Annotated in this window: 44 protein-coding genes, 1 pseudogene and 1 riboswitch (1 of these 46 running past the window's edge); of the genes and pseudogenes, 41 read left to right on the forward strand and 4 right to left on the reverse strand. The window is 38.5% G+C overall.

The genetic code is table 11. The annotated features are described in order from the left end of the window. The 17 genes and pseudogenes from C8C76_RS04985 to C8C76_RS05065 all read left to right on the forward strand — a co-directional run. Window positions 1–650, forward strand: partial view of an ABC transporter permease gene (locus C8C76_RS04985; protein ID WP_108139227.1) — the 3' portion only. 400 nt of this gene lie to the left of the window's left edge; 650 of the gene's 1,050 nt are visible here — the last part of the coding sequence; the start codon falls outside the window, past its left edge; its stop codon occupies window positions 648–650. A 64-nt stretch (window positions 651–714) separates the two neighbouring features. Further along, window positions 715–1,860, forward strand: coding sequence for a Gfo/Idh/MocA family protein (locus C8C76_RS04990; RefSeq protein ID WP_108139229.1), 1,146 nt, complete (start codon window positions 715–717; stop codon window positions 1,858–1,860). A gap of 84 nt (window positions 1,861–1,944) precedes the next feature. Then, on the forward strand, window positions 1,945–2,934 hold the full coding sequence (locus C8C76_RS04995) for a sugar phosphate isomerase/epimerase family protein (RefSeq protein WP_108139231.1): 990 nt from the start codon (window positions 1,945–1,947) through the stop codon (window positions 2,932–2,934). Window positions 2,935–3,165: 231 nt separating this feature from the next. Further along, on the forward strand, window positions 3,166–5,847 hold the full coding sequence (locus C8C76_RS05000) for a cation-translocating P-type ATPase (protein ID WP_108139232.1): 2,682 nt from the start codon (window positions 3,166–3,168) through the stop codon (window positions 5,845–5,847). Window positions 5,848–5,979: 132 nt separating this feature from the next. Then, complete coding sequence (arsM, locus tag C8C76_RS05005; RefSeq protein ID WP_375135258.1) at window positions 5,980–6,780, forward strand: arsenite methyltransferase; 801 nt, start codon at window positions 5,980–5,982, stop codon at window positions 6,778–6,780. 129 nt (window positions 6,781–6,909) lie between these two features. Next, window positions 6,910–7,236: an ArsR/SmtB family transcription factor gene (locus C8C76_RS05010; protein ID WP_108139236.1), complete on the forward strand. Its 327-nt coding sequence runs from the start codon at window positions 6,910–6,912 to the stop codon at window positions 7,234–7,236. A gap of 60 nt (window positions 7,237–7,296) precedes the next feature. Then, complete coding sequence (locus C8C76_RS05015; protein ID WP_108139238.1) at window positions 7,297–7,491, forward strand: YwbE family protein; 195 nt, start codon at window positions 7,297–7,299, stop codon at window positions 7,489–7,491. Between the two features lie 116 nt (window positions 7,492–7,607). Continuing rightward, window positions 7,608–8,684, forward strand: a complete 1,077-nt coding sequence (locus tag C8C76_RS05020; RefSeq protein WP_108139240.1) for a Fic family protein — start codon at window positions 7,608–7,610, stop codon at window positions 8,682–8,684. Between the two features lie 18 nt (window positions 8,685–8,702). Then, entirely contained in the window at window positions 8,703–9,362 is a 660-nt protein-coding gene (locus tag C8C76_RS05025) for a hypothetical protein (protein WP_108139242.1), read from the forward strand. Window positions 9,363–9,537: 175 nt separating this feature from the next. Then, on the forward strand, window positions 9,538–10,143 hold the full coding sequence (locus C8C76_RS05030; RefSeq protein WP_108139244.1) for a type IV toxin-antitoxin system AbiEi family antitoxin domain-containing protein: 606 nt from the start codon (window positions 9,538–9,540) through the stop codon (window positions 10,141–10,143). Beyond that, a complete protein-coding gene (locus C8C76_RS05035; RefSeq protein ID WP_108139246.1) occupies window positions 10,140–11,045 on the forward strand; it encodes a nucleotidyl transferase AbiEii/AbiGii toxin family protein in 906 nt (301 codons plus the stop codon). The genes C8C76_RS05030 and C8C76_RS05035 overlap by 4 nt, the downstream gene beginning before the upstream one ends. Window positions 11,046–11,128: 83 nt before the next feature. Next, window positions 11,129–11,521, forward strand: coding sequence for a type VII toxin-antitoxin system MntA family adenylyltransferase antitoxin (gene mntA / locus C8C76_RS05040; protein ID WP_108139248.1), 393 nt, complete (start codon window positions 11,129–11,131; stop codon window positions 11,519–11,521). Then, window positions 11,514–11,930: a type VII toxin-antitoxin system HepT family RNase toxin gene (gene hepT, locus C8C76_RS05045; protein ID WP_108139250.1), complete on the forward strand. Its 417-nt coding sequence runs from the start codon at window positions 11,514–11,516 to the stop codon at window positions 11,928–11,930. The genes mntA and hepT overlap by 8 nt, the downstream gene beginning before the upstream one ends. A gap of 19 nt (window positions 11,931–11,949) precedes the next feature. After that, the gene (locus C8C76_RS05050) at window positions 11,950–15,186 is read left to right on the forward strand and encodes an SNF2-related protein (protein ID WP_108139252.1); all 3,237 of its coding nucleotides are present in this window, start codon (window positions 11,950–11,952) and stop codon (window positions 15,184–15,186) included. A 36-nt stretch (window positions 15,187–15,222) separates the two neighbouring features. After that, window positions 15,223–15,984 carry a nitroreductase family protein gene (locus tag C8C76_RS05055; RefSeq protein ID WP_108139254.1) on the forward strand — a complete coding sequence of 254 codons (762 nt, stop codon included), beginning with the start codon at window positions 15,223–15,225 and terminating at the stop codon, window positions 15,982–15,984. Window positions 15,985–16,037: 53 nt separating this feature from the next. Further along, window positions 16,038–16,952: pseudogene (gene rihC / locus C8C76_RS05060) on the forward strand (ribonucleoside hydrolase RihC). Between the two features lie 48 nt (window positions 16,953–17,000). Next, window positions 17,001–17,609, forward strand: coding sequence for a hypothetical protein (locus C8C76_RS05065; RefSeq protein ID WP_108139256.1), 609 nt, complete (start codon window positions 17,001–17,003; stop codon window positions 17,607–17,609). Window positions 17,610–17,647: 38 nt separating this feature from the next. Here the strand turns inward: C8C76_RS05065 and C8C76_RS05070 are convergent, their stop codons facing one another. Next, entirely contained in the window at window positions 17,648–19,345 is a 1,698-nt protein-coding gene (locus C8C76_RS05070) for a S8 family peptidase (RefSeq protein ID WP_181248148.1), read from the reverse strand. 259 nt (window positions 19,346–19,604) lie between these two features. Between C8C76_RS05070 and C8C76_RS05075 the strand changes: the two genes are divergently transcribed. Then, window positions 19,605–20,432 carry an aldo/keto reductase gene (locus C8C76_RS05075; protein ID WP_108139260.1) on the forward strand — a complete coding sequence of 276 codons (828 nt, stop codon included), beginning with the start codon at window positions 19,605–19,607 and terminating at the stop codon, window positions 20,430–20,432. A 118-nt stretch (window positions 20,433–20,550) separates the two neighbouring features. Here C8C76_RS05075 and C8C76_RS05080 read toward each other — a convergent pair whose 3' ends face one another. Further along, complete coding sequence (locus C8C76_RS05080) at window positions 20,551–21,126, reverse strand: hypothetical protein (protein ID WP_108139262.1); 576 nt, start codon at window positions 21,124–21,126, stop codon at window positions 20,551–20,553. Window positions 21,127–21,430: 304 nt separating this feature from the next. On the opposite strand from C8C76_RS05080, the gene C8C76_RS05085 reads away from it, so the two are divergent. The 3 genes from C8C76_RS05085 to C8C76_RS05095 all read left to right on the forward strand — a co-directional run bounded on the left by C8C76_RS05085 (window position 21,431) and on the right by C8C76_RS05095 (window position 24,081). Beyond that, entirely contained in the window at window positions 21,431–22,789 is a 1,359-nt protein-coding gene (locus tag C8C76_RS05085) for an alkaline phosphatase (protein WP_108139264.1), read from the forward strand. A gap of 214 nt (window positions 22,790–23,003) precedes the next feature. After that, window positions 23,004–23,387 (forward strand): hypothetical protein, encoded by a 384-nt coding sequence (locus C8C76_RS05090; RefSeq protein WP_108139266.1) that lies wholly within the window; start codon window positions 23,004–23,006, stop codon window positions 23,385–23,387. An 85-nt stretch (window positions 23,388–23,472) separates the two neighbouring features. Beyond that, window positions 23,473–23,548, forward strand: a riboswitch (cyclic di-GMP riboswitch). Between the two features lie 8 nt (window positions 23,549–23,556). Next, window positions 23,557–24,081, forward strand: a complete 525-nt coding sequence (locus C8C76_RS05095; protein WP_181248149.1) for a hypothetical protein — start codon at window positions 23,557–23,559, stop codon at window positions 24,079–24,081. A gap of 25 nt (window positions 24,082–24,106) precedes the next feature. Here C8C76_RS05095 and C8C76_RS05100 read toward each other — a convergent pair whose 3' ends face one another. Next, the gene (locus C8C76_RS05100; protein ID WP_108139270.1) at window positions 24,107–24,325 is read right to left on the reverse strand and encodes a DUF3006 domain-containing protein; all 219 of its coding nucleotides are present in this window, start codon (window positions 24,323–24,325) and stop codon (window positions 24,107–24,109) included. 67 nt (window positions 24,326–24,392) lie between these two features. Beyond that, window positions 24,393–25,517, reverse strand: coding sequence for an MBL fold metallo-hydrolase (locus C8C76_RS05105; RefSeq protein ID WP_108139272.1), 1,125 nt, complete (start codon window positions 25,515–25,517; stop codon window positions 24,393–24,395). Window positions 25,518–25,666: 149 nt separating this feature from the next. Between C8C76_RS05105 and C8C76_RS05110 the strand changes: the two genes are divergently transcribed. The 20 genes from C8C76_RS05110 to C8C76_RS05205 all read left to right on the forward strand — a co-directional run bounded on the left by C8C76_RS05110 (window position 25,667) and on the right by C8C76_RS05205 (window position 47,004). Then, window positions 25,667–26,485: an MBL fold metallo-hydrolase gene (locus tag C8C76_RS05110; RefSeq protein WP_181248150.1), complete on the forward strand. Its 819-nt coding sequence runs from the start codon at window positions 25,667–25,669 to the stop codon at window positions 26,483–26,485. Window positions 26,486–26,503: 18 nt separating this feature from the next. Next, entirely contained in the window at window positions 26,504–27,214 is a 711-nt protein-coding gene (locus C8C76_RS05115) for a FadR/GntR family transcriptional regulator (RefSeq protein WP_108139276.1), read from the forward strand. A 548-nt stretch (window positions 27,215–27,762) separates the two neighbouring features. Then, window positions 27,763–29,433: an L-lactate permease gene (locus C8C76_RS05120; RefSeq protein ID WP_108139278.1), complete on the forward strand. Its 1,671-nt coding sequence runs from the start codon at window positions 27,763–27,765 to the stop codon at window positions 29,431–29,433. A gap of 157 nt (window positions 29,434–29,590) precedes the next feature. After that, window positions 29,591–30,424: an electron transfer flavoprotein subunit beta/FixA family protein gene (locus C8C76_RS05125; RefSeq protein ID WP_108139280.1), complete on the forward strand. Its 834-nt coding sequence runs from the start codon at window positions 29,591–29,593 to the stop codon at window positions 30,422–30,424. 12 nt (window positions 30,425–30,436) lie between these two features. Next, on the forward strand, window positions 30,437–31,435 hold the full coding sequence (locus tag C8C76_RS05130) for an electron transfer flavoprotein subunit alpha/FixB family protein (RefSeq protein WP_108139282.1): 999 nt from the start codon (window positions 30,437–30,439) through the stop codon (window positions 31,433–31,435). Continuing rightward, window positions 31,435–32,856: an FAD-binding oxidoreductase gene (locus C8C76_RS05135; protein ID WP_108139284.1), complete on the forward strand. Its 1,422-nt coding sequence runs from the start codon at window positions 31,435–31,437 to the stop codon at window positions 32,854–32,856. Before C8C76_RS05130 ends, C8C76_RS05135 begins: the two co-directional genes overlap by 1 nt. 95 nt (window positions 32,857–32,951) lie before the next feature. Continuing rightward, window positions 32,952–34,232 (forward strand): nickel-dependent lactate racemase, encoded by a 1,281-nt coding sequence (larA, locus tag C8C76_RS05140; RefSeq protein ID WP_108139286.1) that lies wholly within the window; start codon window positions 32,952–32,954, stop codon window positions 34,230–34,232. Window positions 34,233–34,470: 238 nt separating this feature from the next. Further along, complete coding sequence (locus tag C8C76_RS05145) at window positions 34,471–36,372, forward strand: LTA synthase family protein (protein ID WP_108139287.1); 1,902 nt, start codon at window positions 34,471–34,473, stop codon at window positions 36,370–36,372. 98 nt (window positions 36,373–36,470) lie between these two features. Continuing rightward, a complete protein-coding gene (locus tag C8C76_RS05150) occupies window positions 36,471–37,403 on the forward strand; it encodes a glycerophosphodiester phosphodiesterase family protein (protein ID WP_258222424.1) in 933 nt (310 codons plus the stop codon). Window positions 37,404–37,554: 151 nt separating this feature from the next. Further along, window positions 37,555–38,721 carry an iron-containing alcohol dehydrogenase gene (locus C8C76_RS05155; protein ID WP_108139291.1) on the forward strand — a complete coding sequence of 389 codons (1,167 nt, stop codon included), beginning with the start codon at window positions 37,555–37,557 and terminating at the stop codon, window positions 38,719–38,721. 17 nt (window positions 38,722–38,738) lie between these two features. Next, window positions 38,739–39,245 carry a Na+/H+ antiporter subunit E gene (locus tag C8C76_RS05160; RefSeq protein ID WP_108139293.1) on the forward strand — a complete coding sequence of 169 codons (507 nt, stop codon included), beginning with the start codon at window positions 38,739–38,741 and terminating at the stop codon, window positions 39,243–39,245. Next, window positions 39,242–39,499 (forward strand): monovalent cation/H+ antiporter complex subunit F, encoded by a 258-nt coding sequence (locus C8C76_RS05165; protein ID WP_108139295.1) that lies wholly within the window; start codon window positions 39,242–39,244, stop codon window positions 39,497–39,499. The genes C8C76_RS05160 and C8C76_RS05165 overlap by 4 nt, the downstream gene beginning before the upstream one ends. Beyond that, window positions 39,499–39,840 (forward strand): monovalent cation/H(+) antiporter subunit G, encoded by a 342-nt coding sequence (mnhG, locus tag C8C76_RS05170; RefSeq protein ID WP_108139297.1) that lies wholly within the window; start codon window positions 39,499–39,501, stop codon window positions 39,838–39,840. The genes C8C76_RS05165 and mnhG overlap by 1 nt, the downstream gene beginning before the upstream one ends. Continuing rightward, on the forward strand, window positions 39,840–40,082 hold the full coding sequence (locus C8C76_RS05175) for a Na(+)/H(+) antiporter subunit B (RefSeq protein WP_108139299.1): 243 nt from the start codon (window positions 39,840–39,842) through the stop codon (window positions 40,080–40,082). The genes mnhG and C8C76_RS05175 overlap by 1 nt, the downstream gene beginning before the upstream one ends. Window positions 40,083–40,104: 22 nt before the next feature. Beyond that, window positions 40,105–40,824 (forward strand): hydrogen gas-evolving membrane-bound hydrogenase subunit E, encoded by a 720-nt coding sequence (gene mbhE / locus C8C76_RS05180; RefSeq protein WP_108139301.1) that lies wholly within the window; start codon window positions 40,105–40,107, stop codon window positions 40,822–40,824. Beyond that, complete coding sequence (locus C8C76_RS05185; RefSeq protein ID WP_108139303.1) at window positions 40,824–41,159, forward strand: sodium:proton antiporter; 336 nt, start codon at window positions 40,824–40,826, stop codon at window positions 41,157–41,159. The genes mbhE and C8C76_RS05185 overlap by 1 nt, the downstream gene beginning before the upstream one ends. Continuing rightward, entirely contained in the window at window positions 41,159–42,694 is a 1,536-nt protein-coding gene (locus tag C8C76_RS05190; protein WP_108139305.1) for a complex I subunit 5 family protein, read from the forward strand. The genes C8C76_RS05185 and C8C76_RS05190 overlap by 1 nt, the downstream gene beginning before the upstream one ends. A 3-nt stretch (window positions 42,695–42,697) precedes the next feature. Then, complete coding sequence (locus tag C8C76_RS05195) at window positions 42,698–44,230, forward strand: complex I subunit 5 family protein (protein ID WP_108139307.1); 1,533 nt, start codon at window positions 42,698–42,700, stop codon at window positions 44,228–44,230. 3 nt (window positions 44,231–44,233) lie between these two features. Then, the gene (locus C8C76_RS05200; protein ID WP_108139309.1) at window positions 44,234–45,775 is read left to right on the forward strand and encodes a complex I subunit 5 family protein; all 1,542 of its coding nucleotides are present in this window, start codon (window positions 44,234–44,236) and stop codon (window positions 45,773–45,775) included. Window positions 45,776–45,966: 191 nt separating this feature from the next. Beyond that, window positions 45,967–47,004, forward strand: a complete 1,038-nt coding sequence (locus C8C76_RS05205) for a PAS domain-containing protein (protein ID WP_108139311.1) — start codon at window positions 45,967–45,969, stop codon at window positions 47,002–47,004. The last annotated feature ends 94 nt before the right edge of the window (window positions 47,005–47,098 follow it).

Consider the following 47,098-nt stretch of genomic DNA (forward strand, 5'->3'; position numbering starts at 1 on the left):
TTGCCTTCGGCTATTTTCTGGGCAATTTAAATGGGATTTTAATTACCAGGGGAGGAATACCACCCTTTGTGGTAACTCTGGCTACAATGAAGCTCTACCGCAGTGTAACCCAGCACTTTATGCAGGGCTATAACCCGCGGGTGCCGCTTGAGTTTTTGCCGATTTCAAACTTTCAGATCGGCAGGTTTCGCATGATGCCCATTATTTACTGGCTTTTGATTGCAGCAGTACTATATTTTATGTCCAAGCGGACGACCTTTGGCCGCCAGATAATTGCTGTCGGCTCCAATGAGCGCTCGGCCAATCTGTCTGGAGTTAATGTCAAAAAAGTTAAGCGCCGGGTTTATGCGATTACTGGACTGCTGGTCTCCTTTGCGGCAATTATTCAGGTTTCCCGGATCGGTTCGATGGATTATGCCAATGCCGGCAGCGGTTATGAGATGGAAGCTATCGCGGCGGCTGTTGTTGGTGGAACCAGTATGAGTGGTGGTCGGGGAACGGTTATCGGCACCTTACTTGGTGTTTTAATTATCGCTGTTATGAATAACCTGCTCAATCTGCTCGGGGTACCGCCATTTCTCCGCGAAGCTTTTAAGGGCCTAATTCTAATCGGAGCAGTTTTAATGCAGAAAAAACAGAAAACAGTTTAATTTTTAAATAATTTTTATTCTAAAAATATCTTTTATTTAAGCGACCAGAAAAGGATGTGATCTGATGTCAAAGCTTAAAGTTGGAATTATTGGTACAGGTTTTGTTGGAGCAGCCCATGTTGAAGCTTTGAGGAGACTCGGTAAGGTGGAAGTCAGAGCAGTTGTAGCCAGCAGCCTCGAATCTTCAAAAAAGGCGGCAGAAAAGTTGAATGTTCCGGCATATTATGCTGATTATCAGGAAATGCTGGCAGAAGAAGAGCTGGATGTAGTCCACAACTGCACACCCAACTACCTTCACTTTCCGGTTAATAAGGCTTTTTTGGAGGCGGGAGTCCATGTTTTTGCCGAAAAACCACTGGTGATGAATACAAAAGAAGGCAGCGAGCTCTTAGAAATCATCGCAGACAAAAACATATATGCCGGAGTGAATTATAATTACCGCCACTATCCTCTGGTTAAAAAGATGCAGAATCAGGTGCAGGAGGAGCTGGGAAAACTCTTTCATATTCAGGGACATTACCTGCAGGACTGGATGCTTTTTGAAAACGACTACAGCTGGCGGGTTGATCCAGAAAAAGGTGGGAAATCGCGAGTTGTGGCTGACATCGGCTCTCATTTCTGTGATCTCTTGCAGTATCTGACCGGCAAGAAAATAAAGCGCTTAATTGCTAATACAAAAATTGTGCATCCGGAGCGGAAAAGACCGCTTTCTGAAGTGAAAAGTTTTGCCCGGGCAGAAAAGGAAGTAGAATACGAAAGCTACCAGGTGGAGACAGAAGATTATGCCTCTGTGCTTTTTGAACTCGAGGATGGCACAGCCGGTAATTTTACTGTTTCTCAGGTTGACGCCGGCCACAAAAATGATCTTTTTATCGAGATCAGCGGCAGCAAAAAAAGCTTGAGCTGGTCCCAGGAAAAGGCCAACCATCTTTTTATTGGTCATCGGGAAGAGGCCAATCAGGATTTAGTTCGCGATCCTTCACTTTTAGAGGGAAAGGCTGCCGAGCGCTGCTATTACCCGGGCGGTCATATTGAGGGCTGGTCTGAAGGCTTAAAGAATTCAATTAAAGATTTTTATGACTGCATCCTGGCTGCTGGGGATCCGGCTGATTATGACTTTGCCACTTTCGCTGACGGCCAGCAGGAAGTAAAGATTACCGAAGCCATCTTAAAAAGCAGTCGGGAGCAGAGCTGGGTGGAAATAGACTAGCCAAATATTTGTAAGCAATTTTGAGCTTGATTTGACTGATTAATTTCAAAAATTTAAATAGCCAATTGAAAGGAAGTGTTGACTATGGGACGCAAAGTAACGCTATTTACCGGTCAGTGGGCAGATATGAAATTTGAGAACTTAGCTCAGACCGTCAGTGAAATCGGTTATGATGGTCTGGAAATTGCCTGCTGGGGAGATCATTTAGATGTTCAGAAAGCGGCAGAGGAAAGTTCCTATGTAGAAAAGAAACTGGAGATTCTGGATAAATATCAGCTCGGGGTCTGGGCCATCGGTAACCATCTCGCCGGTCAGTGTGTGGGTGACCGCTATGATCCCCGCCTTGATAATTTTGCCCCGGAAAAGTATGCAGGCAAACCCGCTGAAATTAGAAAATGGGCTGTAGAGGAGATGCAGCTGACAGCGGTGGCTGCCAAAAACCTTGGTGTGGATACAGTTACCGGTTTTACCGGCTCTCCAATCTGGAAGTTTTTCTACTCCTTTCCTCAGACTACGCAGGAGATGGTCGAAGAGGGCTTTGAGCGGATAGTTGAGCTCTGGAATCCAATTCTTGATGTTTTTAAGGAAAATGGAGTTAAATTTGCCCTCGAAGTTCACCCTACAGAAATTGCCTTTGATTTTTACACAACCGAAAAGCTGCTGGATAAGTTTGACTGGCGGCCTGAATTTGGAATCAACTTTGACCCGAGCCATTTAATCTGGCAGGGGCTGACTCCCCATCTCTTTTTGCGGGATTTCAGTGAGCGAATCTATCATGTGCATATGAAGGATGCGGCAGTAACTCTAAACGGCAGAGAAGGTATTTTAGGATCTCATCTCCCCTTTGGTGACCGCCGCCGCGGCTGGGATTTCCGTTCGCTCGGCCACGGAGACATCGACTTTGATGAGATTATCCGCGAACTTAACGAAATGAATTACACTGGCCCCCTTTCAGTAGAATGGGAAGACAGCGGGATGGACCGGATCTATGGTGCCCGGGAGGCACTCAACTTTGTCCGCGAGATTGACTTTAAACCCTCCGATCTGGCCTTTGATGACTCAATGGAGAAATGATATTTTATTGAACCAGGTCCAAAACGACCGTTTTGGACCTGGTTAAAGTGCGATGATTCACAAATAGAATTTTACTAATCCCTTCTGGCTCTTATCAGCAGAAGGGTTTTCTTTTGAATGAATTTTAGATAGAGGAATTTTCCAGATTATAAAGAATTATTAAAATAACAGCCTAAATATCAATTAAATTTGTTAGCTGGCAAAATAGATAAATAGAGAGGGGCGATGATTTTGGCAGAGGAATATTATCAGGAAAAAATTGATTCAATCATTAAAAACTTCAATACTGACCCGGAAAGTGGACTTAGTTCAGAGGAATTAAAAAAGAAGAAAGAAGAACATGGGCCCAATAAGCTCCGGGAATCAGAGGGAGTTTCTTTCTGGAAAATTCTTTTAAATCAGCTTAAAGATTTGATAATTATAATTTTAATTATTGCAGCTGTACTTGCCTTTTTGATCGGAGATACTCTGGAAGGCTATGCAATTCTTGCAGTCATTGTCTTTAACACAATTATCGGCTTTGTGACTGAATACCAGGCCCAGAAGGCAGTCGCTTCTTTAAAAAATGTTTTGAGCAAAAAGGCAATGGTAATTCGGGAAGGCAAGAAGGAAGAAATCGAAGCTGTTGATCTGGTACCGGGAGATATTATCTTTATCGAAGAAGGAGATCAGATACCGGCAGATGCAAGACTGATTGACTCCAATAATTTAACTATTAATGAAGCTTCGCTGACCGGAGAATCCGAAAGTGTGGCCAAAGAGGCAGAGGCAGAGTTTGATTCGGAAAAAACACTGGCTGAAAGAAATAATATGATCTACATGGGAACAACAGCCGCCCGCGGAAAAGGAAAGGCAGTGGTTACTGCAACTGCAGAGGATACAGAAATCGGTAAAATTGGCGCCATGCTGGATGAAACTAAGGAGGGGAAAACTCCGCTTGAAAAAAGACTGGAGAGGCTCGGTAAATCCCTGATAAAAATTACCCTGGTGGTAATTGCTGTGCTGACAGTGCTCGGAATTGTTATGGGACGCCCGGTCTATGATACAGTTAAGACTGGAATTGCCCTGGCAATTGCTGCCGTTCCCGAAGGCCTGCCGATAATTGCAACTGTAACCCTTGCGATCGGGATGAAGAAGATGGTCGAGCATCAGGCTCTGGTCAGAGAACTTCTGGCAGTTGAAACTCTGGGTTCAGTTACTACAATCTGTACCGATAAGACAGGCACAATCACTGAAAATCAGATGACACTGCGGAAAATTTATCTAAATGACCACTTAATTGAAATTAGCGGTACCGGCTATCAGCCGGAAGGTGATTTTCTGCTTGAGGATGAGAAGATTGAGCCGGGAGCTGAGGCGAGTCTGGAGCTGACATTAAAAGCAGCACTGCTATGCACTTCAGCTGAGTTAACTAAAGAAGATGGTGATTATAAGGTTCTCGGAGAGGCTACAGAAGGTGCTCTTTTAACTGCCGGCAGGAAGGCTAACTTTTCCAAGGAGAGTTTAAAAGAAGAGGGTTATCAGAAGCTGGCCGAAATTCCCTTTAACTCAGACTATATGTATATGGCAGTCAGCTATGCCCTGCCTGATGGCAGAGAACACCTTTATCTAAAAGGTTCACCGGATGTGGTGATTGAAATGTGTGATTCGATTATGATCAACGGTGAAAAAGAGGAATTAACTGAGGCTAAAATTGATGAAATTCAAGCCAGAAATAAGAAGCTGGGGGAAGAAGGCCTCCGCATTCTGGGAGTTGCCTATCAGGAAGGGAATAATTTAGATTCGGAAGAAAAACTGCAGACTGAGATTGAAAGCTCTCTCACTTTTCTGGCCCTGACAGCAATTATTGACCCACCAAGGGAGTCAGTAAAGGAAGCTATAAAAGAAACTAAAAAAGCAGGAATCAAAACAAAAATGATCACCGGTGACCAGATGGATACAGCTGCTGCTATTGCTAGAGAAGTGGGGATTGCAGGCAGTGATAATGTAATCAGCGGTCAGCAGATTTCTAAAGCTTCTGCTAGTGAGTTAAGAGAACTGATTAAAAATAATTCTGTTTTTTCGCGGGTTACCCCGAAGAATAAACTGCAGATTATAGAAGCTTTAAACGAAGAAAATGAAGTTACTGCCATGACCGGTGATGGTGTAAACGATGCTCCAGCCCTTAAAAAGGCAGATATTGGGGTTTCAATGGGCAAAAGGGGAACCTCAGTTGCCAGAGAGGCCTCGGATATGGTACTTTTGGATGATGATTTTGCCACAATTGTAACTGCGGTGCGCGAAGGCAGGGTTATATTTGATAATATCCAGAAGTTTATCTACTTTCTCTTTTCCAACAATTTGAGCAAGATAATTTATATTTTCTTAGGTATCATCTTCAATCTGCCGCTGCCGCTTCTGGCAATGCAGATTCTCTGGATTAATGTGGTGATCGATGTTTTCCCGGCCCTCTCACTGGCCTGGGAAAAAGAAGAGGATAATATTATGGAGCGGGAGGCTACAACTGAAAGAAATATCATGGATAAGGCTTTTAAGAAAAAAGTTGGCCTGCACAGTCTGATTCTGGCAGCAGGACCGATGCTCTTATACCTCTGGGCCTTAAATGGCAGCTACAGTCTGGAGATCAGTCGGACTCTAAGTTTCAGCTCACTGGCCTTTATTCAGCTGTTCCATGTTTTCAATGCCCGCCGCAAATCAGGTTTGGCCTTTGATAAAACTGTTCTGGAAAATCATTATCTCTGGCTGGCGGTAGGAGTTGGAATAGTATTTCAGCTGGCAGCAATTTATTTAGCACCACTGCAGAATATACTTTCTACAGTGGCTATCCCAGCAGAGTTGTGGCTGCCGACAGCTGTAGCGATTATTCTGCCAATGCTGATCATTCAGTTGATCAATGTTTTTGCAGGTAGATAAGTTTGGTACCAGGTCCAAAACGGCCGTTTTGGACCTGGTTAAAGTATATAATTTCACAATATATTTTTAATTAATTAATCGCCTATTTACGATTAACGATAACTATGCTATACTATTTCCCAGGAGGGATTAATGATGCAGAAATCAGAAGCAGAAATAAAAGAGAAGGTAAAGGAAAATTACAGTCAGGTAGTAGAAGAGAATAAGAGCAGTGGCTGCTGCAGCTCTTCCTGCTGTGGAAGCTCAGCCAGGGAAGAGGCTCGGGCAAAAGAACTGGCAGAAAAAATGGATTACAGTCAGGATGATCTGGAATCAGCTTTTGCAGAAGCAAATTATGGTCTCGGCTGCGGCAACCCGGGTGCAATTGCTAATTTAAAAGCAGGAGAAACTGTTTTAGATTTAGGCTGTGGAGCCGGTTTTGATGTCTTTTTAGCTGCCCGTAAAGTAGGAAATAAAGGAAAAGTGATTGGTATTGATATGACTGAAGCAATGATCAAAAAAGCAAAAGCTAATGCTGAGAAAAATGAGGTTAATAATGTGGAATTTATCCTGGGAGAAATAGAGGATCTGCCTGTAGAGGATAACAGTATTGATGTAATTATCTCAAACTGTGTAATCAATTTATCACCGGCCAAGGAAAAAGTCTTTACTGAAGCAAAAAGAGTATTAAAACCTGGCGGCCGACTGGCGATCTCTGATATTTTAAAAGCTGAGGAGTTTCCGGCAGCTATCAAAGCCAATCTGGATAACTACAGCGGCTGTGTGACCGGAAGTATTGCAAGGGATGAATTACTATCAATTCTAGAAGAACTTGAATTTAAAAATATAGAGGTCGAAAGAAAATCTCACAGTGATCAAATAGTTGAAGACTGGATTTCCGGGATTGATATCAATGAATATATTTACTCTGCCTACATTAGAGCAGAAAAGTAGGATGAACAAAAACACTGTGATTTTCACCATTGGGCAGTAACTTTGTGCATTTTCTTTAAAATGCTTTCAATTTAGTGTACAATTAACTACTGTAATCTGACAGGTATAATCTGACAGGCGGGAGTGGATATGATGAATCAAAAATCAGAAAACGGAGCAAAGAAAAGTGAAAATCTTGAGCAGCTGGCTGAGCTGGCAAGGGGTTTAAGTCATCCCCACCGACTCAGAATCATTAAGATTCTGGCTGAACTGCCTGCAGATAATCAGTGTATGGTCAGCAGTATAGTCGATCAGCTGCCGATTGCTCAGTCAACAGTTTCACAGCATCTTAAAATTTTGAAGGAGACGGGCTGGATAGAAGGCCGCATTGATGGCCCGCGAGTCTGTTACTGTATCAATGAAGAAGTTTATGCTGAGTATACTGCTGAACTCGAGCACTTATTTGGACCTGGTTAAAGTGTGTTTTTTCACAAAGTTTAATAGTTTTAATAATCCAATCAATTAAGGGTGAAAATTATGGCAGGAAATAAAAGAGCCGATATTAAAAAAGGTTTAAAGGTTAAGGTTGTGCAGAAAAAAGATCAGCGGAGTGGAAATTTAACTGAAGGAGTTGTCAAAAGAATTTTAACTAATTCTGCAACTCATCCGCATGGAATTAAGGTTATGTTGGAAAGTGGCAAAGTTGGTAGAGTTAAAGAAATAATTGAATAATATCTGTAATCATTACCCATGTCCTTAAGATATGGGTAATTTTTTTATTTTTTTACCTATGTTTTATTGTAATAAGTATTAATTACCTGTATAATTGAGTCAAGGAGATGTTGAATATGACTGCAGAGAATTTAAAAATGCTGCCTCCAGAACTAAATCCAGATCAGAGTCAAATTTTAAAACAATTAATTCGTTCTCATAAGGCTCTGGCTGAATTGAAGGGCTTTTCAGAGACAGTACCCAATAAGAATATTTTAATTAACTCTGTCATAATAAATGAAGCCAAAGATAGTTCTGAAATTGAAAATATAATTACTACTCATGATGAATTATTTAGGGCAATGAGCAAAGAAAATTATAAAAATCCTGCTGCTAAAGAAGTGGTGAATTATAGAAGAGCGCTCTGGCGGGGATTTGAGCTAATAAAAGAAAAGCAGCTTTTAACCACAAATATGATTATAGAGATTCAGAGTATTATCGAAAAAAATAATGCTGGGATTAGAAAAGTTCCGGGAACAGTACTTAAAAATCCTCAAAATGGAGAAGTTATCTACACTCCTCCTGAATCAGAAAGAAGAATCAGAGAATTACTAAGTAATCTAGAAAATTATATTAATGAAGATAGTGATGAAGTTGATCCCCTGGTTAAAATGGCAGTTATTCATTATCAATTTGAATCAATCCATCCTTTTTACGATGGTAATGGCAGAACAGGTAGAATCCTCAATGTTTTATTTTTGGTACTAAAAGATATTTTAAACATCCCTATTCTTTATTTGAGCAAGTATATTATTGAAAACAAAAATAGATATTATTCTCTATTTCAAGAAGTAAGAGAAAATAAGGGCTGGGATCAATGGATTATATATTTTTTGAAAGCTTTAGAAGAAACAGCAATTGCAAGTTTAAATGTATTAAAAGAAATTAATCTTATAATTGAAGAAACTGCTGTTGAGATGCAGCAAAAAGCACCCAAAATTTATTCTAGAGAACTTTTAGATCTATTATTTATAGAATTTTATACAAAAATATCCTATATCCAGCAGGGGCTGGGGGTAACTCGTAAAACTGCATCTAATTATCTTTCTAGCCTGGAAAGTAAAGGGTTTTTAAGCTCTGAAAAATTAGGCAGAGAAAAAATTTATAAAAATATAAGATTATTTGAACTTATTAAAAAGATGAATCAAAAATAATAAACAAAGGATGATAAAATGCTGAATAAAATCAAAGGATTTTTTCAAAAAATGAAGGACAAAAAGGCTTTTAAAGCAGGAATTAAAAAATTGGATAACGGTTATTATAAAGAAGCATCAAAAATCTTACTGCCGCTGAAGGACAGTCCCCATCTCAATCAGGAAATGCTCTATTTTAATCTGGCCGGAGCTCTAATTGGCCAGGATAAATTAAATAAGGGAGAAAAATACTTAAAAAAAGCAATTGAGATTGAAGCTGAGCAGGATTATCTCTGGGCCACCCTGGCTGAAGTCAATATCCTGCAGCAGAAGTGGGATAGTGCTGAGAAGGCAATTAAAAAAGCGCTGAAGCTGGAGCCGGAAAAGAAAATTTACCAGACTAAAAAAGATGTAATCTGCGGCAGTGAAGAGCTTAAAGAAAATTATCTAAAATATTTTAAGCTGCTCAGGGAATCGATTGAAGAACAGAAGCAGGAAAACTGGAAAAAGGCAGTTGAACTGCTGGTTAAAGCAGTAGAATATTATGATAAAACTGGCTATGTCTTCAATCAGATCGGTGCTATTTATAATAATAATCTGGGCAATAAAGAGCTGGCAGCAGAGTTTTTCAAAAAAGCAATCGAAAGAGAGCCCGAAAATGAGGTCTTTAAACGCAATTTGAAACAGGTTTTAAGATAGGTCAATAAATAGACAGACAACTGCATTAAAAAGTAGGCTTGATTCCGCTTTGAGCCTACAAAGAGATGCAAATTTTGTTGATAATCAGGTTAAAAAGGAGTATAATTAACATAGATGAACAAATCGACTGTAATTTTATTTATAATACAGTATAATAGTTCAAGGAGGTGAGAAAATGAATCCGGAAACAAAATACCGAATTAAGAAGTTTTTTTATGAAAATAAAGGTTATCTTCATGCTAAAGATTTAACTGAAAAAGGTATTCATCGAAAATATCTAAGTGATCTTTTAGAAAATGAAGAAGTTATAAAGTTGAAAAGGGGCCTATATAAATGGAATGATGAGAAATTTAATTCTCTGAATGAATTGATCGATGTAGCTATGATAATTCCTGATGGGGTCGTATGTCTTGCCTCCGCTCTTTCGTATTATGAGCTTACAACTTATAGTCCGCTCGAATATCAGATAGCAATTCCCAATCAAAAAAAAATAAAAAGTGTAAGTTATCCGCCGATTAATTTATATTATTTTTCTAAAAAGTATTATCAGAATGGTATTAAAGAAGAAAAAATAGATGAGTATGAGATTAAGATTTATGATATTGAAAAAAGTCTTTCTGATTCTTTTCGGTATAGTTATGAAATTCCTAAAGACATTTTAATTGAAAGTTTAAAAGAGTATCTATCTCGTTCAGATAAAAATATAAATAAATTGATGAATTATGCAAGTGGGACTTCAGCCGAAAAGAAACTGACAAAATATTTGGAGGTTTTGGTATGAGCAAAAATATTGCGGCTTCAGTAATGGGAAGATTAAAAAACATCTCAAAAGAATTGAATATACCATTTAATCTGGCTATGCAGTTATATGCACAGGAAAGATTTCTATATAGGCTTTCGAAGTCAGAATATAAAGATAATTTTTTGCTTAAAGGTGGCTTATTGCTTTATTCGATGGATCAATTTAAGGGAAGACCTACAAAAGACATAGACTTTTTATTAAAAAACCAGAATAATAATCCAAACAATATTAAAAAGATCATAAAAAAGATTATAAAAATTGAAGTTGAAGACGGAATTTCTTTTGATCTTAATAAAATAAAGAGTCAATCAATAACTGAAGGAGCAGATTATAAGGGTCAGAGGATTAAGATCGTTGCTTTGATTGGAAATGCTAGAGTGCATCTACAAATAGATATAGGATTTGGAGATGTAGTTGTACCTGAACCTGTAAAAATAAAATATCCTGAGCTGTTAGATTTTGATGGGCCAGAAATTACTGCCTATTCTTTAGAAACTGTAATTGCAGAAAAATTTGATGCAATGATTTCCCTTGCTTTGTTGAATTCAAGGATGAAAGATTTTTATGATATTTTTCAATTGATGTTTAAGAAGAAATATGAGTCAGAGGTTTTGAAAAAATCCATTAAGGAAACATTAAAAAAAAGAAATACTAAATTAGATTCAGATTTGCTTGTCTTTTCTGAGAGATTTAAAAATGATCCTCAAAAAAATAAACAGTGGCAGTTATTTTTAAAAAGAATTAAAAAGGATAATTTATCTTTTGATTTTGTTGTTAATAATATAGAAAAGTTTTTGAGACCAATTTATAATTCTATCCTAAGTGAAATAGAAATCAACTCCACCTGGGATCCAGAAAAGCTTCGCTGGTTTGAAAAATAACCCAGGATTTTTCCTGATTATCATTGTTCTACCCGACTAAATATAATATAATGGAATATAGACCTAAATTGGAGGCCGAAAAAATGAAAGTTGACTTCGAAGCAGTAAAATCATTTTTAATAAAAGAGCTGCAGGCTGAATTGATTTATCTTTTTGGCTCATATGCAAAGGGCAAAGAGCGACCGGATAGTGACCTGGACCTGGCATTTTTAAGCTCCAAAGAGATAGATGATTATCAGCGTTTTTTAACAGCCCAAAAACTGGCTTCCAAATTAAATATTGAGGTTGATTTGATTGATCTGAAAAAGGCCTCTACAGTTTTTAAGGCGCAGATTATTCAGGGAAAGTTGCTTTATGCTGAAGATAAGCAGCAGCAACAGGAATTTGAGATGCTGACTTTAAAAAAATATGCTCGTTTAAATGAAGAGCGAAAAGAAATAATAGATAAAATTGAAAGAGGTGCTGAGAATGGATGATATTTTGATTAATAAGAATCAAACAGTTAAGCGCTGTCTTGAAAGGATTAATGAGGAATATCAGGGTGATCCTACAAATCTTGAAAACTATACAAAACAGGATTCGATTATTTTAAATATTCAGCGTCTCTCAGAAGCTGCAATTGATATTGCGATGCATATTGTAGCAGAAAAGAATCTCGGAGTGCCCCAAAATAGTCGCGAGGCCTTTGATCTGCTGACTCAAAATAAATTGATCAGTGAAGAGAGGGCAGATAAATTGAAAGCTATGGTCGGTTTTAGAAATATTGCAGTCCATGAATACCAGAAGTTGAACTTGAAAATTGTAGAGGCAATAATAGAGAATGAAATTGAGGAAATTAAAGACTTTTCTCAAAAGATGCTTCAAAAAATGGCAGAAAATAATTAGCAATACAGGAGCTGAAAGAATGAGCAGGGATTTTATTAAAAATTTAGTATCCAATAAAATATACAGACGCGGCATAAATTATTACAATCAGGGCCGAGTTCTGCAGTACAGAATCAATAAACTTGAGCCCAATCTCTATCAGATTTCTGCCCAGGTTTCTGGCTCGAGGCGCTATCAAGTAAAGTCGGAAATCAGACTGCACGAAGACAGCCTGGAATTGGAAAGCAGCTGTGACTGTCCTTACGACTGGGAAGAATACTGCAAACATGAGGTAGCAGTGCTGACTAAATTTATGGAAGAAGATTTTCGCTCGCCCAAGGTCAGCTATGAGCCGCAGTTTGAGGAAGAGGAAATATCGGAATTTAGATTTTCCAGTCAAGAATCTGATTTTGACATTGTGGAGCAGCGAATTGCTGACCGCAGTTTTAATAATTTGCTGGAAATAACTAAAAATTATGATCAGAGTGAGCTGCCGAAGCTGGAATACAGTGTTAAAGGGATTTTAAATCAGGCTCTGAAAAACTTTAAGCTGATTTTTGATTCCAATTATCTCAGCCAGCAGCAGCTTGAGGAAGTTGTAAATTCCTTGAATGATGATTACGATTATGTTTATTATCGTGATGGCCTGCTGCAGAAATATTTCTACGGTGAGGAACTTAAGCTTTTAGAAGCACTGTCAGCTTTGAGAAAAAGTAAAGGGCGGGGCAGTTCGCTCTTATTAAATAAAAATCAAGAAAACCTGAATTTTCTGCTGGAGCTAAGCCAGAAATTTAAATTGGAGCTGGAGGAAAATGGAGTTACAGTTAAAAAAGGAAAAACTCTGCAGCCGGAGCTTAAGCTCAGTGGTGATTTAGAAGAAATAAAAGTTGAATTGAAGGATAATGACTTTCCGATTTATCAGGGTAGTGAAGACCAGTGCCGCTGGACTCTAATCGGTAATAAAATTCATAAAGTTGATTTCTATAATTTTGATGAACTGCCGACCAGTTTTTTAATTCCTGCCCAGAAACAGGGAGAATTTTTATTTGAAATCCTGCCGACTCTGGAGAAAAATCTTAAACTCGAGACTGCAGAAGAACTGCAGGAGTATGAGTTAATCAAAGAAGGTCCTCTGGTTAATTTAAAGCTTGATTACAAAAAGCAGCAGATTAGCTGTGAGCTGGAGGTTGAATTTGCAGGCGAAAAATACAGCAACACAGAGCTTTTAGGGCTGGATACTGATAAAAACATTTATAAAAAAGATGAAAATGATCCTCAGCTCTGGCACGGGCGGGACAATAAGGCCCTGGCAGAAGTGATTGACTTTCTGGATGAATATAATTTTAAGGTTCGGCCCGAGCATTTTATCATCAAAGATAATGCCGATATTCAGGAGTTCATCACTGATGGGATGACTCATCTGCCTGAGGACTGGAATGTTCAAAGTAGTGAGAGCTTTGATCAGATTGAGATTAAGGAAGTCAAGCTGGAGCCGATTGTCGAAATTGATGACAGTGAGGGGATAAATTGGTTTGATTTTTCGATCAGCTATAATCTTGGAGGCAAAACTTACAGCCGCCAGGAGCTGCAGCAGCTGATCTCCTATAATAAAAAGGGAGAGGCCTATATTAAACTCGACAATCAGTACTTTATTTTAGAAAGTGGGGCTGAAGAAGAAAAGGTTGAGCAGATGCTTGATGATGCAGAAGCCCGAGATGAAGGTTATCGTGCTCCCTATCACAACCTCTTATATTATAAAAATTTGGTCGAAAAAAGTGGGATCCATTTCAAAGGTAATAAAGTTTTTAATGAGCTGGAATCAGAAATTAGCGGGACTAATGTGGTTAAGAAAAGAGAGGTTCCAACTGAAGTCGAGGATAAACTGCGTGATTATCAGAAAAACGGTTATCACTGGCTGCGCTTTCTGCATAAATATCACTTTGGCGGCATTCTGGCTGATGACATGGGACTTGGTAAAACTCTACAGATGCTGACCCTTCTAAAAAGTTTAAAGCCTAAAAAGCCGGCTCTGGTGCTCTGTCCCCGGACTTTAATCTATAACTGGCAGGAAGAGTCAGATAAGTTTTTTGCTGATTTAAAAACTCTTGTTTACTATGGAACTCCGGCTGAAAGAGTAGAGATGCGTAAAGATTTCAGCGATTATGATCTGATTATTTCTTCCTATTCAACGATCAGTAGAGATGTGGAGGAATTAAACGCTGAGGGAAAAGTTTTTTCGATTTCAATTTTAGATGAAGCTCAGCATATTAAAAATCACCGCACCAAAAGAGCAAAAGCTGTTAAAAATATTGAGGCTGAATCAAGGCTGGCCCTGACTGGAACTCCACTTGAGAATTCAATTGAAGAGCTCTGGTCAATTTTTGACTATTTGATGCCCGGCTACCTCGGAAACTACAGCTATTTTAGAAACAATTTTATCACCCCGATCAGCAAAAATAATGAGAAAGAAAAGTTAAAGGAATTAAAGGAAAGAGTTGCTCCCTTTATTCTCCGTCGGCGCAAAGAAGAGGTTTTAAAAGAGCTGCCGGAAAAAATTATTAATGTTCATCCGGTCAGTATGACCCAACTTCAGGAAGACAGCTATCAGACAGTACTTGCTGAAGTACGAGGTGAGCTGGAAGAGACAGTTGCCGAAAAAGGTTTTAATCGATCCCGGATTAATGTGCTGGCAGCACTGACAAAACTCAGACAGATCTGCAATCATCCTTCACTGGTGCTCGGGGATGAAGGTACGGCTCATAATTCAGGTAAACTGGAGGCCCTAAGGGAGCTGCTCAGTGATGCGCTAAGTGGCGGCCACAAGTTGATCATCTTCAGTCAGTTTGTAAAAATGCTAAAATTGATCAGAAATGATCTAGACCAGCAGGGAATTAATTACAGATATCTCGACGGCTCGACCCGCAACCGAATGGATAAGGTGAGGGAGTTCAACAATGACCCGGAGATCGATGTTTTTTTAATCAGTCTTAAAGCGGGGGGAGTTGGCTTAAATCTGACTGCAGCCGATATGGTGGTTCATGTTGACCCCTGGTGGAATCCGATGGTCGAAAGACAGGCCACAGATCGCGCCCACCGCCTCGGCCAGGAAAATCGGGTGATGGTATATAAAATGATTACCCGGGGTACTGTAGAAGAGAAAATGCTCAAACTGCAGCAGCGCAAGCAGGATCTATTTGATAATGTAATTGAGAATAATGTAAATCCGATCAAGGCGATCAGCTGGGAAGATATTCAGGATTTACTGGCCTATAAATAACTGCTTTATAAATAAAACTAATGAGGAGCGCAGAATATGGAAGAGCTTATTGCTAAAGAAGAACTGTATCAGACGATTTTTAAGCGGAAATCAATCAGGAAATATCAGCAGCAGAAGTTATCTGTTGAGGAGCTGGAGGCGATTAGGGATTTTTTGCAGGCAGCAGAAGTAATTGATCCAGAAATTAAATTTGAGACCAAAATTGTGGACTCAGATCAGGTAAAAAGTCTGATTCCAATTAAGGCACCTCACTACCTGCAGTTTTTTTCAGAAGAAAAGGGAGATTATCTTTTAAATGCAGGCTTTATCCTGCAGCAGCTTGACCTTTTTCTGGCAGCAAATAATTTGGGCAGCTGCTGGTTTGGAATGGCGAAACCCAAAAAAGAAATCATTGCCGATTCAGAGCTTGAATATGTGATCACCCTGGTTTTTGGCCGGGCTGCAGAAGAAAATATCAGAGATTCAATTGAGGATTTTGATCGCAAAACTCTTTCTGAAATCAAGGAAGGTAATGATCATTATGATTTATTAGAGGCAGCTCGCCTGGCACCATCTGCGACCAACGGTCAGCCCTGGTATTTTAAGGTAGAAGCTGATCAAATTCACCTCTTTCAGAATGAGCCAAATTTTATCAAAAAGTTTTTCTACGAAAAGATGAATAGAATTGATATGGGGATTACTCTCGCTCATATCTGGTTGGCAGCAGTAGAACATGATTATAACTTTAATTTCAAAAAGTATTCTCAGGCACCTGCTGTGGTTGAGGGGTATAATTATCTGGGAACAGTTGAAATTTAAGATAAAGTTCATGTTAAATATAAAAATATAGAATAGTTACAGGAGATGATTTAGTGAAAAGAAAGATAATTATTGATACAGATCCCGGCATAGATGATGCGGCAGCACTGGCAATTGCTCTCAATAACCCGGAGCTGGAAGTTTTAATGCTGAGCACAGTTGCCGGCAATGTTAATTTAGATTATACAACAGAGAATGCAAAAAAGATTTTAGATTTTTTTGAGAAGGATACTCCGCTGGCCCGCGGCAACTCTCTGCCTCTGCTCAGAGAATATGAGGATGCCAGTCAGTTTCACGGAGAAACAGGAATGAACGGCTATGATTTTCCTGTGAGTGAGCGAAAAGTTATGCCTTAGCACTCGGCTGTAGCAATGAAGGAAATGATTCTGGCCAGTGAAAAAAAGGTTACTCTAGTTACAATTGGGCCGCTGACCAATGCTGCTTTACTGCTCAGCATGTATCCAGAAGTTAAAGATAAGATTGAGGAAATTGTGATTATGGGTGGCTCGACCATTGGCGGTAATACCAATACAGCAGCTGAATTTAATATTAAGGTTGACCCTCATGCAGCCCAGATGGTTATTAACTCCGGCCTGCCGATAACTATTTTTGGCCTCCGGGTGACTACCAGAGCGCTTTTGAGCAAAACTGACATTGAAGAAATTAGCGAGCTGGGAGGGGCCGGTGAGATGCTTTATTCGCTTTTCAGTCACTATCGGGGTGGAGATATTTATGGAACGGGTTTGATGATGCACGATATCTGCACAATCGGCTATCTATTGGAGCCAGAAATCTTTGATTATCAAAAAACTCACCTGGAAGTTGCTCTCGACGGCCCGGCTGCAGGAACTACTGTTGCTGACCTTTATTCCCGTTATACTGAAGAAAAGAATGTTAAGCTGGCTGTCGATATTGACCAGCAGAAATTTAAAGACTGGGTGATTGAGGAAATATCTAAGCTTAAATAAACTATTTAAATAATAAGTTTAAAGATAAATTGCAGAGGAGAAAAGATAGTGGATAAAAAAGTTATCAAAGAATATCAAGATTACATTAATAAAATCGGGAATCGTAAAGAACTATATAAAACTGTTGCAGATGAATATGATATTAAAACTGCAATTTATCCTGGTAGTCATATAGATATCGCGCCCTCAATGTTTATACCTAAGGTTATCTATATTGATAATTTTAAAGGTGCAATTAAGTTTTTTAAGCAGCTTGACAGCATTAAAGAATATATAGAGGAAAATAAGGAGTATTCTACCCCCGCTGAAATCAACTTTTTAGGACAGGACTATAATCAGCCTTTAGAGATAGAGGAAGTGGACCTTATTATCTCACAGTATGCTGGCTTTGTCGGCCAGGCAGCAAAAGATAGCTTAAAAATTGGCGGTATATTATTATGTAATGACAGTCATGGTGATGCAAGTTTAGCAAAGCATGATCAGGATTATAAACTTATTGCTGTTATTGAAAATAATAAGATAAAAAAGGATAACTTAGATAAATACTTTAAATTGGCAAATGGAAAGCCAGTTGACATTAAGCAGTTAAAAGAAAAAATGAAAGGTCTGAAATACGAAAAGATGGCTGGAAATTACTTGTTCCGCAAAGTAAAATAACATATTTTTTAAATTCTACTATTATCTAATAAAGCAATTTATTCCAGAGCCAGGGTAACTGGCTCTTTTTCTTTTGCCTTCATTTCTGCTATAAACTCCTGATAGCTTTCATTTTTAACAGCAATTTGAGTATAAGCTTTAAGTGCATGATATTTAAGCCAGGGATCACTGCTTTTGGAGATTATATTTTTCAGCAATTCAGCCAAATCGGCAGCCTCAGAACCAAAGCTTGCTAAAAGATCAAGCAGAAAATACTGAGCTTCAGAACTGAGTCCCAGCTGATTTCTTTTAAGCAGGAGATTTTTTAAGGGAACTAATACTAGCGGTTCAGCTAAATCAGCCGCTACTGCTGCCGCCTTTTTCCTGACTGGATAAGCTTTCTCAATAATTAATCTTAAAAGCTCTGCACTAATAATTAACCTCTGCTTTTTATAGTTTTCTTGCTTTTTCAGTGCCTCCGCTATTAATGTAGAATTGAGATTAAATCTAACAGCTTTCTTAATAATCAAATCTATTGGAAGCTGATTGCTCAGAGCTACCAGCTTTAAATAAATGGTGCATTTTTTGCTGGAGCTGCAGTTTCTCAAATGATTTTTAATTATTTTTTCAATTTTTAAAGTCTGCGCCTGATTTTTCTGGTTGAGAAGCCTGTTTAATTGAGCTCTCGCCTGCTTTTGTAAATTTTGATTTAAATAAGGTGCCAGTTTTAAAATTAGAGCAAAGTTATGGCTCTTGTTGAGATAAAAAGAGATGGTTTTTAGAAGGAGATAATAGAGCAGAACTAAGCTCATTAGAAAAATTATAATTTTTAAAAGTCCAAACTGATAGTAGAAAAGCAGCAGTAGAGGCTGGAATAAATACAAAATGGCTGAGCTAATTAAAAAGATAAAAATACCGCTCAAGGAATACTTCTGCCAGCAGAGATAGAAAAATAATAGGGCAGCAGAAATTATAGAAAAGTAAATACTCAGCTGCAGCCAGAGATAAAGGCGGCTAGCCTGGCTTAAAGCTTTAAAGTTATTAATTCTGCCGGCTCCAAGTTTTCCTTCCGCAAAAAGAGGATCATTAATTTGAGCTGAAGTATTTTTAATTATTTTTAACCCATCTTCAATACTAATTTCCGGTTTCAAGCTTAAAATATTTGCCAGTAGAGCGGTAAGCTGGGGAGAGGCAAAGGAAGTTCCACTGATTTTATAAGTGCGGCTGTAATTTAAAGCAGGTAGATAGTCTCTCTGCGTAATTTCTATAACTCCGGGAGCTGAAAAATCTACCTGACTACCGTAATTTGAAGCGGGCATTTTCTGAGCCTCAGCCAGAGCAGCAACAGCAGTCACCTCACTAAAGGCAGCAGGATAGGTGAGCCGTTCCCGATTATTGTTGCCAGCGGCTGCTATCAGAACAATGTTTTCAAGCTCTGAAATCTTTTCTATAATTTCTTTTTGAAACTCACTTTCTTCAAAACCCAGGCTGATATTGACCACAATTTTTTCTTCTGGATGTAGTCTGGCATAATTATAAATTTCATTTAAGGAATTTAAATACTCATTTTTATCAATCCGCTTAATAATATTTTCCGCCGAAAAAGCTCTTATTTCAGCTCGACTCAGGCTGCGGATGATGGCTGCAACCTGACTGCCGTGGGAGCTTTCAGGTTGAATTTTTAGGGCAGGACTTTTAAGAAATTCTGCTTCAACTTCTGAATCTAAAATGAATATTTTAACCCGATCACTGCGCAATAGTTGATCTTTCAGCTGAAAAGAGACGATAAAGATACTTAATAAAATTAAAAGATAAATTAGTGTTTTTTTGATAGTCGCTCCTCCTTTCAGCAGCTTTGTAAAACAATTATAACACAGATTTAGTGAAAAGATTAATAATAAAAATTTGAAAATTAAAAAAGGAAATCGGTTTACTATCTATAATATAATATAGTAGGAAAGATAATTTTTAAAACTAGAGAAATTAATTGAGTCAAAAATTAAAGGAGGAATAAAGATGATTCCAACACGAAAATTAAAAACTGGTGATGAGATTCCTGTTATTGCTTATGGTACCTGGGATATTGCCGAAGAAAATGTAGGCGAAAAAGTAGAAATTGCTCTAAAAGCAGGTTATAACCACATTGATACTGCGGAGGGCTACCACAATGAAGCGGGAATTGGAGAAGTTTTAAAAGATTATGACCGAGACGAGTTATTTATAACTTCCAAAGTATTGCCTTCAAATTTAAATTATGAAAGCGTTATCAAGGCCTGTAAGCGCTCCCTGGAAAAACTGGGAACCGACTATCTTGATCTCTATTTAATTCACTGGCCAAATCCTGCGATTTCTTTAAGAGAAACCCTGCAGGCAATGAAGTACTTAGTAGACGAGGGACTGGTTAAAAATATCGGTGTCAGCAATTTTTCAGTTTATCAATTAAAGGTTGCTTTAAAGATTACTCCGGTGCCAATTACAGTTAATCAGGTAGAATTCCACCCCTGGTTGTATCAAAAAGAGCTGCTCGAAGTCTGTGATCAAAATGATGTAGTAATTGAAGCTTCAGCACCACTGGCCAGAACTGAAGTCTTAAGTGATGAAACTATTTTAGAGCTGGCAGATAAATATGATAAGTCACCGGCTCAGATTGTACTTAAGTGGGAGCTGCAGAAGGGAATTGTGCCTCTGCCAAAATCTAAGTCCGAGGGTCATATCAAGGAAAACTTAGAGTTATTTGACTGGGAGCTTAAAGCAGAAGATATGGCAGCAATTGATAATATTGATCACGAAAAGCGGGTTTATATGATTACCCTTGATGATGAAACTTATGGAATTAGTTCTTAAATAGTTGTTTTCTAAATAGAGCTTATTAATTAGCAGGCAGCCTGTTTCGGTTGCCTGCTTTTTTTAAAAATGAAACCCACTTCCTGAAGAAGTGGGCTAGTTGAGTTAATTAATATCTTTATTCAGCTTCCGGTCCATAGTTTTCAAATACCAGCAGCATGTTTTTCATTTCAAAGTAAAAAGTCTGACTGGAAATTGTAGAACCAGAAATAATATCTACTTCCGGATCAAAAGAAGACTTAAGGCTTAAACCATAATATCTACTTAAAAATTCTTCCTGTTTCATTTCTGGATGATGATCATTGGCGTCAAGTGGTTTCCAGTTTTTAATTACTGCCATACTTTCTTCAGTTTTAGAATTATTGGCCATACCAATTACTGCAATAAAATCTTCCGGATGGGAGTAAATAATTGTATTTACCCAGCTACCATAACCAATAAGTTCTCCATCTTTGTGCAGAGGAACAAAAGGATATTTTACTTCATTTCTTTCTGGATAGAAGATGTCACCAGCTTCATCAGCATCAGCTAACTCTACTAAAGCATTTACATAATCTTCTACAGTTCTACCGGTTGAAATTTCCTGCTTATCTCCGCCACCAACAACATCAAGAGTGTGAGTTGTTGCAAAGGCCAGACCTGAGAATGTTAGAACAAAAACTAAGATCAAAGAAACAACTAAACTTTTTTTCATTTTTTGTTACCCCCTAAGTAATTTTAAAATATTAATATTAGTGATAATAATAACTAATTATGTTATATATATCACATAACTCAATATCATTATACCACTGAACTAAAAATCTGTCAATGCTTTCAGAATATTAAATCGAAATATTTTTCACAACTATTAATTGCTGATCAAAACACTCATTAATCAGAATTAATAAAAAAATCTGAAAATAAAGCAGGAACTCTACTTCTGGTATTGAATATATATTAATAGACAGACATCAGTCGTCTGACAAATCACAAAATACTAGGAGGGTTTTAAGTTTATGCTTAAAAAGTCAAAAAGATTAATGTTGGTTGTTTCACTCTTTATGGTTTTTGCTCTTATCTTTACAGCGGCAGCTCAGGCAGAAGTTAAGAATGTGATCCTATTAATTGGTGACGGTCTGGGAATGGGCCAGATTGATATGACTCGCTATCTTGCCGGTGATAAAGACCACGAGCTAGAATTAATGAAACTACCTGAAACAGGAATCATGATGACAAGCTCAACTGAAGGAGTTACGGATTCAGCGGCAGCAGGAACTGCAATGGCAACCGGTCATAAGGTTTACAATGGTGCAATTGCAATGAATAAAAATGGTGCTGAACTGGATTCTGTTTTAGACTTTGCTCAGGTCAGAAACAAAGCTACTGGTGTAATCAGTACAAATATGGTTACTGATGCGACTCCCGCTTCCTTTATTGCTTCAGTTGAAGATAGAGGCATGGGCGGCAAAATTGCCAAGCAGGCGATTGCTAATAATGTAGATGTAATGCTTGGTGGTGGCCGTGAAGACTTTATGGAAGATGAGGCCGGTGAAGACTTAATTGCTAAGGCCAAAGCAAACGGTTATCAGTATGTTTCTGATAAAACTCAGTTAGAAAAAGTTGTACCTCTGAATGGAAAGCTTCTTGGTCTCTTTAATGAATCTTATATGAACTATATTAATGACCGGGATGATCTTGGATCTAATGAGCCTTCAATGGAAGCGATGACTAAAAAGGCAATCGAAGTACTTTCTGAAGACGAAGATGGATTCTTCTTAATGGCAGAGGGAGCAAGAATTGACCATGCAGCCCACGCAGCAGATGTACCTGGTGTAGTTGCAGAGACTCTTGATTTTGATGCAAGTGTTAAAGTTGCAATGGATTTTGCTAAGAAAAATGGAGATACCCTGGTAATTGTGACTGCCGACCATGAAACTCTTGGTTTTTCAGCAACAGAGCCCATAGAAAAAGAAGCATTAATGAATATTGGTGTTTCTCCAGAGTATATGGCGGGCCAGATGACCGAAAAAGAAAATGGTAAAGGTTATACTGTAGAGAGTGTTAAGTCTGTATTTGAAGAATACGCTGATATTTCTCTAACTGACGCAGAAGTTGCCAGATTTAATGAGTTAATCCTGGATGAAGAAGGCAATATCAAGTATTCTTATCTTGTAGGATACGAAATTGGTTCAATTATAGCTAATGAGTATCAGGCAGGAGTTGTGAATACAGAAATTAGAGCCAATTCTTCCACAGGTGGACACACCCTTAATTCAGTTCCAGTCTTTGCCTATGGTGAAGGTGCTGAAAACTTTAATGGCATGATGCAGAACACTGAATTCTCAGATCTGCTCTTTGATTCCATGAGACCGTAAATAGTTAATTATAAATAAAATTCAATAGTTTAAATTAAATATACTTTAAAAATGGTGGTGGGGTTAAGCCCTACTGCCATTTTTTGTTGTGAATCTCGAATAAATTAAGCTGAAAAAATATTTATATTCTGATGCTCTTCTGTTATAATTAAAATAATTCGGAGTCTAGATTTAGACTTAAAAAGAATTAAAAATTTAACTGAGGGGTAAGATAATGAGAAAAAGTTTCGTTTGTGTAATTGCACTGTTATTAATTTTTGGAGTTAGTTCAGCAGTTGTGGCTCAGGCTGAAGAGGGCTGGGGAAAGGATTTTGAAAAAGTATTTGGTGAATCAGATTATTTCAAGCAAAATTCATGGGATTCTAATTTAGAAAATAGAGCTGAATTAATCCAGGAAGGGAAGAATAACAGAGCTGCTACAAGACAGAATGGCAGGGGCAATGATGCTTTAACTGTTCAAAATGGTAATTTTAATGAGGCATTGATAACTCAAACAGGAGCTGGTAATTCTGCGGTAATCAAGCAGTTTTCTAATAACAATTCTGCTCTGATTAATCAAACTGGCAGCAGCAATCGGGCAGTAATTATTCAAAAATAATTTGAATAACTGTCGAAAATTATAACTTGACATAAATTTACTAATCCTGATATACTTAAAGATGCTATAAAGAGTTAAGAGCTCTTTTTAACAAAGGTAAACTTATCGTGAGGTAAGGACACAAAGCTGAGGGTCTCTTGGAGAGATAGCCGGCTGCTAAAAGGAGGAAATGATGAAATTTAATTTTAAAAAGATCAGTGGTTTTACTTTGCTTTTGTTAATTCTATTTTTGAATTTTTTCGGTACTGCTGATTTAGTTGAGGCTGCCGATAAGTCAAAAACAGTAATTGAAAGAAGTATTTCAGCAGAAGCCAGAATCCCTATTTTTCAAAGAGTAGAGGTGCTTGAGAAGGCAGATATTGACTATACTTTTTTGATGACGAATTACAACGGCAGCAGAGAAATTATTGTAGAGTCTGGACTAAAAATTGAAATTTTAAGTAATACCGACTGGAATCTTCGTTTAAATAACAGAAATTTAAATACACAGGTTTTGATCAGAAGAGCTGATCAGAATAATTCTGACTGGCAGAATCTAAATTCTACTACTGCTAAATTTAGTGGAGACAGGGGAGTCGAGAAGCTAACTTTTGATTTGAAATTTATTCTTGACCCTGACTCTAGAGCTGCAGTTAATAATTTAGAACTTGATTTAAGACACAGTATTAATCCTATTTATATTAAATTTAAATAAGAAGCAAAAAGAGCTGGGAAAAATTTCAGCTCTTTTTATTTTTTAGCTTATCTAAAAGGCTGCTAACTCTCTTTTCTGCGGCCTTTTTTTCGTTTTCTTTTAACTCAAAACTAAGTTCTAAAATGCTTCCCTCTGAGGTTCCCTCAGGCAGCTCACTTAGCGGCAGATAAAAATCAACTTTTTCTTCCGGCCTGATCAGTAATCTTGCTTTTTCTGCTTCAATTTTATCAACAGTTACCTTCATCAAATCACCCTTTCTTTTGAACCGGGTACAAGTGATTTTAATCACTTGTACCCGGTTCAAATATATTTTACTTAACTGAAATCTTATCCTGCCAGCGGTTAAATTTTCCGTCATCAATTCCATCAACATTTTTTATTTCTTCAATCTGAGTAAAGCCGCCATTATTCTGACGGTAGTCAATAATTTTTTCTGCTGTTGCCGGGCCAATACCCCAGAGCTGATCTAAATCAGCTTTGCTGGCAGTATTGATATTAATTAGATTATTATTTTTTTTAGCGGCTGCTGCTTCGACTGGCTTGGTTTTTGATTCAGTTCTATTAAGGTTTTGCTCCCAACTCTGGTCCACCTTAACTGCGTAATTTTTTCCATCAGCTGTGACTACAATATTACCATTTAAATCATTTCTGTAAACTCTGGCTCCCTGATTTTGATAAAGTTTAGTAACTTCTGCAGCCGGATGACCGTAGTGATTATCAGCTCCAACCTGAATAACGGCCAGTTCGGGGCTTAAACTTTTAACAAAGCTGCTGGAACTTGAAGTTTTGCTGCCGTGGTGGGGAACCTTGATCAGAGCAACATTGAGCTCAGGATTTTCCTGCAGCAAATCTTTTTCTACTTCTTTTTCAATATCTCCGGTAAAAAGAAACTTTTGCTCTCCATATTCAAGCAGAAAGACAAGAGAAGAGTTATTTAGGTCATAATTATCTACCGGCCCTTTGGGATGGAGAAAGGAAATTCTGCTGCTGCCGATTTCAAACTCATCTCCCCGGCGGGGTGTTTTAAAATCAATATTTTCCTGATCAATTTTGATCAAATAATTCTCATAAGTTTTAGAGCTGTGGATTTTTCCGCTGTCCAGCACAATTCCAACTTCAAAGCTGTTAATAATATCTACCAGGCCACCAATGTGATCGGCATGGGGGTGGGTGCTGATAATATAATCGAGCCTTTTAACTTCCTGTTTTTTAAGGTAATCAATTATCCTGGCAGCTATGCTGTTGGCTCGATCTCCACCATCGACCAGAATATTTTTTCCCCCGCCTGCTTCAATTAAGATCGCATCTCCCTGGCCGACATCGATAAAATGAATCTTTAAATTTTGAGCCGTAGAATTTAAGCTAAAGAGCGTAAGAAAGAGAATAATTAAGATTAGCAGTGCTGTTTTCTTTTTAGTGAGTTTAAAATTAAACATATTAAAAATCCTTTCCAATAAAATTGCTTTCTTAGAATATAATTTCTAGATTTTAACTAAAAATCCTTTTTTCTCAATTGAAAAAGCCGTTTAAGCAATGTATACTTATACTAAGTAGATAATAATGATTTAAATTGAGGTGAATTAAGTTGGCTAAAAATCTAGAGATTACTATTTTAGCAGAAAATACAGTTGAAAAGAGAAAATTACTGGCTGAACACGGCCTCTCATTTTATTTTAAATATAACGGAAAAGAGTATCTTTTTGATACCGGTCAGGGCAAGGTCCTGTTTTCAAATGCCAAAAAAATGGGAATAGATTTAGAAAAAATTGATACAGTTTTTTTAAGTCACGGTCATGATGACCATACAGGTGGTTTAAAGAAACTGCTGGAAATTAATTCTCAAGTCAGGGTTTTTGCTCACAGCGAAATTTTTCTGCCGAAATATAAAAAGGTAGAATCAGAGCTCGAGTTTATTGGGACAGAGCTTGTAGAATCTGAAATCAAAAATTTTGAGGCAGCTGAAACTGCAATTGCAGCAGCGGCTGGTATTTATAATACGGGCGAAATTCCAGCAAGACGAAAGACTTATCTTAATCCCAGATATGTCGTTAAAAGAGAAGGGAAAGAAATTACTGATCCCTTTAATGATGACACTTCTTTATATATTGAAACAGAAAGTGGGATTGTAATTCTGCTGGGCTGCAGTCATAAGGGTGTAAAAAATATAATAAATGAAATTAAAGCTGAAATTGGAGATAGAAAAATTGCTGCCATTTTAGGTGGAATGCATCTTAAGCGTGCCAGCAGAGAAAGTATAGCAGATTTGATCGACTATTTTAAGGAAATTGATTTTGAGCTTCTGGCGCCAGTGCACTGTACCGGGCGTGAGGCAGCTGTGAAATTTAAAGAAGCCTTTGGTGAGCGAGTTAAGCTGGCTTCTGTGGGTGATAGATTTGAATTTTAATTTTCTGGAGGCAGGATAATGGAATTTAAACAGATTAAAAATAATAAGGTTTATGAACAGATTATTGAACAGATAAGAGAATTGATTTATGAAGGAGAACTTAAAAAAGGTGATAAACTGCCTTCTGAAAGGCAGCTAAAAAAAGATCTGGGTGTGAGTAGAGCTTCAATCAGGGAGGCCTTCAGCGCCCTGGAGATGATTGGTCTGATTGAAAGTAGGCCGGGAGAGGGAACATTTATCAGGGATTCTTTTGATGAAGATATATTTAATCCTCTTTCACTCATTTTACTTTTAAATGATAATGTAGCCGAAGAACTGCTGGAGTTGAGAAGAGTGCTGGAGATTGACTGTGTAAAACTGGCAGCAGAGCGAGCAACTGAAGCTGAAATTGAAGAACTGCATTCATATATTGAGAATCTGCTTTCCAGTTCAGGTTATGAAGAGGACAGCATTAAAGCAGATAAAATGTTTCATTATACTATTGCCAGGGCCAGTGGTAATAAGGTATTATTGTTTTTTATGCGGTCGATTTCGGAAGCGATGGACTTTCACATCAAAAATACCCGGACCAAGCTAGTTTCTAAGAAAGAGACAATGACAGATTTTGCCAGGCAGCATCAGCAAATTTTTAAGGCTCTCCAGGAACATGATCCCGAACAGGCTGCCGCAGAAATGAAAAATCATTTAGATTATGTAGAAAAACTAATCAATAAAGAAATCGAAGGCTAAAAGACGCAGAAAGCAAAAAAAAACAATTAGTATAAATTGTAAATAAAATATAAAATTAGAATTAAATTCAAAAATCCGCTGTAAAAGGCGGGTTTTTTTGTCTTTAAATGTGAAATAATAGATTTAATCAGCTTAATCTGTTAAATTTTGAAAAATCAAAGTATTATTTAAGGCTTGTGAGTTAATTTAAAGACTATGAGATAGTATTAGCTCATTAAAAATCTACAAATTAAGCTTTAACTCTTTTTTATAAACTATTTCAATTTTTGTGACAATTTAGAATAGTGCCAACTCCTGTCTGCAGGCACGCTTATAATTGTGAATTTTTTACTTATCAGACAATTAAAAAAAGTCCGAAATAGAGGCAGGGATAATGTTTTGAGTGTTGAAATAATATAATAGAGTACTGATGGTCTGACCATCAAATAATCATTTATCTGGGGAGTTTGGAGGTGGAGAAAATTCGTGTAGTTGACAATTTCTATTAGTTATCCTTCTTTGATATGGGGTGAAAATTTTAAATAGACAAATATTATAAGGAGGAATTTATGTTAGCACTTTTAGCTGCTTTACCTATTATTATTGTTGGGATTTTAATGATTGGTTACATGTGGCCTGCAAGTAAGGCAATGCCCTTTGGCTGGCTCAGTGCTTTAATTATTGCTGGCGTGGGCTGGGGAATGCCTGTTAAATGGTTATCTGCGGCAACAATTGGGGGAGTAATCAATGCATTTGATATTTTACTTATAGTTTTTGGGGCTCTACTTATTTTACAGTTAATGAAAAAAAGTGGAGGAGTATATGGCATTTCTCATTCTATGACTTCAATTTCAGTCGATAGAAGAGTACAGGTAATAATTATTGCCTGGTTAATGGGCTCATTTTTTGAAGGAGCAGCAGGATTTGGAACACCTGCAGCAGTAGCAGCTCCGTTATTAGTTGGGATGGGTTTTCCACCTTTAATTGCAGCAACTTCTGCTTTAATTGCAGATAGTGCCGCTGTTTCTTTTGGAGCGGTTGGAGTTCCTATCTGGGGTGGCTTTGCAGCTTTAGAGAATATCATTGAATTTCCAGTTCAGTCAATGGGAGTAAGTATTGAATTTTCACAGTTTTTACACAATATCGGTGCTTTTACAGGACTCTTACATTTCTTAGTTGGTTCTTTTATACCGTTAGTTATTGTTTTACTGATGACCAAAATCGTCGATGGATCTTTTAAAAAGGGTTTTGAAGTTTTACCTTTAGCTTTATTTGGCGGCTTTGTATTTACAGTCTTTGAATTCGGAATCGCTTATTTTGTTGGTCCAGAACTTCCTTCTTTATTGGGAGCTTTAATAGCACTGCCTGTCTTTATCTTTGCGGTTTCCAAAGGCTTTCTGGTTCCAAAAGAAAAATGGGATTTCCCTTCCCACGACAAGTGGCATGAAGAATGGGAAGGTAAAATTAAAGCAGGTGAGCAGGATGTAGATGCAGCGCAAAAAGAAGTAGGTACATTTAAAGCCTGGTTACCATATGCTTTAATCGGCCTGATTTTATTAGTTGGTCGCCTGGAAATTTTCAACCTAACTCCACTACTCAGACAGTGGTCAATCGGCTGGACAAATATTTTTGGTACAGGTATTGGCAAAGTAATTCAGCCTTTATATAATCCAGGAGTCTTTCCCTTTATCTTTGTTGCTCTCTTAATTCCAACTTTACACGGACTGGACAGCAACAAGACTAAAGAAGCCTGGAAGGAAACATTTAAGATGATTCAGCCGGCTGCAATCGCTTTATTCTTTGCATTAGGCATGGTTTATATTATGATGAATTCCGGTGGAGCAACTGGTGAACAGTCAATGTTACTGGTGATGGCAGAATTTGCCGCAGCAACTCTGGGCTCAATCTGGTATCTGGTAGCTCCCCTAGTTGGTATTTTAGGAGCCTTTATTTCAGGAAGTAATACAACTTCTGATATTATGTTTGGTCCATTTCAGTATGGAACAGCAGTGGCTTCGGGAACAGCAGTTACCCCAACACTTGCTCTGCAGGCACTTGGTGGAGCGGCAGGTAATATGATCTGTATTCACAACGTGGTGGCAGCTGCGACTACAGTTGGTCTTGTTGGAAAAGAGGGACTTATTATCCGGAAAAACTTACCGGTTGCACTATTCTATGGTTTAATTGCCGGGGCCTTAGCCTGGATAATCACAATCTTCTTTATGCCGGGTATATTTTAGCTAAAATAAAGCACTGCTGGAGGGTCACTGACTCTTCAGTAGTGTGATAAATTTTAATTTTGCGCAATTTCAAATTTTTTAGATGATTTTTTATTGATCTAATAGAGACGGTCTGACCATCAAACCAAAATCAAAGTTTTACAGGGAGGTAAAGAAATTGAATATAGTTATTCCAATTAAACAGGTTCCAGAAACAAGTAATGTAAAAATGGATGAAGAGACAGGAACAATGAAACGCGACGGGGTAGAAAGTATTATTAATCCGCTCGACCTTTATGCAATTGAAACAGGTATTCAGTTAAAAGAAGAATATGGTGGTAAAATTACGGTGATTACAATGGGTCCTCCAAGTGCTGATAAAGCCTTAAAAGAAGCAATTGCGATGGGCTGTGATGATGGTATTTTACTTTCCGGGAGAGAGTTTGCCGGTTCAGACACCTGGGCCACCTCCTACGCCTTATCGGAAGCTATCAAGGAGATTGGAGATTACGATTTAATACTGGCCGGAGAAAGAGCAACAGATGGTGATACCGGACAGGTTGGTCCCGGTATAGCATCCTGGCTTGACCTCACCCTTTCGACCTATACCTCAAAGGTAGTCGATGTTAATTTAGTTGACGAAGAAGTTGATTACACCACCACTGAACAGGATTCAATTATTGTTGAGAGAATGGTAGAAGACGGCTACGAAAAGCTTCAGCTGCCGCTGCCTGCTTTACTGACAGTTGTTAAAGAAATTTCTTTCCCGCGCCTGCCTACTTTAAGAGGAAAGCAGCGCTCACGCAAAATTGAAATTCCGCAGTGGAATTTAGGAAACCTTGATCTGGATGAAGACTACCTCGGACTGCAGGGTTCACCGACCAGAGTGGTCAACATCGATCACCCTAAAGTTACCAGAGGTGGAACAGTTATCGATGTCAGAGAAGACGGCAATGTAGAAGCAGCTGTAGCTAAATTAATTGACTACTTAAAATCAAAAGAATTGGTATAGGAGGTTATATAAATGGAGTATAATGGTGTATGGACTCTTGGAGAAGCAAGAGACGGAGAAATTAAAGAAGTATCATTTGAGTTATTAAGCAGAGGACGCAAATTAGCAGATAAATTGGACGAAGAGCTGGTTTCATTAGTCATTGGAGATGGAATTACAGATGAGCAGGCAGAAGAATTGATTAAAAGTGGAGCCGATAAGGTCTATTTAATGAACGCTCCTGCTCTAAAAGATTTTATTGCTGAAAATTACAGTAATGTGATCGAAGATTTAATTAAAGAATACAAGCCGGAGATTATTCTGGCAGCAGCAACCTCAATGGGTAGAACAGTTATGCCCTATATAGCGATTAAAACTAATGCCGGCCTAACAGCTGACTGTACAGAATTAGATATCGAAGAAGACACAGGTAACTTACTGCAGACCAGACCTGCTATCGGTGGAAATATTTTAGCTACAATTAAATCACCAAACCACAGACCACAGATGGCAACAGTTAGACCTCATTCAACCAAACCGGCCGAAAAAGACGAAAGCCGCACCGGTGAGATAGTCCATCTTAAGCTTGACAGTTCACTCCTCGACGGCAGAGTTAAAAAGCTTGGCTTCCGCAAAAATGAAGGAGATGCGGTTAACATCCAGGATGCAGATGTAATTGCAGCTGGAGGTAAGGGAATGAAAAAAGGTGAAAACTTTGCCATGATCAGAGAGCTTGCCGGCTACTTTGACGGCGCTGTTGGGGCTTCCCGTGATGCAGTTGATAGAGACTGGATCAGCTACCCCTATCAGGTAGGTTTAAGTGGTAAAACAGTTACCCCTAAACTCTACTTTGCGATTGGTATTTCGGGAGCAATTCAGCACTTAGCCGGAATGAAGACCTCGGAAAATATTATTGCAATTAACGAAGACCCTGATGCAGATATCTTTATGGTCTCAGACTTCGGTATTGTAGGCGATTTATTTGAAATTGTACCTGAACTGAACAAGCAGCTGGCTGAGGAGGTAAAATAATGAAATATAATCCTGTAACTGAGGAAATTTTAGCAGAACTAAGAGAAATTGTGGGCGAGAAAAATGTCCTAACTGATGAAGAAAAAATAGAAGCATATTCTCACGATGAAACACCGGCTGAGCAGTATGCTCATATGCCGGAAGTTGTACTGACTCCAAATACTGCCGAAGAAATTGCAGCAGTAATGAAGCTTGCCAATAGAGAACTGATTCCGGTAACTCCATCTGGTGCCCGCAGTGGACTTTCCGGGGGAGCGATTCCAGAGCACGGTGGAATTGTAGTTTCAGTAGAAAATATGGATGAAGTTATAGAAATTGACTATGATAACCTGATGATGGTTCTAGAACCCGGTGTAGTAATGAACAGTGTTAATGAAATGCTCGAGGAGAGCGGCCTCTTTTTTGCCGGTTATCCAATGAGTGTGGAAACCTGTTATCTCGGTGGTAATATTGCCGAAAATGCTGGTGGAGGTAAAGCTGTAAAATATGGTGTTACCGGCCGCTATATAATGGGGCTGGAGCTTGTAACTCCAACTGGAGATATTGTTCAGCTTGGCGGTAAGCGGGTTAAGGATGTAACCGGTTATGATATTAAACAGCTGATTGTTGGCTCAGAGGGTACTTTGGGGATTGTAACTAAAGCTACTATCAAGTTAATGCCTAAGCCAACTCAGCGGGTTGGACTTTTAGCCCTCTTTAAAGATGAGGAAACAGCCATTTCTACCGTACCAAAGATTATGACAGAAGGTGGAATTATTCCAACCAGTATTGAATTTATGGATAAACTTTCTGTTAAGACTTCCTGTGACTATTTAAATGAGCATTTGCCCTATCAGGACGCAGGTGCTATGCTTTTAATAGAGGTTGATGGGATTAAAGAAGATGTGGTCAATAGTGACAGTGAGATAATCGGTGAGCTCTGTCTGGACAATGATGCAATCGAAGTTTATGTGGCAGATAACCACACAACTCGTGAGCGGATCTGGAGTGTGCGCCGGAATATTGCTGAGGCTTTCAAAGTTGTCAGTCCTCATCAGAGTTTAGAGGATATTGTGGTGCCGACTGCCAATATACCTAAACTAATGCCCTATCTTGATCAGATTTCTAAAAAATATGATATCCAGATTCCATGCTATGGTCATGCTGGTGATGGTAATTTACACGCTACCCTGGTTAAAAACCCTGACCATTCAATGGAAGAATGGTATAAGATTGAAGAAGAGGCTTTAGTAGAATTATACGAAGCGACCAGAGATCTCGGCGGTACTTTAAGTGGAGAGCACGGAATCGGCTCCAAGCGTAAAAAGTATATGGAAATGATGATGAGCCCGGCTGAACTCAACTTAATGCGCGGCATCAAAAAGGCCTTTGACCCGAACAATATTATGAACCCAGGCAAGATTTTTGACATGGTTGATTAGTTTAAGATAAATTTCACTTGTACCGGGTACAATAACACGTTTTTGTACCCGGTACAAATAATTACGGTACCACATAAAAAGGAAGTGAATTTTAAATGAAGCAGATTAAATTTCCTTTCGGCAGAAAGGAGTTAGAACTTGAGGTAGAAGAGGAGAGGCTCAGAGGAGTCCTTTTATCTCAGGCTCATAAATTTGAGGCAGAAAAATCTGAAACAGAAATTGTCAAAGAAGCGATGGAGAATCCTATTGCCAGCAAAAAGCTTTCAGAGCTGGCCCGGGGTAAAAAAGAGATTGTAATTATCTCCAGTGACCACACCCGACCGGTCCCCAGCCATATTACAATGCCCATTCTTTTAGAAGAAATTAGAAAAACTGCACCTGAGGCCGAAATCACAATTTTAGTAGCAACCGGCTTCCACCGTGCTTCAACAGATGAAGAACTGAGAGACAAATACGGGGACGAAATAGTTGACAGTGTTAATATCGAAATGCACGACAGCCGGGATGAAGAACAAATGGTTAATCTGGGGCAGCTCCCCTCCGGTGGAGATATGCTCTTAAATAAAACTGCAGTTGAGGCTGACCTTTTAGTAGCAGAAGGTTTTATTGAGCCGCACTTTTTTGCCGGTTTTTCCGGTGGGCGCAAGAGTGTGCTGCCCGGGGTGGCAAGTAAAACTACAGTTTTAGCCAACCACTGTGCAGAATTTATCGACAGCCCCAATGCCAGAACAGGTAATTTAGAGGGAAACCCAATGCATAAAGATATGCTCTATGCAGCCAAGTCAGCCGGCCTGGCTTTTATTTTAAATGTAGTTATTGACGCGGAGAAAAAAGTGATCAATGCTTTTGCCGGTCACCGCGAAAAAGCTCATTTAAAAGGTACAGAATTTGTTGATTCGCTGGCTGGAGTTGACGCTAAACCGGCCGATATTGTTGTGACAACTAATGGGGGATATCCACTTGATCAAAATATTTATCAGGCAGTTAAGGGGATGACAGCAGCTGAGGCTACCTGTAAAGAAGGTGGAGTAATCATTATTGCTGCCGAATGTTCTGACGGGCACGGTGGAGAGGAATTTTATCAGACTTTCCGCGATACAGATAGTGTTCAGGAAATTATGGATGATATTTTAGCCCGCGGCCGCAAGGAGACAGTTCCTGATCAGTGGGAGACTCAGATTCTGGCCCGTATTATGCTCAAATTTAAGGTAATTATGATTACTGACCCTACCCAGAGACAGATAGTAGAGGATATGGGAATGGACTGGGCTCAGGATCTAAAAGCGGCAGTTAAAAAAGCTGAAGGAATGCTTAAAGCAGAAAGTCCGACAATAACAGCAATTCCCGATGGTGTTTCAGTAATAGTAAGACAGTGAAGCTAACAATTACCAGACAGTTTTAAAATTGCTGTCTGGTTTAATTTTAATCTATAATATTGTTCTTTTTTTCACTATAACCAGGTCCAAAACGGTCGTTTTGGACCTGGTTCAAATATATCAAATATATCAGTATAAATATCTCGGTGTTAAAAAATTACTTTTCATAAACTTAAATTTCTGATATGATTAAAGCGAATAGAGGTTAAGATAACTTTAACATTCAGGAGGACTTTAATTGTTAAGTAACTTTGAACTGGAGAGGCGTCTCAGATACTTTTCTCTGATTCTTTTTTTCAGCTTTATTATAAAATATAATTATTTAATGCTGCAGATATTTTATGCTCCATCTCTGACAGCTTTAATCATCCGCAACTTATTTTTTGCAATTTTTTATTTAAAATTTATTGAACCTCTGCTTATTTCTAAAAAGATAAGACAGAGGTTGTTTTTCATGCTCTTTTTCTTCAGTTTTTTCTTTATAGCTAACTACTGGTATAATCAGTATTTTGGCAACTTTTTGAGTGTCAGCGATATTTTTTCTGGTGAGGGAACCGGAGACTTTTCGATGTACCAGGTCTTATTTACTCAGATCTTTAGATTTAGAGATATTGTTATTATTTTAGATATGGCACTGCTTGGACTGTGGGGCTTTAATTCGCTTCCTGATTTGAAAATAACCTATGACTGGGGTTTCTGGAAGAGATCTCTTTCCCGGCTGCCGCTCAAAAACACAACAGCTTTTGCTCTAATTTTTGTGCTGTTATTAGTTCAGGTTGTGGCAGGCAGCTATATTATGGGGGGAGAAAGTCCAAGTGAGCTCTATCAGTCTGGAACATCCTATCTCGCTTCTGTTTACGGAATTTTACCTCTGTATACAATCGAAGCTTACAGTTATTTTACCCGGGAAGAGGAGAAACCGCGCCCTGAGCTAAAAAATGTTCCTTATTACAGGAAGCAGACTCAGCTCAGCGGGATTAAATCTCTGCCCCAAAATACTAATGTAATTTTAATTCAGGTGGAATCACTTGATGCGGCAATTATTGATTACCGTCAGCAGGGAAAAGAAGTTACCCCATTTCTAAATCAGCTTAAGGAGCAGAGTTATTATTTTGAAAATTTTTATGCACAGAAGGTAAATGGGAGCTTTGATGCAGATTTATCAACTCTGACTTCTTTATATCCGGTTAACCGAAGTTATGTTTTTAGAGACATAGATCTGGGTGAATTTCAATCACTGCCCCTGCTTTTAAAAGAAAAAAATTATCAGACCCTGGCATTTCATAATAATGACCGCAACTTTTTTAATCGCGCGGAGGCCTATCCTGATCTTGGTTTTGATCATTTTTACAGCCAGCGGGCATTTAAAGAGGAAATTTATCCGGTGCCTGAAGATAGAGGCCTCGGGATAAATGATTATGACTTTTTCAACTCGGCAGCAGAAATAATTACGGAAGCTGACCAGCGGGAAGAGCCGTTTTTTGCCTATTTAATTTCGCTGACCAGCCATACTCCTTTTAATTTTTATCCCAAAACAGCTGTAGAAGATTTTGATGAAGTCAATAATAATCTTGTCCATAACTATTTTAAATCTATTAACTTTCTGGACAGCTCACTTGGAAATTTCGTTTCTAAACTGGAAGTAGCCGGGGTGATGGAGAATACACTGCTTGTCATTTATTCTGACCATGAATCTGAAATTAAGACGATGGAATATGAATCAGGCCGAGATTTTACTCTCTGGCGCAATGTAAAAATTCCCTATCATATTCCTTTATTTATCAAACACCCGCAGCTGGAGAATAAAAGTTTTGAGCGGGAGGGAACAACTACAGATATAGCGCCTACGGTTTTAGATTTACTAGGCTTTAAAGAACTTCCCGAGCAGTTTGTGGGGAGGTCGCTATTTCTGGAGCAGAATGATCCAATTTTATTTCTGCATGAGACACCCCATGTTTTAAAGGATGGCCAGCTTTTTATTAAAGAACTGGATGAGCTGATTAAAGTTGGACACCTAACCGATCAGGAGAAGGAACTGAAATTCTCAGAGCAGAAGATTGAGGAACTGACTGAGATTATAAATTATATGCGTGATCTCTTTATTATCAATCAGGGAGAAATTTTCAGGGAGGTGGAATAATTAAATATTTTATAATAATTACCGCATTAATTTTAATATTTGCAGTAATATATTTTGAATTCTATTATTTAATTCGACCTTCCCGCCTGGGTAAAGAAATTATCAAAAAATATAATTTTGACTACCCGGTTCTGGTAGCTCACAGAGGTGCATCATATAATGCTCCTGAGTCCACTCTTCCTGCTGTCAAAATGGCTCTGGAGAGCGGTGTTGATTATATTGAACTTGATGTTCAGCGGACCAAAGACGGAGAACTGGTTATATTTCACGATACCAATCTTCTGCGGCTGACTGATGCCAGTCAGGTATTTCCGGGAAAAAAGAGCTATGAGCTGCAGAATTTCACCCTGGCGGAATTGAGACAGTTAAATTATGGAGCCTGGTTTAATATAAGCTATTCTGAGCGGGCTAAAGATTCCTTCAGTGAACTAACTATTATGACCCTGCAGGAGGTATTAGAATTTGTTGATCCTGTTAATACAGGGATTGGACTGGCCCTGGAATTAAAGAGTCCCTATCTGTATGAGGGAATTGAAGAAGAAATTGTTAATCAACTGGAAGAGCAGAAGATTGATGAAAAAGAGTCTGAGCCTCCCAGGGTATTTTTTCTGTCCTTTTCACCGGCAAGTCTAAAAAGGCTCTCAGAACTGCGGCCTGATTCACCGCGGATACTTTTGACCAGGAGGAATTTTGTTTCGCCCAGGCGCTGGCAGGGCTGGCTTGATATAACAGAAGAAGTTGCCGACGGCATTGGTCCCAAGGGTCATGTTAGTTTTCCCTGGTATATAGGGGCTGCTCACAAAAGAGGCTTATTTGTTTTTCCCTATGTGATTAACCGTTCCTGGCAGTTGAAGATATTTTCCTGGTTCAGCGCTGATGGCTATATTACAGATCGACCTGAAATGCTGGCCAATTTTTATGACAGAGTTCAGGAATTTGGGGAAAATGTGGGTGAGTTTGGTGATGAAATCCTCGAAAATGATGAGCAAGAAAGTGAGCAGGACTCTAATGAGGAAAAAAATAATAATTAATTTCCATATTTAATGGAATTATCTAAAAAGTTTATGATATAATTTAAATAATCGATATTTATAATTTGAAAACATTTTCAAAGTAAATTTTAGCAATTTGTTAAAGCTGAATAATGAATTTTATTTATTCTAAAATTAGGAGGGTCAATTTATGCAGAATTTTACTTTTCAGAACACAACTAAGATAGTTTTTGGTAAGGGTACTGAAGAAGAAGTCGGTGAATATACAGCCAAACACGGATCTAAGGTGCTGCTGCACTACGGTGGCGGCAGTATCAAAAAGTATGGAACTTATGATAAAGTAGTTAAATCTCTGGAAAAAGCAGGGGTTGAATATGTTGAACTGGGTGGAGTTGAGCCTAACCCAAAACTTTCACTAGTTAAAGAAGGAATTGAACTGGCTCAGGAGGAAAATGTAGACTTTATCCTGGCAGTTGGTGGAGGAAGTGTAATTGATTCAGCCAAGGCAATTTCCGTTGGTTATTTTTATGATGGAGATGTCTGGGATTTCTTTACCAGAGAGGCCGAAATTACAGAGGCGCTGCCAATTGGGGTAGTTTTAACTATTCCTGCTGCCGGAAGTGAATCCAGTGACAGTGCTGTAGTTACAAAAATGGAGGGAATGTACAAAAGAGATATTGGCTCTGAGCTAATCAGACCTCAGTTTGCAATTATGAACCCTGAGATTACCTTTACTCTCCCAAATTATCAGACTGCCTGTGGTGCAGTAGATATTATGGCTCACATAATGGAGAGATACTTTACCAATACAGAAAATGTAGAATTGACCGATAGATTATCAGAACAGGCTTTAAAAACAATTATTAAGAATGTCCCGGTTGTACTTGAGGATAACGAAGATTATGCGGCCAGAGCTGAAGTTATGTGGACTGGAACAATTGCCCACAACAATTTACTGGGAACCGGTAGAGAAGAAGACTGGTCCTCCCACGGGATTGAGCATGAGCTGAGCGGTATTTACGATGTTGCTCACGGTGCCGGTCTGGCAGTTGTTTTCCCGGCCTGGATGAACTATGTTTATCAGCATGATTTAGAGCGTTTTGCTCAGTTTGCCGTCAGAGTCTGGGGTGTAGATCCTGACTTTAAGGATTTAGAATGGACAGCCCGCCAGGGAATTAAAAGGACAAAAGAATTCTTTAGCTCGATTGGAATGCCGGTTACTCTGGAGGAACTTGATATTCCAGCCGACAGACTGGAAGAAATGGCACAGAAAGCAACTGAAAATGGACCGATCGGTAACTTTGTCAATTTAGATACAGAAGATGTCTTAAATATATATAAGAGTGCACTAAAATAATGGCTGGAGGTGCCTAAATGCTGCAGAAATTTTCTGCCTTTATCTTTTTATTAATTGTCTGGTTTATCTTTGCAGGAAAAATAACGGTAGATGTTTTAATAATAGGCAGTGCAGCTTCACTTCTGGTAACACTATTTTTTAGTGATATGTTATTCAGGGAAGTTCACCGTAAACTTCCCTGGTATCACTATCTGCGTAAGCTGGCACTTTTATTATTGTTTATTCCTGTATTTTTTTATGAAGCGATAACAGCTGCTTTAAAAGTTTCCAAACATGTTTTTGAAAAAAATCCTTCCTTTAATCCTGGAATTGTTAAAGTTAAGACTGAACTTACTGATATCACTGGTTTGAGTCTGCTGGCCAATCTCATTACACTGACTCCAGGAACATTAACTCTCGACTATGATAGAAGCGAAAAGGCCTATTATATCCACTGGATTGACGTGGAAACAGTGGAAGAGGCCGAGTTGAAAAAGAAAATAATTGCTCGTTTTGAGCGCTGGGTAGGAGTGATCTTTAGATGATTATGGGACTTGCTATTTTTTTCACTATACTTTCAATTATTGTATCTTACCGGGTGGTGATCGGGCCTACAATTACTGACAGGCTGATTGGCGCTGATACAATAGGGATTTTTATGTCACTGGTGATGCTGATGATTGCTTTAGAATATGACTTAGCACTGCTGGTCGATATAGTACTTGCCTATGCAGTCCTGCTTTTTATTGATATGTTGATTTATGCTAAATACTTTGAACACGGGGAGCTGTATAAATAATGACTCTAAGATTAATTATTTCCTACTTTTTAATGATAACCGGCTCCGCCTTTGCTATTGTTACAGTTTTAGGTCTGCTCAGATTTCCTGATGTCTATACCAGAATTCATGCCGGGGCGGTGGTGCTGACTATTTCTGCGGTACTGGTAACTATGGGAACTGCAATTTATGTCTGGGATCTCTTTTTGAGTGCAAAGATAGTTTTAATCGGAATCTTTTTTCTTTTTTCTAATCCGATGGCCACCCATGCCATTGCCCGGGCTTCTTATAAGCGCCAGATTGCCCTGCCGGAAGAATATGAGATTGATGCTTATTCTGATTATTTAGGGAGAGATGCTTAATGGCTGTGCTGGAGATTATTCTGGTCATATTTTTAGTCTTTTCGGCACTGATGGCTGTTTATTTTGATGAAGAACTGATTTCTATAATTTTTCTCTCTATATTTTCTTTAGTTTTAACAGCATTATATCTGCTGCATAAGGCTGCCGATGTTGCTCTGGCAGAAGCTGTGATTGGTGCTGGTTTAAATACAGCAATTTTTATGAGTGCAATCAGTCAGATAAGACACGGAGATTCCGACTGAAACTCAGCCGGAGGTGTAAATTTTGAATAAATTGATGAAAAAAATAATGATTTCAGTAGTGCTGACCGGAGTTGCCTTTGCTTTATATCAAAATTTTTCGCTGATGCCCGAATATCAGGGCTTAAATGAGGGGCTTTCTAATTATATTATCAAATCCGGGCTTAATGATACAGGTTCACTTAATCTAATCACTGCTGTGCTTTATGATTACCGGGCCTTTGACTCGCTGGGGGAGAGTACTGTTATCTTTGGAGCAGTCAGTGGGATTGTTCTTATTTTATCCCGTAAGATGCTGCCTGTTTCTTCTAAGGGACTTTCTTTTATTGTCAAAAGAGCCCTGGGGATTATGACTCCCTTTATCGCTCTTTTTGGCTTTTATGTAATTACCCACGGCCACCTGACTCCAGGTGGAGGTTTTCAGGGGGGAGTAATTCTGGCTGCAATTTCAATTATTTTTAGTATTGTCTATGGTAGTGCCTTTGATTACCGCCGTTACAGTCCTCAAACTAAAACTCTTTTTGAGACTGGTGGGGCGCTGACCTTTCTGGGACTCGGACTGGCCGGAATTTTAATGGAAGGTGCCTTTTTACAGAACTTAGGCTTTTTAACTGCAGAAACTGGGACTCTAATTTCTGCCGGCAGTATTCCCTATATCAATATTGGTGTTGGTTTTAAAGTGGGGGCGGGACTGGCGATAATTTTTTACAGTATGATTCAAAAAACTTTTGAGGAGGATTTTTAATGTTTAATAATTTAATATTTATTATCCTCTTTATGCTGGGCTTTTATGCTCTGATCATGAAAACAAATTTAATTAAAAATGTAATCGGTTTAAATTTAATGGAGGCAGCTGTTTTTTTCTGGGTTATTGCTTTTTCGGATATTGGTGGCGAAGTCGCTATTCATAAAATGGGCGAAGAAGTGACAAAGTTCAATGATCCTGTACCCCAGGCTTTAACCCTAACTGGAATAGTTATTGGCGCCAGTACAGCAGCTCTGCTTTTAACCTTAATTATTGAGTTAAATAAATTTAGTGGGACAATCGACCGGGATCAATTAGAGGGGTTGAATGACTGATGAGCTGGATGAATATCGAATTAATTTTATTAATCACCCTGCCTGCTCTGACTGCAGTGCTGATGTATTTCAGCCGGGACTTCAATCAGCGGGTCCGCAATTTTTTAGCAGTTTCTGGGGCTGGAGCTGAACTTTACTTAATAGTCTCGCTCTTTATTTATAATTTTGATCAGGTCAAAAATTCCAATTTTTTTCTGCAGTACACTATCGGCTATCAGGATACTCCTTTTGTAATTAATTTTGCGATGGACAATTTGAGCCTGCTTTTTTCTCTAATAGTGACTGGAGCTGTGTTTTTAATTGTTATCTTTTCAACCCAGTATATTAAGGATAAAGAGAACAGGTATTTTGGCCTCTTTTTTCTGGTCCTGGCCTCAATTCAGGGAACTATCCTGACTGCTGATCTTTTTACCCTTTATCTATTTATTGAAGCAATTACTATTTTTACAACTCCTCTAATTTCTTTTAAGAAAACTGAGGAAACAACAAGGGCAGCAATGCAGTATTTATTTTATGGAATTACCGGGGGAGTATTTTTCTTTATTTCGATTATCTTAATCTACTTTAACCTGGGAACCTTAAAAATGGCAGCAGTGGCTGAATCTTTTGCTTTAATCTCAACTCCGATGCAGCTGACAATTATTATTTTCTTTCTGCTGGCTCTACTTATTAAACTCGGGATTTTCCCCATTCATTTCTGGCTGCCGCGGGCTCACAGTGCCTGTCCGGCTCCAATCAGTGCTCTGCTTTCCGGGGTGCTCTTAAAAGTTTATCTTTACATATTTATGCGTTTATTCTGGACCATGATTGCCTTTGATTTCTTAGTTGAGCTGCATTTGAGTGCTTTTGTGCTGGATCTGGCTTTGGTCTCCAGTTTAATCGGCCATGTTTTTGCGCTCCAGGCTGACAACTTAAAGAAAATGCTTGCTTACTCAAGTATCGGCCATATTGGGATGATTCTGGCTGTACTGATGCTGAATACAGAGGCTGCTTTTTATGGAGGTATGCTGCATATTATTGCCCACCTGATGATGAAATCAGGACTCTTTTTAAGCAGCGGCTACCTGCTGCAGACCACTCTTTCTCACCACATAGATGACTTAAAAGGAATTGGCCATAAAAACAGGCTGGTCTTTATTGCTTTTATTACTGTCTGTCTGGGAACTATTGGTATGCCGCCCCTGATTGGTTTTGTCAGCAAATGGTATGTGCTGCTTGCCTTTTTAAAGGCCAGACATTTTTTTGGGGCTTTTGTAGTGGCTGCCGGCAGTATCATTGCCCTAATTTATTATCTGCGTTATATTTCTCAGGCCTATGAGACAGTAAAATCGGAGAGCCCTTCTTTAAAAGAAGAGCTTATCTCACTGAAGGCATTTTTTAAATCAACAAATACCATGAAAAGTGTGATTTATACATTTACTCTGCTGATTATTTTTTTCGGGCTGGGTTATCAGCTTTTTGAAATCCCGGTCAATACAGCAATTTTTGAATTATTAAATCCACAGAAATATATTGAGCTTGTTCTGGGAGGTTGATTAATGGATATTAGAATTTTATTATTGATTTTAGTTCCTCTGGGCACGGCCTTTTTAATTCCTTTTATTGATCTAATAAATGCGAAATTAAGGCGCTTTTTTGTGCTGCTCGGAATTTTACTGGAATCATATTTAATTATTAGTATTATAATAAATAATTTTCAGCAGCTTAAAAATGGTGAGTTCTTTTTGCAGTATTACCTCGGGGGCTGGCACCCACCGCTGGGGATTACTCTGGCCATGGATGCTTTAAGTCTTGTTTTTGCAGTAATTACTGCCTTAAGCCTATTTCTGATAGTTATTTATTCTATAGGTTATATTGGCCACCATGAGGGTAAATATTATGTACTTTACTTTTTGATTGCCGCAGCTTCGATGGGAGCTATTTTAACTGCCGATATGTTTAATATTTATGTTTTTATCGAAATGCTGACCATTACCTCCGGAGCTCTAATTGGTTTTAAAAGGACTCAGGAGGCCAGTGCTGCTGCAATTAAATACTTAATCTACAATGTTTTAGCAGGACTGCTCTTTTTCCTCGGTGTACTGATTATTTATTTCAATCTGGGAACATTGAATATGGCGGATATCTCTCAGAACTTCGCCAGTCTGGAGAGCGGAATTCAGCTTTTTATTTCAGCTATTTTCCTAACAGCGATTTTAATTAAGATGGGAATTTTTCCGTTTTTATTCTGGCTGCCCAAAAGTTATGATACAGCACCCTCACCGGTGACTGCGGTTTTATCAGGAGTTCTCTCAAAAGTTTATATATATATTTTTATCAGGATTTTCTGGACTGTAATTGGTTTTGAAACCCTGGAAGCTTTGAATTTAAATGTGCTGCTTTTGGATCTGGCCCTTTTATCTTCATTTTTTGGGCATGTCTTTGCCCTGCAGTCAAATAATATTAAGCGTCTTTTGGGTTATTCAAGTATCGGACATATCGGAATGATCACAGCAGTAATAATGCTCAATACTGAAGCAGGTTTTTACGGAGGTCTGCTGCATATTATCAGCCACATGTTTATGAAGGCCGGCTTATTTGTAGCCTGCGGTTACCTGCTGCAGTACACCCGCTCCCATGCCTACCGCGATTTTAAGGGAGTGGGAATCAGAAACCGCTCTGTTTTTATTGCCTTTATTGCTCTGCTTTTAAGTATGATTGGAATGCCGCCACTGCTGGGCTTTGCCAGCAAATGGTATGTGCTGATGGCCTTTTTAGAGGCCCGCAGTTATTTTGGAGCCTTTATTGTGATTTTTGGCAGTCTGACAGCGGTAATTTATTACCTGCGCTATATTGCTAAGGGTTTTGAAGAAGTTAAGCTGACCGAAGATGACCTGAAAGAAGAAATTTACAGTCGTCCGCTTTTATCTGTTTTATACCGGGAGAAAATTGTCAGCTTTATTACCTATGCCTATACAGCAATTATTGTTGGCTTTGGACTTGGTTTTAGATTTTTTGATCTGCCGTTAAGAATGTCGATCGAAAGTTTAATGAATGTAGAAAGATATATAGAATTAGTACTGGGAGGTTAAATTATGGCTGTTATCTGGCAGCAGTTTCTGTCGAGTTTTCAATTTGATAGTTATTTTCCTCTGCTGGCTGAAGTAGGAGTTATCTTAACTCTGATGACAGCTCTGGCAGCCTGGAATTACATAAAAGAAAATAAATTTTGGTATTACATTTTAACTCTTGTATATCTGCTAAGTACTCTGATTGTTATTCTTACCAATGACTGGTTTTTCTTCCTTTTTGCCTGGGAGATGGTAACTCTGGCCACAACCTTTATGCTGGCCTGGAGTGACTGGAAGCTGGTCAGACAGTATTTTGTAATTCAGTTCAGCGGCAGCAGTATTCTGCTTTTTGGTGCCCTGGCGGCCAATGCCTTTGGTTATTCAAAGATTGGGGTAATTGATTCTGTGCCCCTGCAGTTTATCTTAATTATGGGGATTGGAATGAAGAGTGGTCTCTTTTTATTCCACTTCTGGCTGCCCCCAATTCATTCTGAAGCACCGGCACCGGTAAGTGCTATTTTATCCGGCTGGGTTGTTAAGCTCGGTTACATATTTTTATTAAAGATTATTCCAGTGGAAACCGGAAATACCTTTCTTTTTCTGCTCGGGCTGGCGATGATTGTTTATGCAGGCTGGCAGGCACTGCGCTCTGCTGATTTAAAGATTATGCTTGCCTATTCGACGGTCAGCCAGCTGGGTTTAATTGCCCTGGCTATTGGTACCGGCGGCAAATATGCCTTTTATGGGGCTGTACTTCAGATTATAGCTCACGGTTTTGCCAAGACAACTTTATTTATCAGCAGTGGTATCTGGCAGAAGGAATATGGTTCCCGGATTATTTATGAATTCAAAGATGCTTTAAGCAGGAGACCGATTACAGCTGCAGCCACAATCTTGAGTTATGCTTCTCTCGGAGCTGTGGTCTTTACTGCTGGTTATAACAGTAAATATTTAATTAAATCGGCTCAGACAGCAGGTCTGCTTTCAACTATTGTCTTTTTTCTGCTCGGTCTCTTAAGTTTTCTTTATGCCGGCAGAGTTCTTTACTGGATTTTTATTAAGGATCAGGATTACAGCAGTTTTTTCGAAGATCTAAAACAGGGTTTTAATCATTATCAGATCTACAGCCATGATGTTCTGGCACTTTTAATTGGGATGCTGGGGATTATTGTTGTCGGTTTCTGGCCTGAGATGCCGGGTAATGTTCTGGCTGCTCTGGTTGAAAAAGACTTTCATCTTTTGGTCGGTTTCCGGGACACCACAATCTATCTAGGAATTGCAGCTTATCTCTTTTATAACCACAGCGGCTTTAAAGTTGAGGCCCGGGGTAATCTGTCTCTGGAAAATTATCTGCAGTTATTTCTAAATTTCTTCTATGGTTTGAGCCGCAGGAGTGTCCGCTTTGATACGGAAAAAATATTTGAAACATTTTTCTACAATGCAATCTTTAATGCTTCTCAGAGACTGCATAATTTTGTCTATCAGGATTTTACAATCCAGCTCTTATGGATTCCGATTTTTCTAACTGTGCTTTTACTCTGGCAGCAGATTTACAGTTATTTTTAAATTGAATAGAGATTTAACCCCTAAATTTCAAATTAATTGCAATTTGTTAAATTTAGGGGTTTTTTGTCGAAAAAAAGCAGGGTTTTGCACAGTTATGTCAAATAATATAAAGTATAGTAATAGTAATTTATCTTATTTATAGGGGCTCAGTTGTTGATAGATGGGATCAGTTTTGAGAGAGGAGCTTTGCTTTGGAGAAAAAGTTGGGTAAATTTAGTTTTGAAACTGAATTAGATAGTTCGAGATTAATTCAGGCAGTTGAGCAGAGCCCGGAAACAGTTGTGATAACTGATCCTGAGGGCTGTATAGAATATGTCAATCCCCGCTTTGTTGAACTAACCGGCTACAGCAGAGAGGAGGTATTAGGTGAGAATCCGCGGATTTTAAAAAGCGGTTGTCATCAAAAAGAGTTTTATCAAAATCTCTGGCAGACAATCAGTAGTGGTCAGAAGTGGAGTGGAGAATTTTTGAATCTCAAAAAAAGTGGGGAAAAATTCTGGGAGCAGGCATCAATTACTCCAATTATCGACCGGCAGGGTGAAATAAGCAGCTATGTAGCTGTGAAAAAGGATATCAGCCAGCGCAAGCAGATGGAAAGAGAGCTTTTAGAAAAGAAAGATCAGCTGGAAGAAAAAGAAAAAATGCTAAATGATATTTTAGATCTATCCACAGAAGCAATTCGCTATGTGGATTTAAATTATCAGATTATAAAAAGCAATCAGCGTTATAAAGAATTAAATAGACTGTATAAAAAAGATAATCTGGGCGAGGATTTTTTCTTCAGTCAGAGAAGGAATTGTTCCAATGCTTTCTGTACAGAAAATTGTGGAACTGAAAATTGTTCTCTAAAACAGATTCTGGCCGGCAGAGAATTTATCCAGGAGGATACTGCAGTTAAACTTGCAGGTGAAAATCACTACTTTATTGTGACCATTGTTCCTTATAGAGATCATCAGGGTAAATTAAAGGGAATAATTCAGAGTTACCGTGATATTACAGCCAGAAAAAATTATGAAAAAACTTTGGAGCTCTCTAATCAAAAGATAAATGATCTTTATTCCAGGCTGGAAGCGGAATTTGAAAAAGGAAGACGACTGCACCAGCAGTTTCTTCCTAAAAAGCTGCCGCAAATAGCTAAACTTGATTATCAGGTCTATTTTCAACCGGCAAATAAACTCGGGGGAGATTTTTATAATCTGATCGATACGGGAAAAGAGCTTTTAATTTAGCCTCTTCGCTATTTAGTGTGGGTTTTTATTGTTCTTTTATTTAATATAGCTGAATTAATTCATTTTCATATCCAATTATGGTATACTTTACCTA

Origin of the sequence: Halanaerobium saccharolyticum (genome assembly GCF_003053565.1) — a bacterium.
Taxonomy (GTDB): Bacteria; Bacillota; Halanaerobiia; order Halanaerobiales; family Halanaerobiaceae; genus Halanaerobium; species Halanaerobium saccharolyticum_B.

Coding starts and splice junctions, on each gene's coding strand:
- C8C76_RS04990 (WP_108139229.1), top strand. CDS start 715: ATGTCAAAGCTTAAAGTTGGAATTATTGGTACAGGTTTTGTTGGAGCA.
- C8C76_RS04995 (WP_108139231.1), top strand. CDS start 1,945: ATGGGACGCAAAGTAACGCTATTTACCGGTCAGTGGGCAGATATGAAA.
- arsM (WP_375135258.1), top strand. CDS start 5,980: ATGATGCAGAAATCAGAAGCAGAAATAAAAGAGAAGGTAAAGGAAAAT.
- C8C76_RS05010 (WP_108139236.1), top strand. CDS start 6,910: ATGATGAATCAAAAATCAGAAAACGGAGCAAAGAAAAGTGAAAATCTT.
- C8C76_RS05015 (WP_108139238.1), top strand. CDS start 7,297: ATGGCAGGAAATAAAAGAGCCGATATTAAAAAAGGTTTAAAGGTTAAG.
- C8C76_RS05020 (WP_108139240.1), top strand. CDS start 7,608: ATGACTGCAGAGAATTTAAAAATGCTGCCTCCAGAACTAAATCCAGAT.
- C8C76_RS05025 (WP_108139242.1), top strand. CDS start 8,703: ATGCTGAATAAAATCAAAGGATTTTTTCAAAAAATGAAGGACAAAAAG.
- C8C76_RS05030 (WP_108139244.1), top strand. CDS start 9,538: ATGAATCCGGAAACAAAATACCGAATTAAGAAGTTTTTTTATGAAAAT.
- C8C76_RS05035 (WP_108139246.1), top strand. CDS start 10,140: ATGAGCAAAAATATTGCGGCTTCAGTAATGGGAAGATTAAAAAACATC.
- mntA (WP_108139248.1), top strand. CDS start 11,129: ATGAAAGTTGACTTCGAAGCAGTAAAATCATTTTTAATAAAAGAGCTG.
- hepT (WP_108139250.1), top strand. CDS start 11,514: ATGGATGATATTTTGATTAATAAGAATCAAACAGTTAAGCGCTGTCTT.
- C8C76_RS05050 (WP_108139252.1), top strand. CDS start 11,950: ATGAGCAGGGATTTTATTAAAAATTTAGTATCCAATAAAATATACAGA.
- C8C76_RS05055 (WP_108139254.1), top strand. CDS start 15,223: ATGGAAGAGCTTATTGCTAAAGAAGAACTGTATCAGACGATTTTTAAG.
- C8C76_RS05075 (WP_108139260.1), top strand. CDS start 19,605: ATGATTCCAACACGAAAATTAAAAACTGGTGATGAGATTCCTGTTATT.
- C8C76_RS05080 (WP_108139262.1), bottom strand. CDS start 21,126: ATGAAAAAAAGTTTAGTTGTTTCTTTGATCTTAGTTTTTGTTCTAACA.
- C8C76_RS05085 (WP_108139264.1), top strand. CDS start 21,431: ATGCTTAAAAAGTCAAAAAGATTAATGTTGGTTGTTTCACTCTTTATG.
- C8C76_RS05090 (WP_108139266.1), top strand. CDS start 23,004: ATGAGAAAAAGTTTCGTTTGTGTAATTGCACTGTTATTAATTTTTGGA.
- C8C76_RS05095 (WP_181248149.1), top strand. CDS start 23,557: ATGATGAAATTTAATTTTAAAAAGATCAGTGGTTTTACTTTGCTTTTG.
- C8C76_RS05100 (WP_108139270.1), bottom strand. CDS start 24,325: ATGAAGGTAACTGTTGATAAAATTGAAGCAGAAAAAGCAAGATTACTG.
- C8C76_RS05105 (WP_108139272.1), bottom strand. CDS start 25,517: ATGTTTAATTTTAAACTCACTAAAAAGAAAACAGCACTGCTAATCTTA.
- C8C76_RS05115 (WP_108139276.1), top strand. CDS start 26,504: ATGGAATTTAAACAGATTAAAAATAATAAGGTTTATGAACAGATTATT.
- C8C76_RS05120 (WP_108139278.1), top strand. CDS start 27,763: ATGTTAGCACTTTTAGCTGCTTTACCTATTATTATTGTTGGGATTTTA.
- C8C76_RS05130 (WP_108139282.1), top strand. CDS start 30,437: ATGGAGTATAATGGTGTATGGACTCTTGGAGAAGCAAGAGACGGAGAA.
- C8C76_RS05135 (WP_108139284.1), top strand. CDS start 31,435: ATGAAATATAATCCTGTAACTGAGGAAATTTTAGCAGAACTAAGAGAA.
- larA (WP_108139286.1), top strand. CDS start 32,952: ATGAAGCAGATTAAATTTCCTTTCGGCAGAAAGGAGTTAGAACTTGAG.
- C8C76_RS05155 (WP_108139291.1), top strand. CDS start 37,555: ATGCAGAATTTTACTTTTCAGAACACAACTAAGATAGTTTTTGGTAAG.
- C8C76_RS05160 (WP_108139293.1), top strand. CDS start 38,739: ATGCTGCAGAAATTTTCTGCCTTTATCTTTTTATTAATTGTCTGGTTT.
- C8C76_RS05165 (WP_108139295.1), top strand. CDS start 39,242: ATGATTATGGGACTTGCTATTTTTTTCACTATACTTTCAATTATTGTA.
- mnhG (WP_108139297.1), top strand. CDS start 39,499: ATGACTCTAAGATTAATTATTTCCTACTTTTTAATGATAACCGGCTCC.
- C8C76_RS05175 (WP_108139299.1), top strand. CDS start 39,840: ATGGCTGTGCTGGAGATTATTCTGGTCATATTTTTAGTCTTTTCGGCA.
- C8C76_RS05185 (WP_108139303.1), top strand. CDS start 40,824: ATGTTTAATAATTTAATATTTATTATCCTCTTTATGCTGGGCTTTTAT.
- C8C76_RS05190 (WP_108139305.1), top strand. CDS start 41,159: ATGAGCTGGATGAATATCGAATTAATTTTATTAATCACCCTGCCTGCT.
- C8C76_RS05195 (WP_108139307.1), top strand. CDS start 42,698: ATGGATATTAGAATTTTATTATTGATTTTAGTTCCTCTGGGCACGGCC.
- C8C76_RS05200 (WP_108139309.1), top strand. CDS start 44,234: ATGGCTGTTATCTGGCAGCAGTTTCTGTCGAGTTTTCAATTTGATAGT.